The organism is Pseudoalteromonas atlantica (genome assembly GCA_007988745.1).
Taxonomy (GTDB): domain Bacteria; phylum Pseudomonadota; class Gammaproteobacteria; order Enterobacterales; family Alteromonadaceae; genus Pseudoalteromonas; species Pseudoalteromonas atlantica.
This window is the reverse complement of record BJUT01000031.1, coordinates 1-50461: the sequence shown is the minus strand read 5'-3', so window position 1 is coordinate 50461 and position 50461 is coordinate 1. Positions and strand designations below refer to the sequence as shown.

Here is a 50461-nt window from a genome sequence, read left to right as displayed (position 1 = left end):
TGGCCCCTAGATTGAACAAATTTCAATCCTGAAAGGTCAACAGGCCCTAATTAGTTTAAAGTACTCTCAAGTGAGAGTAATTTCAAATGGGCGCATGTTTTAGCCTGTAAATAAAAATGCACAGTTTTCACAGTGTGTAAATGCGATGAGAAAGTAATAATGGAAATAGATCTAGAGCAGTTTTTGCCCTATCAGTTAAATCAAATGGCAAATCTCATAAGCGATGATTTTGCGCGTGTTTATCAGCAAAAATACAACTTAACCATTCCTCAATGGCGGGTGTTGGCAAACTTAGCACAATATGGCAAAAGCAATGCAAAAGATTTATGTACACAGGCCAATATGGACAAGTCAACGGTTTCACGAGTTATAAAATCATTGCTGCAAAGAGGGTATGTTGAAGCACAACTAAATCAGCAAGATAAGCGAGTAACGCAGGTTATGTTAAATGAGCAGGGCAATGCACTTTACAAGCTCATAGCACGTGATGCACAAAACTGGGAAGCACAATTAGCTGAAAAATTTAGTAAGCAGCAACAAGTCCAATTGCTAAATTTACTAAAAGAGCTTAAAGGTGCCTTATAAAATCAATTCGCAATAATACTTAATCATTTTGAGGGGCTAAATGTGTCGCTATCTGCGTTATAAAATTCATATTTAGAAAACTAAATAAGGATTTTTTGCCTAGCTCTCAACACATTTATCTATCATTAAAATAGATCATTTAATTAAGCTGGTTGGTAAAAAAAAGCCCATCAAAAGATGGGCTTTAATTAGTCGTTTTTACGCTAATGCGATTAGAAAGTGTAACGAACACCTACACGCATTTGCCATAATGACGCATCAGATTGTACTGATGTATTTGCGTTGTTTTCATTAAAGCCAGAGTAAACGTAACGGCCTTGCTCATCAATTGATGTTGAAATCATGCTAGCGCCAACGAAAGGACCTTTTTTAAGTACGCCCCAATCATCGTTTAATAGGTTAGTTAAGTTATCAATTACGAAGAACGCTTCACCTTTATGGCCATCCATAAAGCCTGGTAATTCTTGAGTAACTTTAAAGTTAAATTTAACAAACCAATCTGAGTTTTCAGCATTACGGCCAGTGATTTCACCACGCTCTAAACCGTTAGACGCGATAAAATCGTTAAACGCGTTAATTTCATCAGCGCTCATGTCGTAAACAACGTTAGGATCGTTTTCAAGTGGTACGTAAAGTAATTGACGATCACCGTTCCAGTTAGCATCGCCCCATACATTTTCGTCGCTACCATCAAATGTGTAGCTGTATGGTAAGCCTTTGTATGCTTCACCGTATAGGTTAAAGCGAGTAGCAAAACCATCAACAAACTCATGCGTGTAGCCAAGCGTCATAGTAAAACGATGTGGGATTTCGTAATCTGATGATGCAACACCAGGGTTACCAGGATCCGTTAGCGCAATATTACCGTAGTTTGAGCCCGCAACAGAGCTTGTCATTGGGTTAACATCGTCTGAATCTGTGTACGCGTAACCAAAGTTAACGCTTACGCCATTATCAAACATTTTGCTTACTGCTAATGAAATAACCGATGAATCACCGCTATCGCCACTTACATTTGTAAGAAGGTATTCACCAGAACGGCCTTCAATAGACTCATAAATAGGACGACCATCAAAAGTTGTTTCACCTGTATCTTCAAGTGCGATATCGCGCATTAACGCTGCATCTTTCTTCTTAGAGTATAAGTAATCAAGTGAAATAACATACTCGTTTTCAGTTGTGTATGTTGCACCAATTGAGTATTTCCACTCTGAAGGAATTTCAAAGTCTGGGTCAACAGCGTTTGTTGCTGAATCACCTGAGCCAATAACAGTGTTAGCAACTTCATCAAACATATCTTGTGGTACTTCAAAACCAGGCGCGCCGCCATTTACGTTTGGCGTATTGAATAAATCAACTGGGCTGCGGAATGTACCGATGTTTGTAATACCATCGTTAGAGTAAGAGTTAGATAACCAAACATTTGGGTTACCACCAGAGAATAAGCCAACACCAGCACGAACTTCTAACTCGTCTGTTGCATACCACTGGAAGCCAACACGTGGTTGAAGTAAATCAATACCATCAAACGTGCTTTGGTTACTAAAGCCGTAGCGGTCAGTAAAGTTTTGGTTGAAGTTAGGTACGTCATCACTTGTGTATTTATCGTAACGTAAACCAAACGTGATGTTTGCATCTAAGTCTGTAAATGCGTATTCATCTTGTACATAAAACGTATGCTGAGCGTATGAAAAGCTTGCAGCTGCATCGTTTGGATCGTTAGTCGCTGCAGCATTATTGTAGTAAACACGGTCAGCTAAGCCATCTTCAAAATCATCGATTGAATCAAAACGATATTCACCTTCAGTATGCTGTACGAATAAGTTAAATACATCTAACTCTTCAAACTCATAACCAGCAGTAATTGTGTGTTGGTCAAGGTAGTAAGTACCCGCTACTTTAAATGTAGTGGTATCGTAATCTAAATCATTTGATTGACGAGAGTCATCTGGACCAATGTAAACCGTACCACCATCTTCTGTACGAATTTGCATTTCGCCAAAGCTGCTAGCAGCATCAAGTGACTGTACAGTTGCATCTAGTTCTGATTTACCAATACGAACTTCAGTTGAAAAGTCATCTGACCAATCTGAGTAAACAGAACCAATAATTGATGTGAATTCTGCACTTTGGTCGTAAAAGTGGTTAGATAATGAAACACGGCTAGAACCAGTATCAGACTGTGAAACCGTATTACCATCGTTGTAGTTATAGATTAAGTTTGCACGGTGATCTTCGTTGATGTTCCAATCTAATTTAACTAAGATTTTTTCATCTTCAACCGGCATACTTGAAGGCATACCGCCTACGTCATAACCATATACAGATTGAGCTACACTTGTAATACGAGCAATATCATCTGCAGTTACACTGCCGCTGCTTAAACCGTCGTAGTTAAACTGTTGAACACCTTCAAGTTTTTCGTATGAAGTGAATAAAAATAGTTTATCTTCGATTAACGGTAAGCCAACGTTAAAGCCGTAACGTTTTTCGGTGTAGTTACCGTTATCAACGTCTTCGCCTTCAATTTCGTCGCCTTTGAATGAATCACTTGTGAAATCGTAGAAGATGCCACCGTGAACTTCATTACCACCAGATTTTGTTACCGCATTAATGTTACATGAGGTAAAACCACCGTACTGTACGTCAAATGGTGCTAGCTCAGCTGAAACTTGCTCAATTGAATCAAACGAGAAAGGGGCACGAATAGTAGGGTAACCGTTAGAGCTTAAACCAAAGTTATCGTTCATACGAACGCCATCTAGCGTTAAGCTGTTGTAACGAGGGTTACCACCACCACAGTTGATTGAACCACGGCTATCGTCAATTGTGATACGCGGGTCAATACGAATGATATCTTTTAAATCACGGTTAATAGCAGGCGTGTTTTCAAGATCAGTTAAAGTAAATGTAGATGCTGGACCAGTACCACCAGACATAGAGCTGATAGGTGCACCTGTTACTACAATTTGCTCCATGCTTGATTGTGGCTCAAGTGCAGCATTTACTGGGTAATCGTTACCAATGTTTAGGATAATGTTATTAAATTCTTGATCAGCATAAACATCAGAATCAACGATTACCTTGTAAGGACCACCAACACGAAGGCCTTTAGCAGTAAAGTAACCTGCATCGTTTGCTTCTGTTGTTTTAACTGAGCCAGACGGTACGTGTAAAATTGTTATTTTGGTACCTGGAGCTGGGTTACCGTTTGGACCGGTAATTTGACCCTTAATCGCAGAGGTGGTTTCGTTGGCGAATGCAGCGCCACTTACACTTACACACGCAGCGATAGCAAGTGAGAGTGCTGTTTTTTGAAGTTTAGTCTTCATTTTCATTTCCCGTGAAAGTTATAATTAAATTGTTATTTTAAGTAGTATAAAGTCAGCAGTGTTGTTGAATTTATACTCTTGTAATATGCAAAATTAATTTGCACAATTTATACTTGTATACTTAACTAAATTTGGATTAATTACTTATTGTTATGTTACCGCCGTTATGTGACAGTATTATGAAATGCAAACTTTATAATTCCTTTTACAATTAATTATTTACATTTTGTAATCAATACATTTTTAGCTGTATTATTTTAGCTATACTCCAGACCGTGTATAAACATAAATTAATTCCCGTGTGTAGGTTTTTTATTTATAGGTTGATTGTTATTTTGTCGTTATTTTTAATTTTTTATTCTCATCTGACGAATCAAATAAATAGTTCAATACACCCGCAAGCCTAACGCCTGCTTTTTGCAAACGCTGCTTAACAAGCGGATTGTATTTGAAAACATAACTATAGCTCACTTCATCACTGGTTGAGGTATAAATATCTTCGGCCAGTTTGTGAGATTCCATCAGCCAAGTAGTAGGGCTGCTGTTTAAGTATGTTTTAATTAATGCTGCATCGTCGGTATCTATAAACTTAGCGTATTCAGTGTAAGCTAAGTTTTCATTTTCTATTAATCCAGTGTCCCAAAGGCTATGCAAATTGGTTTCGTTGTCAAAAAAATCAACTTTAATTAAATTGCCGCCTCTATCTTCACTTCGCCCAGCATGAAATGGTTGATGGCTGTCGCCAACCAAGTGAACTAAAAACTTTAAAGCAAACTGTTTTTCATTAAGGGAAGAGGTAGATGACTGAAGTGTATTAATAGAGAAGTAAATACCTTCTAGAATATTTGTTACATCGTCTTTGCTGTGTGTATGTGCGTGATTTAGAGAAAGTGTTTTATTTTTAGGAAGGTTTATGTAATGCCAGCGTGAAGATTTTTTACGCCAAAATAGTTCAGGACTAGATCGCATTTCATCTGCCCAAGTAGAAATTTGAGCTAGGGATTGTCCTTCTAATAGTGGCAACAGGTTATGCACTGTTTCGTCACTCAAATGTTGCTCTGCAATATGCCCAACAATTCGATGACCATTTTGACCCCACGCATACGCTTTAGAAGTTGTAAAAACAGCACCAATTATTAACGTTGTTGCTACGAGAGTAGCAATTTTAATGCGCATCAATGTTTCCTGCATTTATTTTTATTCACCTATTAGCTGGTGTAAACATTGTGATTGTTTTTGCTAAATATAGAAAGGAGTCAAGAGCATTCATTATTTCTTATTCATAATTGCATTAAATCAATAACTTACCTTTGATGGGTAAAATTACCTGTTGTAATAAGTAAATAATATTGTTCAAATAAAGCCTTAGGGTTGTTAGGTACATCTTATTGATGGGGTTTGGAAAGGTCATGTTACATAAACTGTCGTTTGTTACACTTTTGTTTCTGGTTATGGTTGCTGCATGGTCTGTTGGAAAGGTGAGCGTTAAAAGTGATGAAATAAATTTCCCAGAACTAATAAAAACGTCAACACAATGTTATACAACAGCCAGTGAAAACAAAAATCAGCTTATTGTATTTACGCCATCGCAAAGCGTGGCAGAGAAGCTTACAGAGTCTCTATGCCTTGATACCGTGGTAACGAAACAATACGGTTCAGTTAAAGGTTACTGGGGTGACAGTACAACGGAAAGCTTCGATTTTGTCGGCAAAGGGATTGCAGACCTCGTACTTGCAAAAAATAATATAATGGATGCCTTTAATGCAGAGCTAACTTATAACTATCAATCTGTGGTGGGCTTTTCTGATTACACCGCATTTTTTATCTCCTCAAAAGAAAAGCCACGCTTAACAAAACAATACTTTTTAGATAAGCGTATAGGCTTATTAGATTACCCTACAAGCCGCTCTGGCCATATACTTCCAAAGAAAATGTTTAAAGATTTAAATATCAACTTAGCCAATCTAGATATTACTTACGCCAGTTCGCACAGCGAGCTTCGTGACTTATTAGCTAATGGGCAGGTCGATATTATTGCGTCTTTTTGGAAAGAAAGTGATGCTGCTCGTTTTTCAAAAAATTATATAACCCCTTTAAGTAATAAAATTTCAGGTTCGCGCTGGTATCTAAAAATGCAGCAAAACAATACAGACCTTTTATGTGCTGTACAGCGTCATATTCTTGATATGTCAAAGGAGCAGACACTGAGTTATTACAAAGAGGCGCAATCGTATTGGGATTGCAGTTCAGAGCAGGTAACAGCTAAAGATGAGAGCGTTAAAAATGGATAAGTATAAATATGTTTTTTTTGGCTGCGCTGTTTTTATTATTAACTGTTTAGTGTTTTATGTGTCTGTAATTAATGAGCAGAGTGACGCTATTAAACGCCAGGTTATTGAAACCGAAAAACAAGTTGCACTCGATTTACCGTTAATTGCGCTCTCTAATGAGCTTTTAAAGCACTCGGGTAACCAACATGCAGTGCAAGACTACTTATTAAAGCTCAACGGCTATTTAGACAATAACCTTCGCTTAGTTAAAATTGTGCCAAAATCTGCTAAGCCTTTAACTTTAAAGCCAAACCAGTTTGTAAGAACACTCAAGTCGAGCACTACCCATGTCTCTTTAGTGTTTGAGAAAAACGCACAGTTTTGGTCAGAAAACAGGTTTTTAATTTGTTTGTTATTTTTGGTTTTGAGTATTTTATTTAGCAAATGGCTGAAGTCTATTATAGGTATGCCTGTAGATGCAAAAGGCCCATCACTGAATGCTGGTACCGACTTAGGAAAACCAAAAGAGCTGGCATTGATCATTGATTTAAACACTAAAACACTCAGTAATAGTTATATGCCTGAGGCTACAGTGTGTTTAGCTAACAAACCGTTATGCTTTTATTTAGCATTAATAGAGTTTTGTCGTGATAATAAAGATGTTGTGCTAAATCAAAATAAATACGTGCCGGATGAGCTTATAGAGCTTGCTAATAAGTACTTTTATAGGTTGATTGAGCTTGGGCATACTATACGCAAGCGGCCAAATTTTAATAGCAGCTTAGAAAAAACACTCAGTGAAATTCGTGCAGCCCTAGACGAAGTCTTAAACGAACACCCTGATATGAAAGATATTTATTATCCGCCTAAAGCATATGGCGAGGGCTCTCGCTCACGTTTACACAGTTACGGTTTAATAAATATTGCAAAGGGAAACATAGAAATAAAAGGAAAGTAGTCAGCTACTTTCCTTAAACATTATCTTTTAATAACGTTTTGTTATTTAGGTGAAAACTGCGCAGCTTTAAGTGGACTATTTTGCGAGACAAAGGTTTTAAGTGCCTGGGCATCGGTTTCATCTGTGCTAACAAACCCTTTGAGTTTATTAATAGCAGGGTAACCATCACCACCTGATGCGTTATAGCTATTTAAACTCATACGGTAAGTTTTATTTTCATCAAGTGGCTTACCATCAATGAGTACACTGACTAATTTGCCATTTTTACGGGTAAACGCTAATTTGTGATATTGCAAATAGGCACCTGCATCAACAGGGAAGCTGGTCACTGTTTCTAAGTAGTTCCATAAATCACGCCCTTGCCAGTCCATGTAAGTAATGCGATTTTTAAACGGGTGTACTTTTAAAATATCTTTATAGCTAATATCGCCAGCTTCAATAGAGCTTCTTATTCCGCCACCACTAATCAGGCCAAAGTCGGCGCCAACTACATTCATTTGTGCCTGTATAATCACACGCGCTAAATTAGTTTGTTGGTAACGCACCTTGTTTCTATCGCCCTCTAAACGCGCATCAACACTGCCAATTTTACCTGCAATTTGTTTTGCGCCTTTTGCTTGGTAACTTGCTAAAAAAGCTTCTAGGGTCGGATCGGGTTTAATGTATTCGTTGGCTAATACTTGTTTACTAGACCCGTCGGCTTGAATTTCATCAACATATAAATTAACTGGCAGCAATTTATAATCGAGTAGGGTGAGCTTTTCGTTTTCTAGCTTAAACTCTGCCTTACCCACATACTTACCCCACTCATGTGCTTGCATAATCCATGTACCGTTTTGCTGATCGGGCTTACACGCAAGACCGGGTTTAAAGTTATCGTCATTTTTATTTTTAGCTGCCATACAAACCGGCTCTTGCGAGTGACCACCAATAATCATATCTAAGGTATTAGCGGGTAAAGAGCGGGCAAGTGTGACATCACCCGGGGCATTAATCCCAAAGTTTGCATCTACATAATGACCCATGTGAGTAAGTGCAATAGTGATATCGGGGTTGTATTGCTCATTAATTTTTTCAGCGAGAGCTGCCGTCACATCAACAGGGTCTTTAAATTCTAAATGGCCAATATATTGTGGGTTAGCTATTTTCGCGGTGTCTGTAGTGGTAAGTCCTATAACCGCAATTTTTAAGCCCCCCTTTTCAAAAATTTTATAGCCTTGAAATGCGCTTTCCCCAGTTGCTTTGTCAAAAATATTTGCAGACAGTAAAGGAAAGTTAGCCCATTGCTGCTGCTTAGTTAAAACGCTCAGTGGGTTATCAAATTCATGGTTACCAATTGCCATGGCGTCGTAACCGAGTAACGACATCCCCTTAAAATCAGGCTCTGCGTGTTGTAAGTCTGACTCAGGTATACCGGTGTTAATATCACCGCCAGAAAGCAGCAATACTGCATGGCCTTGCTGTTGAGCTTTGTTACGTAAAGCGTCAATTAACGTTTTACGCGCTGCCATACCATATTCACCTTTTTCGTTATGCCAAAAGCGCCCGTGATTATCGTTAGTATGTAATACCGTAATATACTGTGGGGCAGTGGAGGTGTTTAAAGGTGAGCTTGTACAACCTATAACAGATAAAATAACTGAAAATAAAATAATTATACGCATGAAATACCCATTTATTATGGTGTGCTTAATTTATTAGGCGGTTAGTTTAAACTAATTTAGCGATAAATAACGTACTTATTTTATACTTTTTTATATTCGAGTTTTAAAAGTAATATTAAATTATTAAATGCTTTTACACAAAGCGAATACAGCGAGTGTTATTTAAAAGAATATGTAATGAAGTGTAACTAAAAGGGTGTTAATTGTAGTTGTGCCTTCTAAATGCTTTTCCTTGGCGTATAGTGTGAATTAGTATTAACACTTAATTTAAATAAAAATAACAAAAAGGACTCATGATGAAAAAGTGCCTGATTGGCTCACTACTTGCATTTTCGTGCTTTACTAGCCAAGCCACTATTGTTGAAATGCAAACTTCGCACGGGGTGATAGAGCTTAACTTGTTTGATCAACAAGCCCCCAATACGGTTGCTAACTTTTTAAGTTATATTGAAGATGACGCATATAACCAAACCGTAATACACCGCTCAGTCAGCGACTTTGTAATACAAGGCGGTGGCTTTACATTTACCGACGAATTAGTGCCAATAACCACCAAGCCTACTGTTGTTAATGAGCCTGTTTTATCTAATGTGAAGGGCACAATCGCGATGGCTAAATTAGCCAACGATGAAAACAGCGCAACGAGCCAGTGGTTTTTTAATATGGTTGATAATAGCGAAGCGCTTGATACTCAAAATGGCGGTTTTACAGTATTTGGGCAAATTACAGCGCAAAGCCAAGCTACGCTCGATAATATTGCTGGATTGCTACACTGCGGCGATATCCCGTTGGTTGATATAACCAGTGAACAATGCTCAAGTAGCGATGTCGCTCTTAGCAGCGCTAACTTTGTAACTATTAATAGTGTGGTGGTATTAGATGACGACCCGCTTTCATCTGCCAACTTAAACCCAACAGCCAATACATTAATAAGCCAAGACGATTCATCAGCAGAGGCTGGTTCATCAAGCAGTTCGGGTGGGAGTATGGGTGTTGGTTTTTGCTTAATTGCACTGCTTGGTGTGGGTAAACGCTTAAAACGCGCTAAATACTAATTATGTGTTAAACAGTAAATAAAGAAGCGGCTAATTAAGCCGCTTTTACTAAAATGCTAAAATTCGCCAAACAACCGCAAGCCATAAAGCAAACACACTGGCGCAGCCTAGTAAAAAAACATTAAAGCGCATTCTTACATTATTACTGCCAATATGAACAACCGTATGCACAATACGCGAAATAACAAATAAGCACGCAAGCGCAGTAATTAAGTAGCTAGCGCTGTTAAGTTGCAATGCAACAATACAACCGATATAAAAAAGCACTGGTATTTCAAACTGATTGGTAAAGTTTCTATCAGCTACGCGTACGGTATCGCCTGCGTTATCAAGGCGCATGGTTTTAAAATCGCTCAACTGTAATTGTTTGTGTTTTGCAGCAGCAAAGCGTCGCTTGCCCATAATTAACATTACAACGAGCGATAACGTTACTTGTGCAAACATGGCGAGTATTATTATTTTTTCCATCCTATTTCCTTCGTTATTATTTTACTGACTTTAAGTATGCAGGTGTTTTTCACAATGTGTTACATAAATTAGTATTATTTTGTGGTAAACCCTTAATTGTTAGTGTTAATTTAGCTCTATTACGTTGTTTTGAGCGCATCCTAAGCGCAATTTTAATGGAAAAACAAAATGAAAAAAATTCTTGGTTTTAGCGTCATCGCTTTAGCAGTTTTAAGTGGCTGTACTAATACATCATCTACCTCATCGGTTGCTAGTTCTTCGCAAAGCTCCTTACTCTCAGACACATTAGTTGTAAGCCCAAATGATACGCGCGAATATAAAACCCTTACCCTCGAAAACGAAATAGAAGTCATTTTAGTCTCTGATCCAAGCGCTGAAAAATCAGCAGCATCGCTAAGTGTAGGCGTAGGCTTACTACACGACCCTATGATGCAGCAGGGTATGGCACATTACTTAGAGCATATGCTTTTTTTAGGCACAGAGCGCTACCCCGATACAAAAGGCTACTCTGACTTTATGACCAAAAATGGCGGGGTAAATAATGCGTATACCTGGCTCGATATTACAAACTACATGTTTAAAATTAATAACGATGCCTTTGATGAAGCGCTAGACCGTTTTGCTGATTTTTTTAAAGCCCCTAAGCTGTACCCTGAATATGCAGACAAAGAAAAAAACGCTGTAAATGCCGAGTGGTCAATGCGCCGCGAAATGGACTTTTTTGGCCAGTTTAAACTTGCCCGTAAAATGATGGGCGATCACCCGGCAAATCGCTTTTTAATTGGTAACCTAGAAACGCTAGGAGACAAAGAAGGCAGCCAATTACACAAAGAAACGGTCGACTTTTACAATAAATACTATTCATCTAACATTATGAAAGTAGCGCTTATTTCAAACTTGCCAATTGAGCAAATGGAGAAAAAAGCAAAAACTTATTTTGCCGATATCAAAAATAAACACATTGAAAAGCCAACCGTTACCGCAGAGCTTGATTTTGATAAAGCCGGTGGCAAAAAAGTATATTACTCACCTAATGAAGACGTAAAACAGCTGCAACTTGAGTTTACTATTAATAACAACAGCCGCGACTTTGCGGTTAAACCTAACCGTTATGTCAGTTATTTATTAAGTAATGAAATGCCAGGTAGCCCGGCACAATTACTACGCGACAAAGGCTGGGTATCGCAATTAACAGCGTCTCCTTCTCCTAGTCAGTACGGCAATTACGGCGCGCTTACTATTTCGCTAGAATTAACCGATGAAGGCATGAAAAACCGCGAAACAATTGTCGCAACTATTATGCAATACATTGAACTGATTAAAAAAGAAGGTGTAGATGCTAAGTACTTTAATGAAATTCGTACATCTCTTAGCAATCAATTTAAGTTTTTGGAAAAAGGCGATGAGTTTAGCTATGTCAGTGCGCTTACTGGCAGCATGCAAGATTACCCATTAAATCATGCCATTGATGCGCCTTACTATTATGCCAAATTTGACGCAGAGGCGATAAACCAGGTACTTAAACAATTAAATGCCGATACGCTGCGCGTTTGGTATATTTCGCAGCAAGAAGAAACCGACTCGCAACTGCATTTTTATGATGGTAAATACCGCATAGAAGATATTAGCGATGCCGAAATTGCCAGTTGGAAAACATCAAGCGAGTTTAAGCTTGCTTTACCAAGTGTAAATAACTTACTACCTGAAAGCTTCGCGATTAAAACAGCTGAGTTTAAAGAGCAAAAACACCCTGAACTGGCTTACGATAAAAACGGCGTAAAAGTATGGCGCCAAGCAAGCCAAAAATTTGCTGCCCAGCCAAAGGGGTTGGTTGAGGTATATATTAATACCCAGCCAGGCTTAAATGATATTAATGCTGAAGTACTTTACTCAGTATGGGCCGACTTATATAACATTCAACAAAGCCAACTAAGCACCGAAGCCGCCATTGCCGGCATGAGCGTTAACCTTGCGCCAAGTAATGGTTTAGTTTTATCAATGAGTGGCTTTACCGATAAGCAAGATGCACTTTTAAAACAAGCACTAAGCGGGTTAAAAGCCGACGTAACGGCACAAGCATTTACCCAAGCAATTGATCGCTACAAACGTGGCTTGTTAAATCAGCAAAAGCAATTTCCGTATGCACAAGCATTTGGCGCCTACTCTAAACTTATCCGCACAGGCAGCTTTGATACAGAGGCACTGATAAAAGCTGCAGAATCGTTAAGCGTTGCCGATTTAAACAAGCTAAAAACAGCCACATTTGCCACCAACGATTTACGTGTATTTAGCTACGGTAATTACAACCAACAAGATATAGAATCGATAGCCACTGAGTTAAGTGCCACTTTACCAAGCAATCATACATCGAGTGAGTTTGCGCGCAGTAAAGCATGGTTACCACAGCCAGGCGAAACGCGAGTATTGCAAAAAGATATTGATGTTGCCGATGTGGCAGTTGTTGATATGACCGTTCACCCAGTGCCAGGGTATAAACAAAAAGCGCAAGCCGCTGTGTTACAAAGCCACTTTAGAACCATTGCATTTGATAAAATGCGTACCGAAGAGCAGCTTGCATACGCTGTAGGCGCGCTGGCTCGCCCAATAGAGGATTACTCGGCAATTGGCTTGTTTATTCAAACACCTGTTAAAGGGCCAAAAGAAATACAGGCACGTTTTGATCAATTCAAAAAAGAGTACGCGGTAGAGCTTGATAATATGAGCTTAGATACTTTTGCTCAACTTAAAAATGCCACGCTTGTATCACTAAAAGAGCAGCCTAAAAACCTAAGCGATGAAATGGGGCCACTTATTACCGATTGGTATCGTGAAAACTTTAACTTTGACTCTAAGCAAAAGCTAATTGATGAAGTTGAAAAAGTAACGCTTGAAGATATTAAGCAGTACTACAAACAAACTATGTTAAACCCACAAGCCGCACGTTTAAATGTGCAGTTACGTGGTACTAAGTTTGTAGAAAGCGACTTTGCTGATTTACCAAATCAAACCAAAATTCAATCGCTTGAAACCTATTACAATGGTATTAAATTACAAAAATAAGCTATATATATATATACAGCTAAATAATACCAATCCGCTTAATTAAGTATTATTGTGGATTGGTAAAACACCCCAATGTAGTACTACATTGGGGTTTTTATTTATATTAACTCAATTTATGCCATAACAATAAAGCCGACAACGGCAAGTGCCGCGGCAACTAATGTATAAGGCAGTTGCGTTACTGCATGGCTCATTAAATTACAGCCAGAGCCTTGTGCTGCAAGTACGGTAGAGTCTGAGTAAAAACAGGCTTGGCTACCAAATGATGAGGCCGATAACAACGCGCCAATAACCAGTGGAATATTTGCATCAACGGCAGTTGCCAGTGGCATAACTATTGGGATCGACACAGCAAAAATACCCCAACTAGAGCCTGTAGCAAACGCTAACACCGCCATAGCAATAAATACCACCGCCGGTAAGTATTGGGCAGTCATGTACGGGCTCAAACTACCGATCACAAACTGCGCTAAGCCAATTAAGTCGCACACATCTTTAAATATAAATGCGGCTATTACAGTGCCAATAGCCGGTATCATGCTTTTAAAACCATCAAGCATGCGCTCTATCATTTCGCTAAAGCTCATTAATTTTTGTAGTGCATAAAAAGGAAGCGTTACCGCCATAGTTGCTAATAAGCCTTTATATACATCTATTTCAAAGTAAACTGTAAAGGCTACTAGTAAAATTATAGGCAGTAAAAAGTTGTGTAATTTTCCTTTAGGGTCTGCATCTTCAAAGCTTTCTTCTACTGCTTTTACAGCGTATTCGTCGGCTGTTTGAATATCACTAAATTGCGCAGGGTCTACAGTGGCTTGCTCAACGTGCGCTAACCTTTCGGCTTTTTTCATAGGCCCAATAGCAGGTATTACACCCAGTACCACTAACAAAACCACCAATACTGCAAACCAGGCGTAAAACATATAAGGAATGGCTTGAATATAAACCGCAATGCCTTTGCCTTCCTCGGCAATGCCGTTATCGACTAACAAGCCGCCAAAAAATACAGCCCAAGTCGATAAAGGGACAAGTACGCAAATAGGTGCCGCTGTTGAATCTACAACGTAGGCGAGCATTTCTCGGCTAACTTTAAATTTATCGGTAATGCGTTTCATCGTTTCGCCAACGGTAAGCGCATTTAAATAGTCATCAATAAAAATAACCACACCTAAACAAAAGGTCATAAATAAAGAAGAGCGTTTACCTTTAGTGTATTTTAGCGCTAATTTGCCAAACGCCGACGCACCGCCAGTGCGCACTAATAAAGCGATTAAAGCGCCAAAGCCTCCGCACACGAGTATTAACCAACCTATGGTTTCGTCGGTCATTACTTTAAGTGATGTGCTGGCAAAGTTAGCAAGCACCTGAGCTGGGTCGGCTATTACTAAGCCAACTAAAGCGCCAATAAGTAAAGATAAAATAGGGCGGCGTAAAACAACAGCCAATACCACAACCACCGCTGGTGGCAGTAAACTTAATGCAGAAGGTTCAAGCATTTAAAGATTCACAAAATTAAAAGCATATTTAAATAATAAATTGCTTAACAAAAACAAAGCAGGTAATAGTTATTACGTGCCAAGTCACTGCTTTTGCCGCGTAGGGTGCTTTGCTGTTATGTTAAATTAATAGCGAAAGGGAAACGCGTTGGCTTTGGCGCCAGACGGTGCAAGAGAAGCATGCCGCTATTGTTGTGCCTGTAAAAACATCGGCGCAAAAATAATCCGGTTTTGTATTTCAGTCAATAAAAATTTACGTACAAAATAACTTTTTATAGGAGATAATGTGGAGGCCGTATTTAAAACCCAACGTTTATTATTACGCTATGCAAATGAGCACGATGCAGCCATGTTACTTACTTTGGTGAATCAGCCAAATTTTATAAAATATATTGGCGATAAAGCCATTTATACGCACAGCGATGCCAAGCGCTACATTGAGCAATCGTTTAGGGCAGCCCATAAACACCAAGGGTTTGGCCCTTATATTATTACTTTACACAATGGTGAAGTAGTAGGAGTTGTGGGTTTTTATAAACGCGACGTACTGCAACTGCCAGATTTAGGTTTTGCCTTGTTAACCCGTTATGAGAAAAACGGTTATATTTTTGAAGCGGCCAAAGCGCTATTACAAAATAGGCACACACTTGGGATAAAACAGGTCAGTGCTATCTGCGCAGCTAATAACACCGCATCTCATGGTGTATTATTAAAGTTAGGTTTTAATAGGGTAGGCAAGGCGGTTATTAATAATGATAAAACCGCCGTAATTATATATGGTTATTAAAGTCGCGCTTGCTCTATGGCTTTTGCTACGCTTAGGTTTATGTTTTGCCAAGTTTGCTCAAGGGTAGCCACTAAGCCATCGTAACCATCATCTTCTATTGGAACTACATGCGAAAAATTATGCACACTAATTAGGCGGCGGCCGGTTTCTGGGTGGGTGTAATATAAGCGCCACAGGCCAGAAATATCAGCGTTGCCTTGCATATCACCATTAAAGTGGTGCACTTCATATTCAAGCTCGTAAAACGTTTGCTGATCAAGCTCGGTAATTACCGGTAAGCCCTTAATGACCATCCAATTAGGCATTGCATTAAAAAGGGTTTGTTGCGCTGTAGCGGTGAGCATCACATCGGGCGATTCACCCCATAGGTTGTAATTTGCCGCATGAATTTGGTTGCTATCAATTTTCATTGCTATGCCCAAATTATTTAAAGCGCCTCTAAGGGCCACGGTTTGCACTCTTAATTGGGCATCAGTTTCTTTTACATGGCGTGATGATGAAGCAATGGGTTGTTCAAACTGATAATACTGCGTTGCGGTTTGAATTGACGCACTGCACCCTGCAAGGGTAATTAACACGGTTATGGCTAAAAATAAGTGTTTCATTATTGCTTCCTTGGTTGTGGATCAGCAGGGAGTGCTTTATCAAAAATAAACATATTAGGTTGTTCGTTTAAACCCCGTGTAAGCGGCTGAATTTCTTCACTTAAGCGTTTAAATTCAAGCAAGGTTTGCTGTAATTGATGATGAAACTCAGAGCCGGCCTGATAACTTGCCATGGTTTTATCAAATTGACGCATGGTCACTTCAAACTGCTCCATACTTTTGGTCATTTTATCAAAGTTACGGTTAAAGCCGCCGGGTAAGTTTTGGGTGTCTTTTTGGCTTAATAACGCACGCATTTCGTTAGCAAGCGCTTGGTAGTCGCTAAATGTAGCCTGCATTTGCGCTAGGCTGTCTTCAATTTTTAAATCGTTTACCTTGTTAAGCACATCCGAGACCTGATCGGCAAGCACCGTAATGCCGCTAGATATACTCGGAAATACATCATACTGGGCGAGCTTTGCTAAATGCGCTTTTGGTGCGTCGGGGTATATATCAAAATCTACATACACTGCGCCAGTTAAAAGGTTGCCGGGTTTTAAAGAAGCGCGCATACCATTTTTTATCCAGCCGGTTAGGCTACTTTGCCAAAACTCTTTGGCCGCTGCGCTATCGTGATATAAACGGCCATACTCTATTTTAATCAGTACCGGCACCGCTGTATTATGGTTTTTAAAATGTGCAGGTTTACCATTAACAATAACGTTAGCGGGGGCTTCTACCACGGTACCAATTCGGGTGCCGCGATATTCCACAGGCGCGCCGGGTCTTAGGCCACGTATAGATTGTTCAAAATCAATAATGTAGTAATCAAAGTCGTAAAAGCGCTCTTCTAGTGCTTCTTTGTAGCTTTGGCTTAGCGAAAAATTGTGGCCGTCTTGGGCTAAGTCGCCTGGGGCTTGTTGCTCTGGTAAGCCAACCGAAATACCGCCTTTGAGGAGTTTACTTAATGAGCCGGTACTTATATTAATACCATCGGCCGACAAATCTATTTCAATGCCGGCATTAACCCAAAATATAGAGTTTAATGTTATGAGGTTTTGATAGGGTTCGTTAATAAAAATACCGTACTTCATTGCTTGGTTTTTCCAGTCAAAAGTAGCGGTTTCTATTTGGCCTATTTTATAGTTTTTAAAAAATATCCCAGTGCTTACCTCTAGCACTTCAGCGTTGTAGCTGAGTAACTGAAAACGCCCACCTTTAACATCTTTACCAATAAGGGCTGGCTCGTCTTGTAATACAAAACGCTCTTTTAGTTTTTTACTCTCCCCCGGTGAAAACTCTAAATAAACACCCGACAAAAGCGTACTCATACCACTAATGCCCGTTTCGTCTATACGGGGTTTAACAACCCAAATTTTAGCATCGTCGGTGAGGAGTTCATTATAGTTTTTGTCTATTTGTGCGCGGGCAATAACGCTATCTTGCGAGTCAGAAAGGCGTATAGCATCAATTTGACCAATTTTAACACTGCGCACTTTTATTTCTGTTTTACCTGCAATAATGCCCTCTGCGTGGGGCATTTTTATATAAATAGTAGGGCCTACATTTGCTTGGTATTGATACAACATCCATATACCAACTAATAAGGCTATCAGTGGAATAATCCAAATAGCAGAAATTTTTGGTTTTGTTGTTACATTAGCCGTTTCGGTCATGCTTTATTCTCTGAATGTTTGTTTTTTGGTGTATCCCACAACAAGCGCGGATCAAACGCATGTGCAGCCATCATTTGGCATATTACCATAACAGTAAAAAATACAATGCCTAGCCCTGGGGTAATTGACATTAAGTTGCCTAGTTGCACTAAGGCAACGAGTATAGCAACAACAAATACATCGATCATTGACCATTTGCCAATAAATTCAGTAAGTTGATAAATTTTAGTATAACCTTTTGTGTGCTTGTTAGCAGGTTTTGCCACCATAATGCATAAAAAGCTAAGCACAAAGGCTTTGGCCAGTGGCACCACTACGCTGGCCAAAAATATAATGGCAGCAATGGGGTAGGAACCACTTTTCCAAAGTGTCAGTACGCCGCCAATTAAGGTTGACGGTGACACATCACCCAGGCTGGTGGTGTGCATTATTGGTAATAGGTTTGCAGGTATGTAACACAGCACAGAGGTCACTAACCATGCCGTTGCTTTTTGAACACTGTTGGGGTTTCTTACATGGGTTTTAGTGTGACAACGCGGGCAAACACTACTTTTACACAGCTGATGGCATACGTGGCAAGCTTTAATGTTTTGATCAATAGCGCGTTTGGCATGTGCTGCGTCTTCGAGTGTTGTTGCTGGTTTAATATGTGCCCATAAGCGCGGCTTATTTAAATGGGCAAGCGCCGCAATATACATAATAACAAAGCCAATATATGCCCAAAAGCTGGTGCCAAAACTAATGTCGGCAAGCGACATAATTTTAACCATGCTTACTAACACCCCAATTAAAAATATTTCAGACATGATCCACGGCTCAAGGGCCAAGGTAAACTTGAGCAATCGCCTAGCGATGGCCTCTGGCAAGGATTGCAAAAGCCCAAGATGCATAGGAATAAGAATGACCAGTAAGCTCATTGGCAGCGCAATAATGCTTAAATCAATAAATAAGCCAAGTAACTCACTGTCGTAATTAAATAAAATTCTGGCAGCATCGGGCAGGGTGATGGTTTGCGTTATGCCGCTGCTACTAAATGAAATAAACGGGTAAAACATGCTGCTTAATAGCATTAGTAATGAGCCAATACTTAGCGCAACCACTTTACTGTCGTTGTTTACATCACCTTCGCACAACTTATGGTGACAATGCGGGCACACGGCCATTTGCTTATCGGCTATTGCGGGTATATCAATTATTAGGTCGCAGCACGGGCAAATTGTTTGCAAGTTATAACCATCAAAGAAGAATGTTTACGCAATTTTGCTATATTTAAGTTATTAATACAACGCGATTCATCATTAAGCGCAATAACAATACGTTAAGGATAGATGTGAGGCTGTTATTACTTTGCTTTATTAGCTGTTTCTTTATAAGCCCGCCAGTGTCTGCCGCTTGGCAAAAACAGCCAATTGTGATTGCTGCCAGTGCGACTATTCCTCCCTATGTAATAGAAAAAACAGATACGGGTATACAACTTAATATAATTAAAGCGGCACTTATTGAGCAGGGCTTAGATAATATTGTGGTTATTTACATGTCTAACAAGCGCGCCGAGCAGCAACTGCATAGCGGTAATGTGGATATACTGCTTAATTACGCAGGAAAGCGCGGCGCAGGTATTTACCCTAGTCAGCCAGTATTGAGTTATAAAAATGTGGCGGTATCTCTTAAAAAGCGCAACTTTACTATTGAGACGATAAATGAACTAAACAATAAAAGTGTATTAGGATTTCAAAATGCAACAGCTTATTTACCACCCCCATTTGCAAAAGGGGTTGCTCAGTTTGCAAGTTATGAAGAAGTAGTCAATCAGCGTGCGCAAGTCGATAGGCTAATGAAAGACTGGGTGGATGTAATTATCCTCGATGAGCGCATATTTCATTACTATAACAATGACTATACGCACTCATTACCCGTTAATATTCACCCAATTTTTCCAAAAGCCCCACGCCCTGCTTATTTTAACAACGCAGTGCTGCAAAAAGCATTTGATAAAGGCCTGCTAACTATAAAAGCAAAGGGAAAATATCAACAAATAATGAGTGGTTACCACTAAGCTCATTAGTAAGCTAAGCGGTACTTAATCAAACAAAGCAACGGTTTGACGTGTCAAAGCAATTAGCTCCCCCGATTGCGACCAAATACAGCCATCTTCTAAGCCATAACCCCCTTTAGCATGATGTGTAATTGCTTCAAAGCCTAACCATTCACCGGGTGTAAGCGTTGGCTCTTGCACAAATTCTAAATACCACGACATGCTACTTGCTGGAGCCGGCTGTTTAAACATTTGTAATAATGTAGGAGGCCATGCATCGGTAAGGGCTATTATATGTGCTTCGGTAATTGCCTCTGGGGTATGTTTAAAGCGCACCCAGCCGCCTAAATGCGAGGTCTCTGCAGCGCTAAAAGGCATAGCGCCTTGTTGCGGACATAAATCAACATGCTGAAAAAACTCAGGCATTTGCCCTTCAATAAACGGCAATGTATGACGTGCATCCACAGGCTTTAATCCCATTTCTTTACTAACCGGTACATTAACACCCGATTGCCTATCAATAGCAAAACACGCTTGGACAATAACGCACACTTGTTCACTCTGAATCACTTTAGCTAATACCTGAGTACTGCTTTTACCTTGGCGTAAAATTTCAACTGACAATGAAAAAGGCGTGTCGGCAAGCAGCGGCCCAACAAAATTAGTGCTTAAAGACAGTAATCGTCTACTTGGGTCAATGTGTTTTCTGATTGCTTGATAAAGTAGTGCAGCAGAAAGGCCACCAAAAGCGGTTCTACCTTGGCACCAATTAGCAGGAAACTCCATTGTATTGCTGTTATTGGCAAGCGAAGCGGAAGAAGAGTTTGAAATAGCAGAGGCTTGTTTTAATAAGTCATCAAAATGCATCGTTAATATCCTTGAAATTATCATTATCAGACATATATAGCACATAACAACTGGTCAGACTAGTTGTGTTGAATAGGTGTATTTGGCGTAAAAAACATCAAACCCTACTTTTATTAAGGTTTTTTGTTAAATAAATTACAAAAAATGAATTTTTTTTCATTTTTACAGTTGAATTAACTTTGTGGCATCCCTATTTACTAGTCATCGAACGTATTAACGAATTTGAAGTTGGAGAAGATTCATGGGTAAAATTATTGGAATCGATTTAGGTACTACAAACTCTTGTGTTGCAGTACTTGATGGTGATAAAGCACGTGTTATTGAAAATGCGGAAGGCGATCGCACAACCCCGTCTATTATTGCTTACACGCAAGACGGTGAGACGCTAGTAGGTCAACCTGCTAAGCGTCAAGCGGTTACTAACCCAACTAACACGTTATTTGCAATTAAGCGTTTAATTGGTCGTCGTTTTGAAGACGAAGAAGTACAACGCGATATCGGTATTATGCCGTTCAAAATCATCAAAGCTGATAACGGCGATGCATGGGTTGAAGCGGGCGGTGAAAAACGCGCTGCACCACAAATTTCTGCAGAAGTACTTAAAAAAATGAAGAAAACAGCAGAAGACTTCTTAGGTGAAGAAGTAACTGAAGCTGTAATCACAGTACCTGCATACTTTAACGATTCACAACGCCAAGCAACAAAAGATGCTGGTCGTATTGCGGGTCTTGAAGTTAAACGTATCATCAATGAGCCAACAGCTGCTGCCCTTGCTTACGGCATGGACAAAAACAAAGGTGAAAACGTTGTTGCAGTATACGATTTAGGTGGTGGTACTTTCGATTTATCAATCATTGAAATTGATGAAGTTGAAGGCGAGCACACATTTGAAGTACTTGCTACAAACGGTGACACTCACTTAGGTGGTGAAGATTTCGATAACCGCGTAATCAACTACTTAGTAGCTGAGTTCAAGAAAGACCAAGGTATCGATTTACAAAACGATCCGCTTGCTATGCAACGTGTTAAAGAAGCGGCTGAAAAAGCGAAAATCGAACTATCATCTGCACAATCTACAGAAGTTAACCTTCCGTACGTGACTGCCGATGCATCAGGTCCTAAGCACATGAACGTTAAACTAACGCGTGCTAAACTTGAGTCATTAGTTGAAGACTTAGTAACTAAGTCAATTGAGCCACTTAAACGTGCTCTAGCGGATGCTGATTTATCTGTAAATGATATTAACGATATCATTTTAGTAGGTGGTCAAACACGTATGCCACTAGTACAAAAAACAGTTGCTGAGTTCTTTGGTAAAGAGCCACGTAAAGATGTCAACCCTGATGAAGCTGTAGCAGTAGGCGCGGCAATTCAAGGTGGTGTATTAGCAGGTGACGTTAAAGACGTACTATTACTAGACGTGTCTCCATTATCGCTAGGTATTGAGACAATGGGCTCAGTAATGACCGCGCTAATTGAGAAAAATACAACGATTCCTACTAAGAAATCGCAAACGTTCTCTACAGCAGAAGATAACCAATCTGCCGTTACGATTCACGTACTACAAGGTGAGCGTAAGCGTGCTAGCGACAACAAATCTCTAGGTCAATTTAACTTAGAAGGTATTCGTCCAGCACAACGTGGTACTCCACAAATCGAAGTAACTTTCGATGTAGATGCGGATGGTATCTTACATGTATCAGCGAAAGATAAAGATACAGGTAAAGAGCAAAAAATCACGATTCAAGCGTCTTCGGGCTTAAGCGATGAAGAAGTAGAAAAAATGGTTCGTGATGCAGAAGCTAACGCTGAAGAAGATAAAAAGTTTGAAGAGCTAGTAGCAACTCGTAACCAAGCTGATGCAATGGTACACGGTACTCGCAAGCAAATTGAAGAAGCTGGCGATGCACTACCAAGTGAAGACAAAGATGCAATTGAAGCAGCTGTTGTTGACCTTGAAGCAGCTATTAAGAGCGATGACAAAGCAGAAATTGAAGCTAAAACGCAAGCACTTGCTGAAAAGTCTCAAAAGCTAATGGAAATCGCTCAAGCTAAAGCGCAACAAGGTGGCGCAGATGCAGGCGAGCAACCACAACAGTCTGCTAAGCAAGACGACGATGTAGTTGATGCTGAGTTTGAAGAAGTAAAAGACGACAAGTAATTGTCAGCTAAGCTTCTAACTAGCCTAAACAACATGATTTGCTCAAGTTTTTAGGGTAGGATGAACTTTTGAGGCGCGCAGGCTACAGCTTGTCGCGCCTTTTGTATGTATTTAAGGTTTAAAATTTTCATGATAAATCGATGTGATTTATCGGTTTATCCCGCAGCCTAGCTGCAAATAGAAAAGAGTAGTGTGATAGATATGTCAAAACGCGATTATTACGAAGTTCTCGGCGTAAGCAAAGATGCAAGCGAGAGAGACATAAAAAAAGCGTATAAACGCTTAGCGATGAAATATCACCCAGATCGTACCGCCGGTGATAAAGATCTCGAAACTAAATTTAAAGAAGTAAAAGAAGCTTACGAGATTTTAACCGACGATCAAAAACGTCAAATGTATGACCAATACGGCCATGCTGCCTTTGAACAAGGCGGTGGCGGCGGTCACGGTGGCTTTGGCGGTGGTGGTCAAGGCGATTTTGGTGATATTTTTGGTGATGTGTTCGGTGACATTTTTGGTGGCGGTGGTGGCCGTCGTCAATCGCGTCAACAACGTGGATCAGATTTACGTTACAACATGGACCTAAGCTTAGAAGAAGCGGTTCGTGGTAAAGAAGTAGAAATAAAAGTACCTACGTGGGTTAGCTGTAAGCCATGTGATGGCAGTGGTGCAAAAGCGGGCTCTAAGCCTAAAACATGTACTACGTGTCATGGTGCTGGCCAAGTGCAGATGCGCCAAGGTTTCTTTGCTGTTCAACAAACGTGTCCTACGTGTCAGGGACAAGGTCAGATTATTTCAGACCCATGTGATAAGTGTCACGGACAAGGGCGTGTTGAGAAAACGAAAACGTTGTCAGTTAAAATTCCAGCAGGCGTAGATACAGGCGATCGTATTCGTTTAACCGGTGAAGGCGAAGCGGGTATGCACGGAGCGCCAGCTGGCGACTTATACGTGCAAGTATCTGTACGCGAACACCCAATTTTTGTACGTGATGCGAATAACTTGTACTGCGAAGTGCCAATTAGCTTTACTACCGCAGGTTTAGGTGGCGAAATTGAAGTGCCTACGCTTGATGGCCGTGCAAAACTTAAAATACCGTCTGAAACACAAACGGGCAAAATGTTCCGTATGCGTGGCAAAGGTGTTAAATCTGTACGTAGTGGTGCTCAAGGTGACTTAATTTGTAAAGTAGTGATTGAAACGCCAGTTAACTTAAACGAGCGTCAACGCGAGTTACTTAAAGAGTTAGACGAGAGCATGGGCAAAGATAGCTCAAAAAACCGTCCTAAAGAGCAAGGCTTTTTTGACGGCGTTAAAAAGTTTTTTGACGATTTAACTAAGTAATAAGTTATCGTAAAAACTAAAAAAAACGGTGCTAGATGCACCGTTTTTTTTGACTCAAATTCATGTGATTTAACCATTTTTCTGGGCACGACTTAGCAATATTATAAAGTGCGTATACTCAATCGATTAATTCATTGAGCAATTTTGTTGCCTTGTGCAATTGACCCCACACTGCTTTACCCTTTGTACCTATACCCTCGTAAATAAGAGGCTTTTTACGTATCTGCTATTAAGTTACTCTTCAAAATGATTAACCCTTATTGTAGATTAATAATTCGCTTAAAATAATGTGGCTAAATTGTATGACCCCGGCTATAGAATTACTGAAAAAACAAAATGTGCCTCACGATGTACTTAGTTATCAACACGATGCTAATACAACACGTTATGGCCAAGAAGCCGTTGAAAAGTTAAACCTTAATAGTGAGCAGGTATTTAAAACCCTCGTGCTTGAAACCAGTGAAGGGCAGTTAATTGTTGCCATTACACCGGTATCCCAGCAAGTAAATTTAAAGCAATTGGCCAAACTGAGTCACGCTAAAAAGGTCGCAATGGCAAGCGCGCCAAAGGTACAAGCCGCTACAGGGTATATCTTGGGAGGGGTTAGCCCGCTTGGGCAAAAAAAGCGCCTAACCACTTTTATTCATTCAAGCGCTATGGCCTTTAAAACAGTGTATGTAAGTGCAGGTAAGCGAGGGCTTGAGGTAGCGCTTTCGCCAACCGATTTAAAGGCACAAACGCGTGCCGCCTATGGCGATTTTTAAAAACCTCCACAAAAACCAACACGCCCTAAACCGCAAATTTTAAAGGCGATAATTTGCTGCTTAGGGTATTTTTAACTACAGTCAAAATACCCTTGTACACTATGCATTATGGCAGTATGTATGAATTTTTCTGATGTTAATTTTTTTGCCGTGCTTGTGGCGGCGCTTTCCTCTTTTATGCTTGGCGGTATTTGGTATTCAAACGCTTTTTTTAAAAATGCTTGGTTAGAGTGTACAGGCCTTACGGAGCTTGATTTACAAACAGCAAAACCGGCGTTAATTTTTGGTGGCAGTATGGTACTTGCACTTTTGTCGGCGGTGGTGCTTTCATTATTTTTAGGTAAAGAGGCCGGAATGGGAGAGGGCGCCTTTACAGGTTTTGCCATCGGTTTGTTTTGGGTAGGTAGTTCGCTGGGGCTCAGTTACATTTATGAGCAGCGGCCAATCAAGTTATTTATAATTAATGCAGGGTATTACACATTACAATTTACATTAATGGGTTTTATTATAGGTGTATGGCCCTAAGAACGCTAAATAAGGCGCCACCTTTAAGCGCTAAAATACAATAAAGATAATTATGAAAATATTAGTCGTTGATGATATGCCACTTATGCGCCACGTATTAATTAATATGTTAAGGCAGCTTGATTACAAAAATGTTGTAGAGGCAACTGACGGCCAACAGGCGTTAAAAATACTGCGTCAGCAAAAATTTGATTTAGTAATAACCGACCTACATATGCCTAAAGTAGACGGTGTAAACTTGCTCGATAACATACGCCACGACCAAGCCTTAGTCGATTTACCTGTTATTATGGTCACGTGCGAAGATAACGCCGATACAGTAAAACAAGTTATTAAAGCAAAAGTGTCGGGGTTTATTATTAAACCATTTAATATGAATGTGTTATCAGCGCAATTAAACCGTTTGTTTTTTAGAGATTAGCGAAACGCTTTTATGGTGTTTTATATCGTACCTATTATTTAATCCCCTGCGTTTTCTCCACCGCTTATTAGGCAGTTTACCTAGCTTCTGTAACGTTTTTATTTATTAACTGCTAAAATGTCTGCTTTGTATCAACGTAGGTATGTTAAGGAGTGTATGGCTAAGCCAAATAAAAAAGGGCCGACTAAAACAGTCGATATTTTTTGCTCTGCTTGCAAAGCGGCGCTGTTTAAATATAGGAAAGGTGGCAAAGGCGCTTTAGTAAAGTGTTTTATAGAGCGAATAACCCAAGATTACACAACTACACCGTGTATTTGCCCCCAATGCGAGCGCCCATTTGCGCGCCCAGCAATCATACGCGGTACGCCAGCTTATAAAATAATTGGCGGTAAGGTTACCTTTAAATAACCCAATACGTTTAAAAATGTAATAACTACAAAAGCTTAGATTTGATGATTAGTAAGGCGGACAATTGACCTTGTACCAATAAACAAGCCTGATATACTCGCCCGGTTTTGCTGTTTCAATGATTGAAAAACACCCTCCCCAAGGATAGGGCCAGTTAGTTGGGTTTTTTAAGCAAAGGATAAACGTGTGATAGCACTGTTATTTGATATTGTAGGTATGGCGGGTACTTTCTTAGTTGTTGGTGCATTCTTTTTATTACAACTTAATAAAGCATCCCCAACGGGGTTATTGTACAACATAATGAATTTAACAGGGGCAATTTTGCTGTTAATAAGTTTGTGTTACAACTTTAACCTTGCAAGCTTTGTAATTGAGATTTTCTGGATTGCAGCTTCACTGATCGGCTTATACAAGTACGCTAAAAATAAGCCTCAATTAGCCACTAACTCGTAATTTTAGTACCGCTAATGATGTTTACTGTTGCGAGTCAGTACAGACTTGCAGCAGTTTATAAATAAATTAAGATTTATTGTATTTGTTAACACAAAGTTTCTGTTGTTAGCGCCCATAACCCGTTAAACTAGCGCCCTTAAATTTTATAGCTATTTTGTTGTGAGCTAGGGCATGTTCTCCTTTTCTAAAAAACTTCTTTTATCTTTTGTTGTACTGATAGTGCTATTGTCGGTTGTGTTTTGCTATGGTCGAACTCATTATTATAATCAGGCCGAGCAAAAAGCAGCCCAGCAAGCAACTCAGTTAAAGCATTATATTGATGCTGAGCTTGCGCGTTTTTCAAAAATTCCTCAGCTTCTCACCTATAACAACGAGGTTATTGATTTTTTAGGTGCGGCGCAAAATAACGAAAAAAAGATTAATAACTACTTAGCTGATATACAACAAGCCAGTGGTGCCTCAGATATTTATATTCTTGATGAACAAGGCGCTGTGATTGCAAGCAGTAACTGGCAGGCCGATCATAACTTCTTAGGCAGCGATCTGTCGTTTAGACCGTATTTTAAGCGCGCATTTGCAGGTGAAAAAGTAGCGTATTTTGCCCTAGGCATGCGTACAAAAGAGCGAGGCATCTATTTTTCACAAGCCATTTATAACAATAATCAAGCGGTAGGGGTCGTTGTTTTAAAAGTCAATGTGAACAAATTTGAAAGTGACCGTGAGCTTTTAAATACCGCCAAAGGCAGCCACTTTTATGTGCAGCTAGAAGATAGCGTGATTGCTATTTCAGATATGGAAAATTGGCGTCTGAATACGTTTTCTACACTCGATATTACTCATCGTCGAGACATCGCTCAGCGTCGAGCGTATTTAGATTATCAACCTAAGCTGATTGCCCATTCAAATTACACATCACAAAGGTTACTGTTTAGCACAATTGATGAGCATAACTATTTATCGGTAGAGCAAAAATTACGCTTTTTGAACGCATCGGTTACCGTATTAGTAAATGTATCTAATGCTAATATTGCCCAATTACCGGCGTTATTTGGCTTTGTGGTAATTTATGCGCTTATTATTGCCCTAGGGTATGTTGTTTTAAGGCGCTTTGTTGGCGTTAAAAAGCTGGTTTATTCCCATCACAGTGTCAGTCAGGAAATTAGTGCACGTACCAATGCTTTTAAAGCACAGCAAGATGCGCTTGTACAATCAACTAAGCTTGCAACAATTGGCCAGCTTAGCATGGGCTTTAACCACGAAATTAATCACCCGCTTAATACCATTAATACTTACTTAGCCAGTGCTAAGCGCTTGCTAGCTAAAGGAAAGTTTGAAGCCCTAAACGAAAATTTACAGTTTATTGAATCCTTAGTAGCAAGAGTGCATAAGATAGTTGCACAGCTAAATTATTTTTCTGATTCTGCAAAAACGATTATTAGCGAAGTGCCATTAAGTGAATCAGTAGCCAAGGCACTTGAGATTAATAAAAACCAGCTAAAGCAGGACAATATAAGTGTTTTACCGCCTAAAATTGACAGCCAATTAAACGTGTTAGCAGATAAAGCGGCCCTTGAAGAAGTGTTAGTTAACTTAATATCGAATGCCAGCCAAGCAATGCAAGGGTGTATTACTCGCGAGCTGAGTATCAGTGCCAATTATCTAAATAATAGTGTGCAACTGTGTATTGAAGATACCGGTCCGGGTATAGAAGTGCACGATATAGACACTATTTTTGAGCCTTTTTACAGTACTAAATCGGTTGATGGGCTAGGGCTTGGGTTGTGTATTTCTAAGCAAATTATTAGCGCGCTTAATGGCACGCTAAGCGCACAGAACCGCGAGCAAGGCGGCGCTAAATTTATTATTACGCTTCCTTGTGAGCCGCTAACGTGCTAAATAAAAGTAATTTAAGGGCTAAATTATTGAGCGAGTAGTGATTAATTGTGGCTATTTGTTCCTACAAAAACGGTAATTTTTAGATAGTTAGTGTTATTGCTCGAAAATCAGAACGGCGTTATAGTCGTAGCAAAATGATACACGAGTAGCACCTTTGGATACTGATAGCACACACACACCGTCACCCAGCGATACGTTTAATGAGCTGCAAAATAGCTTTTTAGCCCAGTCGTACCTCCCGATAGATAAGCGTATCGTATTATTAAAAAAGTTGCACAAACGCATTGTTAGCAATGAACAAGCGCTTATCGATGCAGCATCAAAAGACTTTGGCTACAGAACCGCGTTCGATACGTTACTTGGCGATATTCTGCCAACGGTTCAGGGTTTAGCGCACATAATTAAAAAATTGCCAAAATGGGCAAAACCCAGTAAGCGCTCAACTAGCTTAAGTTTGTGGCCATCAAAAGTGAGTGTGACTTACCAGCCACTTGGTGTAGTTGGCGTGATTGCACCATGGAATTACCCCATACAACTGGCATTAGTACCTGTTATTACCGCCATTGCTGCGGGTAATAGAGTTATGCTTAAGCTCAGCGAGTTTACTCCGCATACAAATGCAGTCATCGAAAAAATATTTGCAGACGAGCTACAAGCGCATTGTAAAGTGGTGTTAGGGGCAAGCGATGTAGCGAGTGAGTTTTCTGCACTGCCATTTGCACATCTGCTGTTTACTGGCTCAACGTCAGTGGGCAAGCTGGTTATGAAAGCAGCCAGCGAAAATTTAACCCCTGTTACCTTAGAGCTCGGTGGTAAGTCGCCGGTGATCATTACTGAGCAAGCTAATATTAAAAAAGCAGCGCAAACATTATTGTTTGGTAAAATGGCTAATGCAGGGCAAATTTGTGTAGCCCCAGATTATGTATTTGTACCTAAGGCCCTTGAGCATCAGCTGGTGCAGCAATTGTGCGAGCTTTATAAAAAGCACTTTAAAGACGGGGTTGAAGGCAAAAACTTAACGTCAATTATTAGCGATGCGCATTACTCTCGCTTAGAAGGGTATTTAACACAAGCACAGCAGTTAGGTGCGCAAGTTATTAAGCCGCTAGATCAAAACCAGCAAGACAAACAAAAGCATAGAATGGGTTTGCATATTGTTACCGCGCCTAGCGATGATATGACGTTAATGCAAGATGAGTTATTTGGCCCCATTTTGCCTATTAAAACCTACGAAAAGCTCGATGAGGCAATTAGCTACATAAAAGCGCATAATCACCCTTTAGCGCTATACATTTTAGGCCAAGATAAGCACGCTCAAGATTACATCATGGAGCAAACATTAAGTGGTACAGTTGCTGTAAACGATGCCTTAGTGCAGGTGACAGCAGACGATGTGCCATTTGGTGGCGTTGGGCATTCAGGAATGGGGCATTATCATGGTAAAGAGGGGTTTTTAACCTTTAGTCATGCAAAAAACACCTTGGTGTCTAGCTCGTTTAACCCGCGTACCGCGCTTTTACTCAAACAGAGCAACCTTATTATTAAGCTGCTTAAATTTTTATATATTAAGTAAATTGGTATAAAAAAGGGCAAATGCGAGATGCATTTGCCCTTGTTAAACACTTAGGTTTTGCTAGGCGAAAATTAAAATAAGCGACCTTCACCGGCGTACGTGCCTGCGAGTATTTTTTCGTAGATTTTGTCGGCTTTTTCTTTTGCTTCTTCTATTTCTTTAGGTAGCATTTTACGCTCATCTAGCTTACGGCTATGGCTTGCTTGCATGTTGCCGTTGTATTCTGCAATGGTATTCCACACATACGATTTCTCTAAGTCTTTTGGCATGCCTAGGCCTTCAAAATACATGAGCGCCAGATTAAATTGCGCCAGTGAGTAGTTATTAGCAGCGGCTTTTTCGTACCACGTTCTGGCTTGTTTATAATCGCGCGATACGCCCTCGCCATTTGCATACATAACACCTAAATTAAATTGTGCGGCGGGGAGGTTTTTTTTCGCTGCTTTTTCAAATAACGTAACCGCCATTTGCTTATCAAGCTTTACGCCTTTGCCTTCATCGTATAAAACCGCTAGCGCAAACATTGAGTCAGCGTGATTTTTTTTAACGCCCTCTTTATAAAGCTCTGCCGCTTTAAAGTAGTCGCGTGTAACACCATAGCCGCCCTCGTAAAGTTTACCTAGTTCGTAAATACCAGGGGCAAAGCCTTTATCAGCTAAATATTCAAATTCTTTTAGTGCCGTCGCAAACTCGCCTTCGTTGGCAGCTCTTATACCGTCTTCAAGAGTTGCATGTGCAAATGGGCTTGAAAGCAAAACGCCAGTGAGTATTAATGCTTTTAAATTAAACTGTGACATAGCCATGTCTCCAATAGGTAATAGTTGCAATGTGTATGTATGAAACCTGTTTTATTGCAACACTTTGTACTTACTATTTAATAGCCACGTATAAAATGGTGCAAGTGCTTGGGGTTAAGTGAAATACTAACGCTTTGGTGATTATATGCTCGTTTAACACTTAGCCAAGCTGTTGTGGTAATTATAGCTTAAATAAGCAATTATATTGCTAATAATGCGCTGTTTATAAGCGTAAGATACAGATATTACAGAAAATTTAAAGCAGTAAAAAAGCGCAAACCAAGGCCTGCGCTTTTAATGTCATATTAACCGTCACTAATATGAGCAATGTAGCAAGTAGAGATGAACTTTTATGCTATTACTTGGGTCGAGTAAATAATAGCCATTAAGCAGTCACGCGCTTAAAACAAAATGTCAGCATCCATGCTGTATTTCTTCCTTGGGCACTGAGGTCGTTACACTTTGTTTATGCGATTAATTATTATTTAGATTTGATGGTGTGTCAACAGTAAATAATAATTATTATCAATTAAAATAAATTAACATCTTTGCGTATTATGTGAGAGTTTGAGAGAAAGCGTTAGTTGAGGATTTCATGTTTAAAATAAAAAATATAAAAGTTTCGCGCGTAGCCATTGCGCTCAGTCTGCTATTTTTGTGTAGTTGTTCGGCTTCGTTTACTTATAATAACTTAACGTGGCTTTCGTCGTTTTGGGTAGATGACTACATTGACCTAAATAAGCAGCAAAACAAGCAACTCAAAAGTATTATTAACACAACCCAGCAGTGGCACCGCACCACGCAATTACCCGCCTACAAGCAAGATATCCTAAATTTAAAAGGGTTATTTAATCAGCAGTTAGACTATCAGCAACTAAAGTCGCAAGTGGTATTGGCCAGAGCTCATTTTCAAAACATTCTTGAACACGCGCATATACCGCTCGCGCAGTTAGGGCTTACGCTTTCTTATGCGCAGCGCGAAGAGCTTATTGCTAATATCCAAACGCAAATTAACGAAGAATACGAAGAGTTTACTGAATTAACAGCGCAGGAGCGCAAAAGCGAGCGCCTAGAAAGGCAGCTTGATTACTACAAACAATGGCTAGGAAAGTTAACCCCTGTGCAAACGCAGCTTATTACCCAAGCTAACAATGCTCATTATGACTCTTCATTGCTTTGGCATCAGTACAAGCAAACGCGTTTAAATGCAGCGCAGCAAGTACTTTTAAATAAAGCGCTCAGTGAGGCTGAATTTGTAAAACAATTAAGCTATGTAATTACACAGCGAGAAGCTTATATGAGCGAAGAGCTATTAGCCAGTAATGATGCAAACTTAGCGCTCTATGTAAACCTACTTATTGAACTAAATACCACATTGAGTGAGCAGCAACGCGAGAGTGTAAATGATGAGTTTGATGAGCTAATTAATACGCTCACCGATTTAATTGAAGATTAATGCTTATTTAAGCCAAGGCTCACATTAGCCATAAAGCTAACGTATTGTTTGCTAATTAAGCATGTGTAACATTTTATAAATTATACGCTTATTAAGGAAGTTAGGGCGTGGCGTACTGCGGTGGATGAATTTACAACAGGGCGTTTGGTTTTTAGTCAGGGCAAAGCCTTTGAAGGCGATTTAATTGCACCTAGAGTGAAAAATTTCAATCCACACAGGTCACCTCGCCCTCGATAAATGCTAAGATAATATTTCATATTTAATAACGTCCTATCTGATCGATTTTAAAATATATCACGTACGCTTCTCACTTATTTGTTGCTTGATTATCCTCGTTATATCTAACAAATGAAGCAAAGCGACACCTTGGTGATAATTAAAACGCGCGCATATTAAGGTTTGTAATGGCTGCAGTTTATGGTTACTGATTTAAAAGGAATGCTCAATACGTGGTATCCGCTTCGTGATGAACAACAATGGGTGCTAGCAACCTTGTACCAAATTGAAGGGTCTAGCTATCGAAAATTGGGCGCGATGATGCTTATTTCAAGCCTTGGCCAGCGCTTAGGCATGCTTTCGGGTGGTTGTTTAGAGGCTGATATTCAGCGCCATGCCAAACAGGTTATGACCTCATTACATTCTAAAACTATTACCTACGATGCAACCGATGAAGACGACTTAACATTTCAGCTAGGAATTGGCTGTGGTGGTGTGGTGCATATTATTTTGCAAAGCGTTAATAGTGAAAACGAATACTTACAATTAGATAGCATGTTTAATGCGCTTAAAAATAAGCAATCGGGGCACTACACACAGCAAATTAAACCTTTAGTGGCAAAGGGGTCTGGCGTTTTTAAAACCGTGGCGCAGCAGCACAACTTATCTTTAAACCGCAAAGCAACGCTTTTAGAGCAAGATAAAGTCCAACGTTTAGAAGTGGCTATTTACCCCAGCGCACATTTATTAATTGTTGGCGGTGGCGCTGATGCGATACCGGTGTACGCGTTTGCTAAACAACTCGGGTGGATGGTAAGTGTATGGGATAGCCGAGCTGCAAATGCTAAAAGAGACTACTTTAAGCAGGCCGATAATATTTTGCGTTGCCCAGCTACGCAGCTTAAACAATTTTGCGAACAGCACAAAGTGGATGCCGCTGTTTTAATGGCCCACAGTGTAGAGCTTGACTCACAGGCGTTAGCCGCACTTGAGCAAAGCCAACTAAAGTACATGGGGTTACTGGGGCCTGCACATCGCCGAGCGCAAGTGTTTGAGCATGCAAATACAAGTGTAGATAAGGTAGTAGCGCCTGTATTTGGTCCTGTTGGGCTTAATTTGGGAGGCGACTCGCCAGAGAGCATAGCTTTGTCGCTCATTAGCGAAATTCATGCGGTATTTGCTAATAAAAATGCTACATCGTTAAGTAATTGGGGCAACTAAGGTGCGCGTAGCAAAGGTTATTTTGGCCGCTGGGCAATCGTCGCGCTTTAACGGCTGTAAGCTTATAGCCGATGTAGGTAATAAACCAATGATTTGCCGCGCCGTAGATACCTTACAAGGTGATGACACATTACCCATATACGTTATTAGCGGTGCTTGGCATGCGCAAATTGAACACGCGTTACGTGGCTATAAAAATGTTGAAATACTGCATAACCCACACTGGCAAATAGGCTTAGGAAAATCCATTGCGCTGGCAACACACACTATAAGTAAGGCGCACTCATTAGAGGGGATTTTATTTATGCTGGCGGATCAGGTTGAGCTTAGTGCTACACACATAAATACTTTAATTACTCATTTTAACAACAACCCCTCGCGCTGGTGCGCTGATTATGGCGAACGCCTTGGCGTACCTGCTGTATTTCCTGCCTGTGATTTTAAAACACTCGCAGCGCTAAATTGTGATAAAGGCGCTCAACATTTGCTGCGCGATACACAGGTTGACGTTAATACCATTTTACTTAAGCAGGCAAGCACAGATATCGACACACAACAGCAATTAAAGCAGTTTATTAATAATAACAACAACCTAACTGTAAGCGAATAAACTAAAAAATATAGCCTAAACTTTAGGTTAAACGTTTAAAACGAGATTAGATTTTTAACAGTTATGCCAGCGCGCATTTTAAATGTGCGCTGCAATGCAAAGCGTAATAGTTTCAACGTACGGTGGTATAAAAAGTAACGTGTATGGGTCATGCGTTACTTTAATTTTATTTAGGCTTAATCAAGGGGCAAGCTATGGTGACGTTTACAGTTAATGGCAAAGAGGTTAAATCGCAAGCAAGTGCAGATACACCTTTGCTGTGGGTTATTCGCGATGAAATAGGGTTAAAAGGAACTAAGTTTGGTTGTGGTATTGCTATGTGCGGTGCATGTACAGTGCATCTAGATGGGCAAGCAACGCGCTCGTGTGTATTACCCGTGGGCGCAGTGGCAGGAAAAAATATTACGACCATTGAAGGGCTAAACAACGCGCACCCGCTGCAAAAAGCGTGGGTCGATGAGCAAGTACCTCAGTGTGGTTACTGTCAATCGGGGCAAATTATGCAAGCTGCTACGTTATTAGCAGACAATCCAAATCCAACAGATCAAGAAATAGTAAATCATATGAATGGCAACTACTGCCGCTGTATGGCGTACAAGCGTATTAAATCGGCTATACAACGTGCAGCTGATGAATCGCAAAGTGCAGTACAAATGTTTAACCCCAAAGAGCTAGACGTGTAACTGGAGCCGACAATGAAAAAACTATTTCAAAAAAATACCGAAACCGTAGACTTAAACCGTCGCTCTTTTATGATTAGTACAGCAACTGCTGGCCTGGTTATGGCATTTGCTCCGGCTTTATTTTCAGGTGAACTTAGCGCCAAAGAGTCGATTGCACAACAATCGTTTTCACCCACAATTTGGTGGACTATGAACCAGCAAGGTGAAGTAGTCGTTAGTATTGCCAAAGCTGAAATGGGCCAGCACGTAGGCACCGCCTTAGCGCGTATTGTGGCAGATGAGCTTGAGTGCGACTGGGATAAAGTATCAATCACGTATGTAGATACGCACGAAAAATGGGGCTACATGGTTACAGGTGGCTCGTGGTCTGTATTTCAAAGCTTTAAGCCGCTTTCACAAGCTGGCGCTGCGGGGCGTATAGCCCTTATAGATGCAGGGGCTAATATGCTGGGGGTTAAGCCTGAGCAGTGCCACGCAAGTAAAGGGCGCATAATTGCAGGCGATCAATCGATCAGTTATGCCGATATTGTTAAAAATGGTGAGTTTAACCGTACCTTTAGCAGTGAAGAAGTTGCAAAACTGCCGTTAAAGCCTGCCAATAAACGCCACTTAACGGGTTTAAAACAAGACTTTAAAGCGCTTGATATTCCGGCAAAAACAAATGGTACTGCCGTATACGGTATAGATGTAGAGCTTGAAGGCATGGTGTATGCGCGCCCTGTGATCCCACCAACACGCTATGGTAGTGAAGTGACACAGGTGGACGATAGCGCTGCAAAAACAATAAAAGGCTATAAAGGGTTTGAGATTTTAAACGACCCGAGTAATACCGTACAAGGCTGGGTGGTGGTTTTAGCTGACAATTACCCCAGTGCTATTAAAGCGGTAGATGCGCTAAAAGTAACCTATAAAAAAGGGCAAACAGCTAATGTTACAGAGGCCGATATTCAATCCCTAGGCGAAAAATTATGTAACGATAGCAGCGCTGGTACCTTATTTGTTAATGAAGGTGATACCGCTAAAATGCAGGCTGAGGCAACGCAGTCTCTTGAGTCACTGTACACCACAGCAACAGCAAGCCATTATCAATTAGAGCCGCTTAACGCAGTGGCAGAGTTTAAACAAGACAAGTGGATTATCCATACCGGTAATCAGTGGCAGTCTTTAACACTACCTGCATTGGCCAAGGCGTTAGAGGTTGAACAAAATAACGTTATTATTCGCCCTTATTATTTAGGCGGTGGATTTGGGCGTCGTTTATTTGGTGATTGGACTGTGCCTGCAGCATTAACAGCGAAAGCGATTGGCAAACCCGTAAAACTGGTATTTACGCGCGCCGACGATAGCTTATTTGATCAATCACGCTCTGCCTCTACAGCTAAATTAACTGCTTCGTTTAATGAAAATGGCGAGCTTAGTGCAATGGAACATGCTTTTGCAGCAGGCTGGCCAACAAAAGCAATGGCACCTGGCTTTTTATCACCAGGGGTTGATGGCAAAGGTAAGTTTGATGCATTTTCGGCCTCTGGAGCCGATCACTGGTACAGCATGGATAACCACCGTGCCCGCGCAATTAATAACGAATTAGCGCAAAGCACATTTACCCCAGGTTGGCTTCGCTCGGTAGGACCTGGCTGGATAGCATGGAGCTTAGAATCTTTTATCGACGAAATAGCGCACAAACAAGGGATTGATCCGGTTGAGTTTCGTTTATCAATGCTCGATGGCAAAGGTAAGCAAGCAGGTAAAGCCCCTGAAAGCGTAGGCGGAGCGCTGCGCTTAAATGCGGTACTTAAAAAAGTGTCAGCGAAGGTCGCAAATGTTAAGCTGGGTGAAAATGAAGGCATTGGTTTTTCAGTAAGTTCAGGCCAAGAGCGTAATATGCCAGCGTGGATTGCCACAGCAGCCCATGTGCACGTAAATAAAAGCGATGGCAAAATTACGCTTAAGAAGCTTTACGCCGTGGTAGATGCAGGTTTAATTGTTCACCCTGATGGTGCACTAGCCCAGCTTGAAGGTTCGTTATTGTGGGGCACAAGCCTTGCGTTACATGAATCAAATAATTACCAAAACGGACAAGTAGCAGCCACTAACTTTAACACTTACTTACCACTTAGAATGCAAGATGTGCCCGATATGGACATAGAGTTTGTACAAAGTGATGAGTTTCCAATGGGCTTAGGTGAGCCTGGAGTAATTGGGGTTGCGCCAGCTATTGGAAATGCGGTATTTAATGCAGTTGGTGTGCGGTTACGTAATTTACCCATGAAACCCAATGAGCTTAAAGCAGGTCTTACGGCCTAGTTAAGTGCTAACAAAGCGCGTAAGGCACAGGCTTTACGTGCTTTGAACTTAGCGATGAATTATTAAAATGTTAAAGGCTTTTTTATGCTAGTCGACCCAGCAGGGCGAAAATTTAGTTATCTACGTTTATCCATTACTGATGTATGTAATTTTAAGTGTGTGTATTGCTTACCGGATGGTTATCAATGCGATCACGACCGAGACTTCCTTTCACTTAACGAAATTAGCAATACAGTAAACGCCTTTGCTCATCATGGCATATCAAAGTTACGCATTACTGGCGGTGAGCCAACCCTCAGAAAAGATTTTATAGATGTAATTCGTGCGGCAAAAGACACCCAAGGTATTACCAAAATAGCCGCCACTACAAATGGTTACTCAATGCATAAACATGTTAAAGATTGGGCACACGCAGGGCTCAATGCAATAAATGTTAGCATCGACAGCCTAGACCCACGTATGTTTAATACCATTACCGGCAACGATAAGTTTGCCACGGTTATGCAAGGCATAGACACGGCCCTAGAGAGCGGCTTAGATTCAGTAAAAATAAACAGCGTACTCATGAAACAGTACAATGGCCGTGCCCTTGAACCTTTTTTAGCGTATTTAAAGCACAGACCCGTAACGATGCGCTTTATTGAGTTAATGCAAACAAACGACAATAAAGCATTTTTTGATGCTAACCATATATCGGGGCAATCCATAAAAGAGCAGTTGCTTCGCGCTGGTTGGCAACCCATTATACGCGATGTAACGGCGGGGCCTGCGCAAGAGTTTTTCCACCCTGATTATTTAGGCAAAATAGGGTTAATAATGCCTTACAGTAATGACTTTTGTGCTACCTGCAACAGGTTAAGAATTTCATCACTGGGGAAACTGCATTTATGTTTGTTTTCTGAGCAGGGTATATCACTTAGAGAATACATGAGTGATAACACTAATCAGGCATTAATTGATCAGCTAGCGCGTTATATAAAAACAAAAAAACCAACGCACTTATTGCACCAAGGTAACACTGGGGTCACTACAAACTTATCTATGTTAGGCGGGTAAAGGCGTAAATGTAGTGTAATTCGCTACTGAGTTTACTGTTTTCGCTACATAGTTTAATAAAATGACTGTTTTTACCTATTTAGCTACTTGTTATATTTAATTTTAGCGTTACACTGAATTTTTTATTATTTTAAGTTTTTTGAATGGATATAGCAGCACTTAGTAGTACTAAATCATTAAGAAGAAACGTTCTGAAATGGATGTGCTTGTGTTTTGGTTATGTCTCATTGTTTTTTGCTGCGTTTAATATTTTTTTAAATAACTTTGCGTTATTAGGCTATTTAGAAATAGCGCTCACTGTATTTTGTGCCTACACCTACCACCGCTTAAACACACACGCACTCGAAGTATGGCAATCTGTTGTTATGTGCATATTTGTCACCTTTGTTATTGTATTAGGTAATTATTTAGCAAAGCCAATAAATGGTTTGTATGTGTGGTCGTTTGCGTTACCTGTGTTGTATTACCTACTGTTAGGTAAGCGCTATGGCATTGTATTATCGGCTTTGTTATTTGTACTCCAGGGGGCCATATTATTAACCAAAGCATCGCAACTTCCTCTAACTACGCTTAATTTCAGTTTAAATCTTGCCTTTGTTTATATCAGCATTTGGGCCATTTCTCATGTATTTGAAGGCAGCCGTGCTTTATCGTCTAAACGGCTGAAAAATCTGGCCTTGTTAGACCCACTTACTGGGGCTGCAAACCGTTTATCAATGAACCATTACTTTGCAGTAGAGCTTAAAGATAAGTCGCAACTTTATTTGTTTTTACTCGACCTAGACTTTTTTAAACAGGTTAACGACACCCATGGCCACGCAGTAGGAGATAAAGTGCTGATTGAAGTCGCCACTTTGTTACGGGTTGTATTGGCAAAAGGGTATGTATTTAGAGTGGGCGGGGAAGAGTTTGCTTTACTACATTCTTTTGCGTCACAAAGTGATGCATTGGCAATGGCTGAAACCATAAGAGAAAAACTCAACAATACGGCATTTGAGATTGATGGGCTAAAAATAAATGTAACTGCCAGTATAGGCGTTGTTAAGTATCGCCAAGGCGACACGCTTGAAAAGTTTGTAATTAAAGCAGATAAACAACTGTATAAAGCAAAAGAATATGGCCGCAATAAAGTGTACTTTCAAGCAAATGCCAACCTGATTGAAAATCCTCAAATAGCCTAAGTACGAGGCTAGTACATTTGCTCAAAATTTGGGATGTTGTTTTCCCAAATTGGTTTGTCTTTACCTAGGTATTCTCTTACTGCATCAAAAAATAAACGTGTTCTTACCGGTAAGTCTCTGTGTGGGTACACTGCATACATATGGCTAAACTCTTTTAACTTAACATCCGTTAAAATGGGCACTAATTGACCTTGTGTAATTTCTTTATCGATAATAAATGCTGGCGCAACAAAGTAGGTAGTCCCTGAAATAGCTTTCATTAGCAGTACTTCAGCATCGTTTGCTCTGTACACGCTTTTTATTTTTAGCTCGCACGGCTCACCTTTACTATCGTAGTAATCTATGGTTTCTACGCGCATAGCGTTACTTGCATAACTTGCAGCGGGTAACTGCACCAGCTCTTCTATGGTTTGTGGCATACCATAGGTTTTTATAAATTCAGGGGCGGCTACAATAAGCAGCCTATTACGGGCAATTTTACGGGCAATTAACGAGGAGTCTTTAGGCTCACCAATTCTAAATGCTAAATCAAACCCTTCAGATACAATATCAACTAGCCTATCGTCTAAACGTAGCTCTACTTCTACTTGTGGAAAACGTTTTTGGAAGTCGTTTAGCACAGGTTGTAAATAACGCCGACCAATTAATGTTGACGAGGTAACCTTTAGCACACCGCGTGGCTCTAGGTGGTAGTTTTCGGCCATACGTACGGTTTCACCAAGTAGCTCTCTTAGCTCTGACGCTTTTTTAATCATTTCTGCGCCCGCCGCCGTTAACGAAAACGAACGGGTGGTGCGGTTTAATAACCTAACACCTAGCTCGTCCTCTAATCGACTGATTTGTTTAGATATTACAGAGCGGTCTATGTTTCTTATTTCTGCAGCTTTGGCAAAAGAGCCTTGTTCTACCACTTCAAGCAGCATTAAAAGCCGGCTTGTTGTATCCATTATGATCACCCAATAAATGTTATTGATGCCATTTTGGCATTAATGAATTTATAAATCTATGGTTTTTGTCCGCAAGTATAGTCCGTAACATGCCAGGTAAATAAATAAAGGAGCGTCTTCATGAATAAACATTTAATTGCTGCTGCATTAGCTGCGGCAACTCTATCCTTAGCGGGCTGTGCCGATGAGAGCGCACCTAATGCGCAGCAACAACAATTACAACCTATCGATGTAGCACAAGTTTTAATTAAACCAGTACAAAGCTGGCACACCTACACCACGCGTTTAGAATCGCCGCAAGAAGTTGCGCTGATGCCGCGTGTATCTGGGGTGATTGATAGCATTGAATTTAAAGAAGGTGATGTTGTTAAGCAAGGCGATGTGTTGTTTCAACTTGATGAGCGCCCTTTTGCAGCAGTTGTAGCAAGCCTAGAAGCGCAAATCCACAGCGCAGAAGCTGCACTTGAACAAGCTAAAAGTGAAGACAAACGAGCAGTGCGCTTATTAGAGCGTAAAGCTATTTCAACAGAACAAGCACAGGCGCGTACCTCAACGCTTCGCCAGCGCGAAGCACAACTGGCAGCGCTGCAAGCACAGCTTACCTCTGCAAAGCTCGATTTAGAATTTACATCAGTAGTTTCGCCGATTGATGGTGTTATCTCACGCGCAAATATTACCAAAGGTAATAACGTATTAGCGGGTCAAAGTGTATTAACGTCAATTGTTTCTAATAAAGCGATGTATGCCTACTTTGATGTTGATGAGCGTACTTGGAATAGCGCCTTTAACGATGTAACCGCACAAAGCCGCCAAACAGTTGTTATGCAAAAAGTAGGGCAAAAAGAGTTTGCTTACCAAGGATATATTAATTTTATTGATAACCAAATTAATTCAGCAACGGGTACTTTACGTGTACGTGCGGTATTTGAACAAGATAACAATCAATTACGTGCAGGTTCTTTTGCTCGCGTTAAATTGGCAGCAAACGAAGTGAGCGAAAAAGTAATTATTCCTGAGCGTGCTATTGGCACCGATTTAAAAAATCGCTTTGTGTTAACCGTTGGCGAAAACAACGTGCTTGAATACAAATTAATAGAAGTAGGCGAGCGCTATGGTGCGTTACGCGCTGTTACTGCTGGCCTAAACGAAGGCGATATTATTGCGGTAAATGGCCCTGCACGTGTAGGCCCAGGTATGCCTATTTCGCCTAATACAGTCACAATTGATACCGATGGGGTTGCCTTTACACTGTCAAACGACAACGCCCAGTTAATGGCTAAGCAATAAGGTTTATCGATGAAATTTTCACACTTTTTTATTCAGCGACCAATATTTGCAGCCATGCTGTCGTTGGTTATTTTAATTGCTGGTGGTATATCACTGTTTCAACTTCCTGTAAGTGAATACCCAGAAGTGGTACCACCAACGGTTGTAGTAACTGCAAATTACCCAGGCGCAAACCCTACCGTTATAGCGCAAACAGTGGCAACGCCACTTGAGCAAGAAATCAATGGTACTGAAAACATGCTTTATATGTTTTCGCAAGGTACCAGCGATGGCCGCATGACATTAACGGTAACCTTTGCGTTAGGTACGGATTTAGACCGTGCACAAGTACAAGTACAAAACCGTGTAAACAGTGCATTGCCACGTTTACCCGAGGAAGTTCAACGTTTAGGTGTTGTGGCCGAAAAATCATCACCCGATTTAACCATGGTGGTGCATTTATACTCGCCTGAAAACAGCCACGACACAGCGTATTTATCTAACTATGCCGACACTCATATTAAAGATGAAATTGCCCGTTTACCGGGTGTAGGTGATATTCGTTTATTTGGCGGTGGTAAGTACTCTATGCGTGTGTGGTTAAACCCAGATGCATTAGCAGCGCGTGAGCTTACAGCCACCGATGTTGTGGCTGCTTTGCGCTCGCAAAATCAGCAAGTTGCAGCGGGTAGCTTAGGTGCACAGCCAATTTCTAACGACAGCCAATTTCAAATTTTGTTAAACGTAAAAGGACGTTTAAACAGTGTTGAAGAGTTTGAAAAGGTCATTATTAAAGTGGGCGAACAGGGGCAATTAACGCGTTTGTCTGATGTAGCCCGTGTTGATTTAGGCCAAGATACCTATGCACTTCGTGCAGAGCTTGATAACCAGCCAGCACTTGCAATGCCAGTGTTTCAGCGCCCGGGTTCAAATGCAATTGAGCTCTCTGATCAAGTACGCGAGACCATGGCTCGTTTATCACAAGATTTTCCGGCAGGGGTTGAGTACGACATTGTTTACGACCCCACTGTGTTTGTACGTGGTTCAATAGATGCGGTTATAGCAACGCTACTTGAAGCCATTGTATTAGTTGTAATTGTGGTTATTGTATTTTTACAAACGTGGCGCGCGTCTATTATTCCATTGATTGCGGTGCCAATTTCGTTAATTGGTACGTTTGCTGTAATGCAATGGCTAGGCGTGTCTATTAATACACTTTCGCTGTTTGGCTTGGTACTGGCAATTGGTATTGTAGTTGATGATGCGATAGTTGTTGTTGAAAACGTAGAGCGAAATATAGAACAAGGGCTTTCGCCTTTAGAGGCAACACGTGTTGCTATGAGCGAAGTAACCGGGCCAATTATTGCGATAGCGTTAGTGCTGTGTGCGGTATTTATTCCTACTGCATTTATTACCGGTTTATCGGGTCAGTTTTATAAGCAATTTGCACTAACAATTACTATTTCGACTGTTATTTCGGCGTTTAACTCCTTAACCCTGTCGCCTGCGCTATCGGCATTATTATTAAAGTCGCACGATGCAAAACCAGATGCATTCACGCGTTTACTTAATAAACTGTTTGGTGCGTGGTTATTTAAACCGTTTAACCGCGTGTTTGACCGTGGTGCTAAAGGCTACGAAAAGCTGGTACAAAAGCTTATACGTATGAGCGTTATTGTTATGGTGGCCTATGTTGCGCTGGTGGGCGGTACAATTAAATTGTTTGATACCGTACCCGGTGGCTTTATTCCACAGCAAGATAAGCAATATTTAGTTGCGATTGCGCAATTGCCAGATGCAGCCAGTTTAGACCGTACCGAAGATGTGCTCTCGCAAATGCAAAAAATAGCATTAGAAGTACCAGGCGTTGCACACACCGTGGCGTTTCCAGGCTTATCGGTAAACGGTTTTACTAACAGCCCAAATAGCGGCATTGTATTTACGCCACTTGAGAGCTTTGATAAACGTACCGACCCTAGTCAATCAGCGATGGCAATTGCCGCGCAGTTAAATCAGCGTTTTGCAGCTATTGATGAAGCGTTTGTGGCTGTATTTCCGCCGCCGCCAATTCAAGGCTTAGGTACCACCGGTGGCTTTAAACTGCAAATTGAAGATAGAGCAAATAAAGGCTTTGATGCACTATTTAATAGTTTGCAAACCATTATTGGTAAGGCGCAGCAAGACCCCGCGTTAATGGGCTTATATTCAAGCTTTCGCATTCAAGTACCACAAATGGATATTGATATAGACCGCGAGCAAGCGCTTATTCAAGGTATTCCTCTTGATGAAGTATTTGACGCATTGCAAATATACCTAGGCTCTGTGTATGTGAATGACTTTAATATGTTTGGTCGTACTTATCAGGTTAATGCGCAAGCTGATGCTGATTTTCGCCTTGACCCTGAGCAAATTCTTAACCTAAAAGTACGTAACAGTGCAGGAAATATGGTGCCGCTTGGCTCGGTACTTACAGTTACACCAACAATAGGGCCTGACCGTGTAATGCATTACAACGGTTACCCAAGTGCAGAACTAAACGGCAGTCCAGCCCCCGGTTATAGCTCTGATCAGGCACAAACTGCTATTGAAACAATATTAGCCGACAATCTGCCAACAGGTATTGAGTACGAGTGGACAGAAGTAACGTACCAACAAGTACTTGCAGGTAACACTATGGTTTATGTATTCCCATTAGTTGTGTTGCTTGTATTTATGGTGCTTGCTGCGCAGTACGAAAGTTTACGTTTGCCACTGGCCATAATATTAATTGTACCGATGACTATTTTCTCAGCACTATTAGGTGTGTGGTTTGTAGGCTCAGACAATAATATATTTACTCAAATTGCATTAATTGTACTGGTGGCACTTGCCTCTAAAAACGCCATATTAATGGTAGAATTTGCCCGCGACCAACACGGCGGTGGGTTAACGCACTTTGAGGCAATATTAGCGGCGTGTCGTATGCGTTTACGCCCAATATTAATGACCTCAATTGCCTTTACAGCAGGGGTTGTACCACTAGTACTTGCAACGGGGGCAGGTGCCGAAATGCGCCACGCAATGGGTAACGCGGTGTTTGCAGGCATGATAGGCGTAACGGTGTTTGGCTTATTATTTACGCCCGTGTTTTACATGTTAGTTGTGAAAAAGCAGCAAAAAGCAAAGGGGATATCGCATGACTAATTTAATCGCTAAACCTATCAAAACGCGCTTAACGTTAAGTGCTGTGTTAGTGGCTGCTTTTTTATCTGGTTGCGCTAGCAAAATAGATACACAAAGCGAGCAAAACGCTATTAACGATTTTGTAGCTCAAGCAAATATTGCCAGCAATGTTGCCATTGCAGATGAAACAAATTGGTGGCACAAGTTAGAATCAAAGCAGCTAAATGCTTTGGTTAATAGCGCACTTGCCAATAACTACAATTTGCAAACAAGCCAATTAACGCTCAAAAGTACCCTTGCCCGACTTGGTGAGCAAAAAGCGCAATATTTACCCCAAGGCGGGGTAAATATTGGCGCAGCACGAAGCGATGCACCGAGTGTGTTTGACCGTCAATCGAGTGCTAACATAGCGCTTGATTGGCAGTTAGATTTATTTGGCCGTATTACTGCTTTGGTTGATGCTGCAAATGCATCGGCCATGAGCCAAGCCGAGCAAGTACGTTCACTGCAAATTGAAGTGGTATCGTCTGTTGTTAAAGGGTTTGTAAGCTATCAAGGTAATGTTGAAAAACAACACATCATAGCCATGCAAATTAACGCATTAGAGCAAAGCATTGAGGTACTTCAAGCACGTGTAGATGAAGGCGTTGCCAACGAGCTTGACCTAAACCGTACGATGGCACAGCTTAGGCAGCAAGAAGCCCTAATGCCCGCTATTGAGTATGCTAAATACAGCGACTTATCCACTTTAGCTGTGCTTACAGGTAAGCTTGCGCAAGACATTGCGATAGACAATGAGCAAAACCTGCTGGAGCAAAGCTTTAGCGTTGCGCTTAAAAATGCCAATAGCGCCATTGCCCTTCGCCCTGATATAAGCCGTGCATTGTATGATTTTAGCCAAGCCAACAGCTTAAGTGTGGCGGCAAGTAAAGCCTTACTACCTGATATTAGCTTATCAGCCTTTGCAGGCGTAGTGAGCATAGACAGCACGGGCTTAAAAAATACTGATCAGCAATGGCAAGTAGCCCCCCAGTTGCAATGGTCAATATTAAGTTACCCCGCACTCCTTGCTCAGCGCGACGCACAGCAGTTTTTAAGTGAAGCTGCCTACAGCGACTATCAGCAAATAGTATTAAATGCGGTGACTCAAAGTGAACTTTCATTGCAAATGTTGGTCAATCAACAACAGCAAGAGCGTTATGCTAAACAGCGCTATGGCTTTGCAAATAAAGCATTTTTACAAGCACAGGCGATGTACGAAGAAGGCCAAATACCGTACTTAGAGTTGTTAGATGCACGCCAGGATGTTTTAATGGCACAAGAAAACGCTGTTGACACAACTATTGCTACATTGCTTGCTAAAGTGAATGCTTATCAGGCATTTAACGGCCAATGGAGCTATGCACTGAGCAGTACAAAATAGGTAGAGTTAATTGAATGAGCAATACTGAATTATCACATCAAGGCAGCCCCTTACAAACAATGCGCGCTATTGTTTTATCACAACCAGATGAGCAAATACGCTTGCAAGATGTTGAGGTTGATATACCCGAGTGCGCCGACAACGAATTGTTGGTAAAGCTTGAGTATGTAGGCCTCAATCCTGCTGATGCCTATTTTGCTAAAACGGGATTTTGTAAGTGGCAATACCCTCATATTTTAGGCCTAGACGCCGTTGGTGTGGTAGTTAAAGCTAACAAAGGTGTGTTTCCTGGGGTTGGCGAACGAGTAATGTGGCATGCCAATATTGGCGAGCAAGGGGTACTGAGTGAATACACCACGGTGCCTAACTTTGCTGTATCGGTTGTGCCCGATGGGCTGTGCCCTGCAAAGGCTGCTACGTTACCGTGTGCTGGTATGGCCGCCCTTATTAGCTTAGATAAAATTGCAATTACTGAGGGCGACCAAATCCTAATCGAAGGTGGCTCTGGTGCGGTAGGGCAGTTTGCCATTCAATATGCTAAACAACGCGGTGCCGATGTATTTACCACCGCTTCAAAGCGTAATCACAAGCTGGTAAAGCAGCTAGGTGCCGATGTGGTATTTGATTATAACGACAAAAAGTTACGCGACAAAATTCGCCGCGAGCTTGGCCCGCAAGGGTTTGATGCTGTAATTGATACCATGGGCGGTGAATCAACGCTTAGAAATATTGAATTAATGCGCTTTTGCGGGCGTATCGCGTGTTTAAACTCGCTGCCTCATTTTGATCAAGATTTAATGTACCACCGAGCGCCTAATATTAGTGTGGTGTCTATTGGTGGTGCGTGGCTTGCCAATAGTTTATGTGCACAGCAGCGCTTAAGTTTTATGGGCAATTTATTGCTTGAAGGCGCGCTATCGGGCGATATTAAAACACCGGCAATCACTGCGGTTGACTTTACTGCTGACTCAGTCAATGCTGCCTTAAATAACCAAATAGCGGGTGGCTTTACAGGCAAACACGTTGTGCAAATAAGCAATTAACGTTGCCCACCTTATTTTAAAAACGCAGCCCAAGTGGCTGCGTTTTTTTATGCCTAAAAAATAGCTTTTTATGAGTATGGGGCTTAATTGTTGCCAAATAGAGGTATTTCAGCGCACAAGTGTAAGCCTTTTAGTTTCAACAGTTTACGTCACCGTAAAGAAAATAAATTGAAAAAACTGTTAATTAATTGAATAGAGTAATTGATCTAAACTGATTTTTATGACGTAATGTAGGTATTATTTATCTGGTCGGATGAGTTCAATCATGAGTTTACGTACAAAATTAAAAAAAGTATTACCAAGTATTTCAATCACTGAACAAGAAGCGCTAGACGCGGGTGATGTGTGGTTAGAAGGGTCTATCTATCAAGGTAAGCCAGATTTTAGCGCACTACGCGATGTGCCGGCTGCTACCCTAAGTGCAGACGAGCAAGCATTCTTAGATGGCCCAGTACAAGAGCTACTAGGCATGATTGACGATTCAGTTATTCAAAACGGTATTCACTTACCAGATGACATATTAGAATTTTTGAAAAAAGAGCGTTTCTTCTCGCTTATCATTCCTAAATCGTTTGGCGGTTTAGAGTTTAGCCCTTATGCAAACTCAACTATTGTGGCAACCATTGCAACTAAAAGCTCTGCAGTAGCGGTAACTGTTATGGTTCCTAACTCTTTAGGCCCAGGTGAATTATTACTTCACTTTGGTACACAAGAGCAGCAAGCGCATTACTTACCGCGTTTAGCAAACGGCAGAGACATTCCATGTTTTGCATTAACAAGCCCAGAGGCGGGCTCTGATGCAGGTGGCATTCCAGATATTGGTACTGTCACCAAAGGCATGTACAACGGCGAAGAAGTACTTGGCCTTGAGATCACATGGGATAAGCGTTACATCACACTGGCACCAATCGCTACGGTACTTGGTTTAGCATTTAAAGTAGTGGATCCAGAAGGTTTACTAGGCGGCAAAGAAAACTTAGGTATTACCTGTGCGCTTATTCCTAAAGATCACCCAGGTGTAGAGCTTGGCAACCGCCATGACCAATGGGTATTCGTTTTTATAACGGTACTACACGTGGTAACAAAGTATTTGTACCAATGGACTTTATTATTGGCGGCCAGAAAAACATCGGTCGTGGTTGGCAAATGTTGGTTAGCTGTTTAGGTGCAGGGCGTGGTATTTCATTACCTGCACTAGGTGTAAGTACATCACAAGTGGCGTTTAAATCAGTATCTGAATACGCAGCAGTGCGTGAGCAGTTTGGTTTAGCAATTGGTCAATTTGAAGGTATTCAAGAAAAACTAGCAGACATTGCAGGTAAAACATACCTTCAAGAAGCAATGCGCGTGCTGACAACTGAAGGCCTGGGCATGGGCTTAAAACCATCGGTTGTTACAGCAATAGCTAAATACCACATGACCGAGCTTGGCCGCGACGTATTAGACTCTGCAATGGATATTCAAGCGGGTAAAGCGATTCAAAATGGTCCACAAAATACCCTTGCAAGCGGTTACGTAGCACAGCCTATTGCAATTACAGTAGAAGGCGCGAACATTCTTACACGTAACCTGATGATTTTTGGTCAAGGTGTTATGCGTTGTCACCCTTATTTACAATCTATGGTTGAATCAATCCATAGTGAAGATAAAGGTGCAGATAAAGAGTTTAACGGCATTTTGCGTAAAACAATTGGTTACAGCACAGCAAATAGCTTACGTGCGTTCCGTTTAGGTGTTTTACCATTTACTGCAAGTGCAAACTCTGCATTACCAGAAGTACGTGAATACGAAAAAGCCGTACATAAACTATCTGCAAAATTAGCAGTGTATGCCGACTTCTCGTTACTCGTACTTGGCGGTAAATTAAAGCAGGCTGAAATGCTATCAGCACGTTTAGGCGATGTAATGAGCTTTTTATACGCGGCAATGGCATCAATTAAGTATTACGAGCAAAAAGTAGCAAGCAGCGAGCGCGAGCAAGCAGCGCCGTACTTCCACTATGCGACACGTTTTGCACTACAAAGCGCTGAAGAAGCACTGCATAAGTTTTTAGATAACTTCCCTGCAAGTGGTACTCGTAAGTTTATTCGTTTTGTAACAATGAACTACTCAACTAAAATGCCAAAAATTAGCGACGACTTAATTCGTGAATTAGCAAAACAAGCACAGCTTGATACCGCATTTAAAGCGCAAATTACGCATTTAGTTAAGCCTGTAGAAGGCGACGGTCATCACATTAACGAGCAAGCTTATAAAGCTAAAATGGCATCACTTGTTGAACTGGCCAAAGTTAAAAAAGCGCTGCGCGCTAAAACGATTAAACCAGGTACACGTTTTGCCATTACGCTAGATAACGCATTAGCGGCAAATGTAATTACTGCGGATGAACATGCGCAACTAATTGATTACAACAAAAAGCGTGAAAAAGCGATTCGCGTTGATGAGTTCGACTTTGACATGAACTTATTAGATGACAACGCACAACCAGTTAACCCACTTAAAAGTGTAGTTAATCAATAAAATTCAATGATGCAAAGCGCCCGCTGTATCGGCGCTTTTATTCTTGATTAAAAAATTAGTGTGGAGCCTCGTTTGTTTAAAACCAAGCGGGGCTTTTTTATGTGTGTAATATAGAGGCAGGGCTAATGGTGGCTCATTTTATGGTCGTTTTGCTTGTTCAATTAGAGTAGCTGTTTAGTTTATTTTCCATA

38 protein-coding genes and 1 pseudogene are annotated in these 50461 nt (G+C 40.8%); 28 read left to right on the top strand and 11 right to left on the bottom strand.

Going from position 1 to position 50461, the window contains the following annotated elements; all coding sequences use genetic code 11:
* Nucleotides 1-159 precede the first annotated feature (159 nt).
* Nucleotides 160-585: a MarR family winged helix-turn-helix transcriptional regulator gene (locus tag PAT01_RS13080; RefSeq protein ID WP_121638441.1), complete on the top strand. Its 426-nt coding sequence runs from the start codon at nt 160-162 to the stop codon at nt 583-585.
* Nucleotides 586-797: 212 nt separating this feature from the next.
* Here the strand turns inward: PAT01_RS13080 and PAT01_RS13075 are convergent, their stop codons facing one another.
* Both PAT01_RS13075 and PAT01_RS13070 read right to left on the bottom strand, forming a co-directional pair.
* Nucleotides 798-3917 (bottom strand): TonB-dependent receptor, encoded by a 3120-nt coding sequence (locus PAT01_RS13075; RefSeq protein ID WP_154945599.1) that lies wholly within the window; start codon nt 3915-3917, stop codon nt 798-800.
* Nucleotides 3918-4247: 330 nt separating this feature from the next.
* A complete protein-coding gene (locus tag PAT01_RS13070; protein WP_154945598.1) occupies nt 4248-5093 on the bottom strand; it encodes a S1/P1 nuclease in 846 nt (281 codons plus the stop codon).
* 233 nt (nt 5094-5326) lie between these two features.
* Here PAT01_RS13070 and PAT01_RS13065 point away from each other — a divergent pair, with 233 nt between their 5' ends.
* Nucleotides 5327-6208, top strand: coding sequence for a type 2 periplasmic-binding domain-containing protein (locus tag PAT01_RS13065; protein WP_004588735.1), 882 nt, complete (start codon nt 5327-5329; stop codon nt 6206-6208).
* Nucleotides 6201-7145, top strand: coding sequence for a hypothetical protein (locus PAT01_RS13060; RefSeq protein WP_186807286.1), 945 nt, complete (start codon nt 6201-6203; stop codon nt 7143-7145). Before PAT01_RS13065 ends, PAT01_RS13060 begins: the two co-directional genes overlap by 8 nt.
* Nucleotides 7146-7186: 41 nt before the next feature.
* On the opposite strand, the gene ushA is transcribed toward PAT01_RS13060, so the two are convergent.
* Complete coding sequence (gene ushA / locus PAT01_RS13055; RefSeq protein ID WP_154945596.1) at nt 7187-8809, bottom strand: bifunctional UDP-sugar hydrolase/5'-nucleotidase UshA; 1623 nt, start codon at nt 8807-8809, stop codon at nt 7187-7189.
* A 296-nt stretch (nt 8810-9105) separates the two neighbouring features.
* Between ushA and PAT01_RS13050 the strand changes: the two genes are divergently transcribed.
* Nucleotides 9106-9864, top strand: a complete 759-nt coding sequence (locus PAT01_RS13050) for a peptidylprolyl isomerase (RefSeq protein ID WP_154945601.1) — start codon at nt 9106-9108, stop codon at nt 9862-9864.
* A gap of 48 nt (nt 9865-9912) precedes the next feature.
* Here PAT01_RS13050 and PAT01_RS13045 read toward each other — a convergent pair whose 3' ends face one another.
* Nucleotides 9913-10332 (bottom strand): MAPEG family protein, encoded by a 420-nt coding sequence (locus PAT01_RS13045; RefSeq protein ID WP_154945595.1) that lies wholly within the window; start codon nt 10330-10332, stop codon nt 9913-9915.
* A 168-nt stretch (nt 10333-10500) separates the two neighbouring features.
* Here PAT01_RS13045 and PAT01_RS13040 point away from each other — a divergent pair, with 168 nt between their 5' ends.
* Complete coding sequence (locus PAT01_RS13040) at nt 10501-13392, top strand: insulinase family protein (RefSeq protein ID WP_154945594.1); 2892 nt, start codon at nt 10501-10503, stop codon at nt 13390-13392.
* Between the two features lie 116 nt (nt 13393-13508).
* Here PAT01_RS13040 and PAT01_RS13035 read toward each other — a convergent pair whose 3' ends face one another.
* The gene (locus PAT01_RS13035) at nt 13509-14891 is read right to left on the bottom strand and encodes a Na+/H+ antiporter NhaC family protein (protein WP_154945593.1); all 1383 of its coding nucleotides are present in this window, start codon (nt 14889-14891) and stop codon (nt 13509-13511) included.
* A 286-nt stretch (nt 14892-15177) separates the two neighbouring features.
* Between PAT01_RS13035 and PAT01_RS13030 the strand changes: the two genes are divergently transcribed.
* Nucleotides 15178-15678: a GNAT family N-acetyltransferase gene (locus PAT01_RS13030; RefSeq protein ID WP_096042908.1), complete on the top strand. Its 501-nt coding sequence runs from the start codon at nt 15178-15180 to the stop codon at nt 15676-15678.
* On the opposite strand, the gene PAT01_RS13025 is transcribed toward PAT01_RS13030, so the two are convergent.
* Genes PAT01_RS13025 through PAT01_RS13015 form a run of 3 tightly spaced genes read right to left on the bottom strand, consistent with a single transcriptional unit; the run spans nt 15675 to nt 19101 of the window.
* On the bottom strand, nt 15675-16283 hold the full coding sequence (locus PAT01_RS13025) for a PqiC family protein (RefSeq protein ID WP_024031907.1): 609 nt from the start codon (nt 16281-16283) through the stop codon (nt 15675-15677). The two genes, PAT01_RS13030 and PAT01_RS13025, sit on opposite strands and share 4 nt — an antisense overlap.
* On the bottom strand, nt 16283-17938 hold the full coding sequence (gene pqiB / locus PAT01_RS13020) for an intermembrane transport protein PqiB (RefSeq protein ID WP_154945592.1): 1656 nt from the start codon (nt 17936-17938) through the stop codon (nt 16283-16285). Before pqiB ends, PAT01_RS13025 begins: the two co-directional genes overlap by 1 nt.
* The gene (locus PAT01_RS13015) at nt 17935-19101 is read right to left on the bottom strand and encodes a paraquat-inducible protein A (RefSeq protein WP_318299751.1); all 1167 of its coding nucleotides are present in this window, start codon (nt 19099-19101) and stop codon (nt 17935-17937) included. Before PAT01_RS13015 ends, pqiB begins: the two co-directional genes overlap by 4 nt.
* Nucleotides 19102-19268: 167 nt before the next feature.
* Here PAT01_RS13015 and PAT01_RS13010 point away from each other — a divergent pair, with 167 nt between their 5' ends.
* Nucleotides 19269-19994: a substrate-binding periplasmic protein gene (locus PAT01_RS13010; protein WP_154945590.1), complete on the top strand. Its 726-nt coding sequence runs from the start codon at nt 19269-19271 to the stop codon at nt 19992-19994.
* Between the two features lie 24 nt (nt 19995-20018).
* Here the strand turns inward: PAT01_RS13010 and PAT01_RS13005 are convergent, their stop codons facing one another.
* The gene (locus PAT01_RS13005; RefSeq protein WP_154945589.1) at nt 20019-20840 is read right to left on the bottom strand and encodes a thioesterase family protein; all 822 of its coding nucleotides are present in this window, start codon (nt 20838-20840) and stop codon (nt 20019-20021) included.
* Nucleotides 20841-21081: 241 nt separating this feature from the next.
* Between PAT01_RS13005 and dnaK the strand changes: the two genes are divergently transcribed.
* From dnaK to PAT01_RS12960, 9 genes are all read left to right on the top strand, one after another.
* Nucleotides 21082-23001, top strand: coding sequence for a molecular chaperone DnaK (dnaK, locus tag PAT01_RS13000; protein WP_024031902.1), 1920 nt, complete (start codon nt 21082-21084; stop codon nt 22999-23001).
* Between the two features lie 201 nt (nt 23002-23202).
* A complete protein-coding gene (dnaJ, locus tag PAT01_RS12995; RefSeq protein ID WP_024031901.1) occupies nt 23203-24345 on the top strand; it encodes a molecular chaperone DnaJ in 1143 nt (380 codons plus the stop codon).
* A gap of 302 nt (nt 24346-24647) precedes the next feature.
* On the top strand, nt 24648-25109 hold the full coding sequence (gene ybaK, locus PAT01_RS12990) for a Cys-tRNA(Pro) deacylase (RefSeq protein ID WP_154945588.1): 462 nt from the start codon (nt 24648-24650) through the stop codon (nt 25107-25109).
* A gap of 120 nt (nt 25110-25229) precedes the next feature.
* Entirely contained in the window at nt 25230-25634 is a 405-nt protein-coding gene (locus tag PAT01_RS12985) for a DUF1761 domain-containing protein (protein WP_096042912.1), read from the top strand.
* A gap of 52 nt (nt 25635-25686) precedes the next feature.
* A complete protein-coding gene (locus PAT01_RS12980; RefSeq protein WP_024031358.1) occupies nt 25687-26055 on the top strand; it encodes a response regulator in 369 nt (122 codons plus the stop codon).
* A gap of 156 nt (nt 26056-26211) precedes the next feature.
* Entirely contained in the window at nt 26212-26463 is a 252-nt protein-coding gene (locus PAT01_RS12975) for a hypothetical protein (protein WP_004588717.1), read from the top strand.
* Between the two features lie 186 nt (nt 26464-26649).
* Nucleotides 26650-26916, top strand: a complete 267-nt coding sequence (locus tag PAT01_RS12970; RefSeq protein WP_004588716.1) for a CBU_0592 family membrane protein — start codon at nt 26650-26652, stop codon at nt 26914-26916.
* 171 nt (nt 26917-27087) lie between these two features.
* Complete coding sequence (locus tag PAT01_RS12965) at nt 27088-28812, top strand: ATP-binding protein (protein ID WP_154945587.1); 1725 nt, start codon at nt 27088-27090, stop codon at nt 28810-28812.
* Nucleotides 28813-28966: 154 nt separating this feature from the next.
* Nucleotides 28967-30385, top strand: a complete 1419-nt coding sequence (locus PAT01_RS12960; protein WP_154945586.1) for a coniferyl aldehyde dehydrogenase — start codon at nt 28967-28969, stop codon at nt 30383-30385.
* A 71-nt stretch (nt 30386-30456) separates the two neighbouring features.
* Here the strand turns inward: PAT01_RS12960 and PAT01_RS12955 are convergent, their stop codons facing one another.
* A complete protein-coding gene (locus PAT01_RS12955; protein ID WP_154945585.1) occupies nt 30457-31182 on the bottom strand; it encodes a tetratricopeptide repeat protein in 726 nt (241 codons plus the stop codon).
* 595 nt (nt 31183-31777) lie between these two features.
* Here PAT01_RS12955 and PAT01_RS12950 point away from each other — a divergent pair.
* The 7 genes from PAT01_RS12950 to PAT01_RS12920 all read left to right on the top strand — a co-directional run bounded on the left by PAT01_RS12950 (nt 31778) and on the right by PAT01_RS12920 (nt 39909).
* Nucleotides 31778-32638, top strand: a complete 861-nt coding sequence (locus tag PAT01_RS12950; protein WP_138579079.1) for a DUF6279 family lipoprotein — start codon at nt 31778-31780, stop codon at nt 32636-32638.
* A 417-nt stretch (nt 32639-33055) separates the two neighbouring features.
* Complete coding sequence (locus PAT01_RS12945) at nt 33056-34075, top strand: XdhC family protein (protein ID WP_154945584.1); 1020 nt, start codon at nt 33056-33058, stop codon at nt 34073-34075.
* Nucleotide 34076: 1 nt separating this feature from the next.
* Nucleotides 34077-34685: a nucleotidyltransferase family protein gene (locus PAT01_RS12940; protein WP_154945583.1), complete on the top strand. Its 609-nt coding sequence runs from the start codon at nt 34077-34079 to the stop codon at nt 34683-34685.
* 194 nt (nt 34686-34879) lie between these two features.
* On the top strand, nt 34880-35368 hold the full coding sequence (locus PAT01_RS12935) for a (2Fe-2S)-binding protein (protein WP_029771953.1): 489 nt from the start codon (nt 34880-34882) through the stop codon (nt 35366-35368).
* A gap of 12 nt (nt 35369-35380) precedes the next feature.
* Nucleotides 35381-37672: a xanthine dehydrogenase family protein molybdopterin-binding subunit gene (locus tag PAT01_RS12930; RefSeq protein ID WP_154945582.1), complete on the top strand. Its 2292-nt coding sequence runs from the start codon at nt 35381-35383 to the stop codon at nt 37670-37672.
* An 84-nt stretch (nt 37673-37756) separates the two neighbouring features.
* A complete protein-coding gene (gene moaA, locus PAT01_RS12925) occupies nt 37757-38728 on the top strand; it encodes a GTP 3',8-cyclase MoaA (protein ID WP_055253993.1) in 972 nt (323 codons plus the stop codon).
* 143 nt (nt 38729-38871) lie between these two features.
* The gene (locus tag PAT01_RS12920; RefSeq protein ID WP_186807285.1) at nt 38872-39909 is read left to right on the top strand and encodes a GGDEF domain-containing protein; all 1038 of its coding nucleotides are present in this window, start codon (nt 38872-38874) and stop codon (nt 39907-39909) included.
* Between the two features lie 8 nt (nt 39910-39917).
* On the opposite strand, the gene PAT01_RS12915 is transcribed toward PAT01_RS12920, so the two are convergent.
* Nucleotides 39918-40856, bottom strand: coding sequence for a LysR family transcriptional regulator (locus PAT01_RS12915; protein WP_004588705.1), 939 nt, complete (start codon nt 40854-40856; stop codon nt 39918-39920).
* Between the two features lie 120 nt (nt 40857-40976).
* On the opposite strand from PAT01_RS12915, the gene PAT01_RS12910 reads away from it, so the two are divergent.
* From PAT01_RS12910 to PAT01_RS12890, 5 genes and pseudogenes are all read left to right on the top strand, one after another.
* On the top strand, nt 40977-42143 hold the full coding sequence (locus PAT01_RS12910; protein ID WP_138579069.1) for an efflux RND transporter periplasmic adaptor subunit: 1167 nt from the start codon (nt 40977-40979) through the stop codon (nt 42141-42143).
* A 9-nt stretch (nt 42144-42152) separates the two neighbouring features.
* Nucleotides 42153-45305, top strand: coding sequence for an efflux RND transporter permease subunit (locus PAT01_RS12905; protein WP_154945581.1), 3153 nt, complete (start codon nt 42153-42155; stop codon nt 45303-45305).
* Nucleotides 45298-46707, top strand: coding sequence for a TolC family protein (locus PAT01_RS12900; RefSeq protein WP_054981863.1), 1410 nt, complete (start codon nt 45298-45300; stop codon nt 46705-46707). The genes PAT01_RS12905 and PAT01_RS12900 overlap by 8 nt, the downstream gene beginning before the upstream one ends.
* A gap of 14 nt (nt 46708-46721) precedes the next feature.
* A complete protein-coding gene (locus PAT01_RS12895; RefSeq protein ID WP_154945580.1) occupies nt 46722-47750 on the top strand; it encodes a zinc-binding dehydrogenase in 1029 nt (342 codons plus the stop codon).
* 265 nt (nt 47751-48015) lie between these two features.
* A pseudogene (locus tag PAT01_RS12890) lies at nt 48016-50270 on the top strand (acyl-CoA dehydrogenase).
* The last annotated feature ends 191 nt before the right edge of the window (nt 50271-50461 follow it).

What these genes read in the sequence shown, in the direction of transcription:
- dnaJ (WP_024031901.1), top strand. Translation starts at nt 23,203, where the DNA reads ATGTCAAAACGCGATTATTACGAAGTTCTCGGCGTAAGCAAAGATGCA.
- PAT01_RS12985 (WP_096042912.1), top strand. Translation starts at nt 25,230, where the DNA reads ATGAATTTTTCTGATGTTAATTTTTTTGCCGTGCTTGTGGCGGCGCTT.
- PAT01_RS13075 (WP_154945599.1), bottom strand. Translation starts at nt 3,917, where the DNA reads ATGAAGACTAAACTTCAAAAAACAGCACTCTCACTTGCTATCGCTGCG.
- PAT01_RS12965 (WP_154945587.1), top strand. Translation starts at nt 27,088, where the DNA reads ATGTTCTCCTTTTCTAAAAAACTTCTTTTATCTTTTGTTGTACTGATA.
- PAT01_RS12980 (WP_024031358.1), top strand. Translation starts at nt 25,687, where the DNA reads ATGAAAATATTAGTCGTTGATGATATGCCACTTATGCGCCACGTATTA.
- PAT01_RS13025 (WP_024031907.1), bottom strand. Translation starts at nt 16,283, where the DNA reads ATGAAACACTTATTTTTAGCCATAACCGTGTTAATTACCCTTGCAGGG.
- pqiB (WP_154945592.1), bottom strand. Translation starts at nt 17,938, where the DNA reads ATGACCGAAACGGCTAATGTAACAACAAAACCAAAAATTTCTGCTATT.
- PAT01_RS12920 (WP_186807285.1), top strand. Translation starts at nt 38,872, where the DNA reads ATGGATATAGCAGCACTTAGTAGTACTAAATCATTAAGAAGAAACGTT.
- PAT01_RS12955 (WP_154945585.1), bottom strand. Translation starts at nt 31,182, where the DNA reads ATGTCACAGTTTAATTTAAAAGCATTAATACTCACTGGCGTTTTGCTT.
- PAT01_RS12945 (WP_154945584.1), top strand. Translation starts at nt 33,056, where the DNA reads ATGGTTACTGATTTAAAAGGAATGCTCAATACGTGGTATCCGCTTCGT.
- PAT01_RS12910 (WP_138579069.1), top strand. Translation starts at nt 40,977, where the DNA reads ATGAATAAACATTTAATTGCTGCTGCATTAGCTGCGGCAACTCTATCC.
- PAT01_RS13050 (WP_154945601.1), top strand. Translation starts at nt 9,106, where the DNA reads ATGAAAAAGTGCCTGATTGGCTCACTACTTGCATTTTCGTGCTTTACT.
- moaA (WP_055253993.1), top strand. Translation starts at nt 37,757, where the DNA reads ATGCTAGTCGACCCAGCAGGGCGAAAATTTAGTTATCTACGTTTATCC.
- PAT01_RS12900 (WP_054981863.1), top strand. Translation starts at nt 45,298, where the DNA reads ATGACTAATTTAATCGCTAAACCTATCAAAACGCGCTTAACGTTAAGT.
- PAT01_RS13070 (WP_154945598.1), bottom strand. Translation starts at nt 5,093, where the DNA reads ATGCGCATTAAAATTGCTACTCTCGTAGCAACAACGTTAATAATTGGT.
- PAT01_RS12905 (WP_154945581.1), top strand. Translation starts at nt 42,153, where the DNA reads ATGAAATTTTCACACTTTTTTATTCAGCGACCAATATTTGCAGCCATG.
- ushA (WP_154945596.1), bottom strand. Translation starts at nt 8,809, where the DNA reads ATGCGTATAATTATTTTATTTTCAGTTATTTTATCTGTTATAGGTTGT.
- PAT01_RS12930 (WP_154945582.1), top strand. Translation starts at nt 35,381, where the DNA reads ATGAAAAAACTATTTCAAAAAAATACCGAAACCGTAGACTTAAACCGT.
- PAT01_RS12895 (WP_154945580.1), top strand. Translation starts at nt 46,722, where the DNA reads ATGAGCAATACTGAATTATCACATCAAGGCAGCCCCTTACAAACAATG.
- dnaK (WP_024031902.1), top strand. Translation starts at nt 21,082, where the DNA reads ATGGGTAAAATTATTGGAATCGATTTAGGTACTACAAACTCTTGTGTT.
- PAT01_RS13080 (WP_121638441.1), top strand. Translation starts at nt 160, where the DNA reads ATGGAAATAGATCTAGAGCAGTTTTTGCCCTATCAGTTAAATCAAATG.
- PAT01_RS13065 (WP_004588735.1), top strand. Translation starts at nt 5,327, where the DNA reads ATGTTACATAAACTGTCGTTTGTTACACTTTTGTTTCTGGTTATGGTT.
- PAT01_RS13035 (WP_154945593.1), bottom strand. Translation starts at nt 14,891, where the DNA reads ATGCTTGAACCTTCTGCATTAAGTTTACTGCCACCAGCGGTGGTTGTG.
- PAT01_RS12915 (WP_004588705.1), bottom strand. Translation starts at nt 40,856, where the DNA reads ATGGATACAACAAGCCGGCTTTTAATGCTGCTTGAAGTGGTAGAACAA.
- PAT01_RS12950 (WP_138579079.1), top strand. Translation starts at nt 31,778, where the DNA reads ATGTTTAAAATAAAAAATATAAAAGTTTCGCGCGTAGCCATTGCGCTC.
- ybaK (WP_154945588.1), top strand. Translation starts at nt 24,648, where the DNA reads ATGACCCCGGCTATAGAATTACTGAAAAAACAAAATGTGCCTCACGAT.
- PAT01_RS13045 (WP_154945595.1), bottom strand. Translation starts at nt 10,332, where the DNA reads ATGGAAAAAATAATAATACTCGCCATGTTTGCACAAGTAACGTTATCG.
- PAT01_RS12935 (WP_029771953.1), top strand. Translation starts at nt 34,880, where the DNA reads ATGGTGACGTTTACAGTTAATGGCAAAGAGGTTAAATCGCAAGCAAGT.
- PAT01_RS13040 (WP_154945594.1), top strand. Translation starts at nt 10,501, where the DNA reads ATGAAAAAAATTCTTGGTTTTAGCGTCATCGCTTTAGCAGTTTTAAGT.
- PAT01_RS12975 (WP_004588717.1), top strand. Translation starts at nt 26,212, where the DNA reads ATGGCTAAGCCAAATAAAAAAGGGCCGACTAAAACAGTCGATATTTTT.
- PAT01_RS13015 (WP_318299751.1), bottom strand. Translation starts at nt 19,101, where the DNA reads ATGGCCGTGTGCCCGCATTGTCACCATAAGTTGTGCGAAGGTGATGTA.
- PAT01_RS13005 (WP_154945589.1), bottom strand. Translation starts at nt 20,840, where the DNA reads ATGCATTTTGATGACTTATTAAAACAAGCCTCTGCTATTTCAAACTCT.
- PAT01_RS13060 (WP_186807286.1), top strand. Translation starts at nt 6,201, where the DNA reads ATGGATAAGTATAAATATGTTTTTTTTGGCTGCGCTGTTTTTATTATT.